Here is a 57,671-nt window from a genome sequence, read left to right on the forward strand (position 1 = left end):
CCAGAAGGGCGTCCAGGTTTGTCTTCACACACTGACCAACGGGCGCCCTTCGCCATGGTCGCGACCAGCACACACATCGGACTCACTCATCTAGGTCCTGCCGTGGGGCGGACCCCACGGACCCCGCGGTGGTGAGATCGGCCGTACGAAGCGTCCCCGCACGGCGCTTCGTACGGCCTCCGCGTCATTCCCGGCCGGCACGCGCGCGTACCTGATCGGTCATCTCGCGCCGGTAGCCGGCGTACGCGGCCCGCAGCGACGCGCCCGGCCAGTCGGCGGGCAGCAGCGCGGGCGGGAGAACCGGATCGGCCAGCAGATGGCGCACGGCGGCGGCGAACACGGTGAACCGGTCCGCCGGGCCGTCCGCCTCGCCGATCCGGGCCAACAGGGTCCGCGCCGTCCGGGCCCAGTCGTCCAACGGCCACAGGGTGCCCGCCAGTTCACGTGCGGGGGTGGCCGGACGCGCGGTCCAGTGCTGGGCCACCGGGCCGAGGTCCGCCGGGAGCGGGCGGGCGAGGTTGGCCGGGCGCAGCCAGACGCCCTCACGGACTTCGGCCAGCCGCAGGGCGGCCAGCCGGGCGCGCAGTTCGGCCCGCTCCGCGGGGCCTCGGCCCGTCGCGGTGATCACGGCCATCTCCCAGTCGCCGTCCCACGCGCGCGTGCGGGGACGCACCGCCTCGTCCTGGCGGCGCCGGCGTTCCAGCAGCCGGTCGCTGAGCCGGTAGACGGTGTCCGCCCGATGCAGATCACCGGCGGCGACCATGCGGCTGAGCGCGGCCCGCACGGTGGACCCGCCCACCCCGAAGGGCTCCACACCCCGCACGAGGTCCCTGACCGGCAGTTCCGGCGGATCGCTGCCCAGCAGCAGGCTCAGCACGACCGAGCGCGCGGACAGCGGGCGCAGAACGGGCTCCCCCGCCTCCGCCGTCTGATTCGTCCGCATGGGCACGTACTGTACGGCGCCGATCTTGATGTTGCACCATTGCTGCGGTCGCAGCGGAAGTGCAACACTCGCCGTATGGTCCAGACACCCGGGTACGCGCCCTACGCCACGCACGACGTCACCAACCAGCCGCCCTTCCTCGCCCCCTACGACGCCTCCGAGGACACCGCCCTGCTCGAAGGGCTGCGCCGGGAGGGCGCCGGATGGGCCGAGGACGACATCCGGTGGCTGGGCCGTACCGCGGGGGGCGCGGCCGCCCAGGAGTGGAGCGAGCAGGCGAACCGGCACGAGCCGGAGCTGCGGACGCACGACCGGTACGGGCGGCGGATCGACGAGGTCGAGTTCCACCCGAGCTGGCACGACCTGATGCGGGTCGCGGTCTCCGAGGGCCTGGCGGCGGCGCCCTGGGCGGAGGACCGGGCGGGCGCCCATGTGGCCCGTTCGGCGCGCGGGCTGGTGTGGGGGCACACCGACGCGGGACACGGCTGCCCGACGTCGATGACGTACGCGGCCGTGCCCGCCCTGCGCGCCCAGCCCGAGCTGGCCAAGATCTACGAACCCCTGCTGACCAGCAGGGAGTACGACCCCGGGCTGCGCGTGCCGACCGAGAAGCGGGGGCTGCTCGCGGGCATGGGGATGACCGAGAAGCAGGGCGGCTCCGACGTCCGGACCAACACCACCGTGGCCACGCCCAGCGCCGAGCCCGGTGTGTACACCCTGCGCGGCCACAAGTGGTTCACCTCGGCGCCCATGTGCGACGTCTTCCTCGTGCTGGCACAGGCGCCGGGCGGGCTCTCCTGCTTCCTGGTGCCGAGGATCCTCCCCGACGGCACCCGCAACGCCTTCCGCGTCCAGCGCCTGAAGGAGAAGCTCGGCAACCGCTCCAACGCCTCCTGCGAGCCGGAGTTCGACGGGACCGTGGCCTGGCTGGTCGGGCCCGAGGGCCGGGGTGTGAAGACCATCATCGAGATGGTCAACTGCACCCGGCTGGACTGCGTGATGATGTCGGCGGCGCTGATGCGCAAGACCCTCGTCGAGGCCGGCCATCACGCCCGCCACCGCAGCGCGTTCGGGGCGCGGCTGGTCGACCAGCCGCTGATGCGCAACGTTCTGGCCGACCTGGCGCTGGAGTCGGAGGCCGCCACCACGCTCACCCTGCGGCTGGCGGGCGCGGCCGACCGGGCGGTGCGCGGGGACGCCGGGGAGGCGGCGTTCCGCCGGATCGCCACCGCGGTCGGCAAGTACTGGGTGACCAAGCGCGGCCCGGCGTTCACGGCGGAGGCGCTGGAGTGCCTCGGCGGCAACGGCTACGTGGAGGAGTCGGGCATGCCCCGCCACTACCGCGAGGCCCCTCTGCTGTCGATCTGGGAGGGCTCGGGGAACGTCAACGCGCTCGACGTGCTGCGGGCCCTCGGGAAGGAACCGGCCGCCGCTCAGGCGCTGTTCGACGAACTCGCCCTGGCCCGGGGCGCGGACGCCCGGCTGGACGCGGCCGTGTCCCGGCTGAAGTCCATGTTCACCACGGCCTCCGAGGCCGGCGCACGACGGCTGGTGGAGCTGATGGCCATGGCGCTCCAGGCGTCCCTGCTGGTCCGGCACGCCCCGCCGGCGGTGGCCGACGCCTTCTGCGCGAGCCGTCTCGGCGGCGACTGGGGGCACGCCTTCGGCACCCTGCCCGACGGCGCGGACCTCGGCGCCGTCCTGAACCGTGCGCTACCGGACTCCCCGTGACCGGATCGCACACAGTTACCCGCTGATTCCTCCCCGTTGTCGGTGCCGTGGTGCAGACTCCGAAGCAGGTGGCGCTCTCTGGGGAGGATCAGGTGTTCACGGGGATCGACGAGGTCGACTGGGCCTCGATGCGACATGCGTACGGCAGTGCCGAGGACGTGCCCGGCCTGCTGAGAGGTCTGGCCTCGGCGGATCCCGCCGAACGCGAGTCCTCGCTCGACGGACTGTACGGCGCCGTGCACCACCAGGGCGACGTGTACGACTCGACGCTCGCCTGCGTGCCGTTCCTGTTCACGCTGGCGGCGGCCGAGGAACTGCCGGACCGCGGCGCCGTGGTGGAACTCCTCGTCAGCATCGGCGGTGAGGCGGGCGCGGGTGACGCCCCGGCCGCGGTGCGGGCGGGCGCCGAGCTGTTCGGCCGGCTCACCGGGGACCGGGACGTGGGGGTGCGCCGGACCGCTCCCGGCGCGCTCGTGCGGTTCCTGGACGAACCGGCCCGCGTGCTGGACCTGTTACGGGAGCGGATCACGGTGGAGCGGGACGACCGGGTCCTTCTCGCGCTCACCGAGAGCCTCGGCCTGTACACCCGGAGGCACCCCGCGCACGCCGACGCCGCGGTGGACCTCCTGATGGCGCAGAGCACCCCGCCCTACGGGCCGGAGCTGCGGCTGGCGGCCCTCGGCCAACTGGCCGCCTGCGCGCCCGACCGGATACCGGCCGACCTCGTGCCCACCGCCGTGCGGCTGCTCCAGGAGCGGTCCGAGCGGCGGGACCGGCCGCCGGTGGCGTGCGCGGGCGGGCACACCGACACGCTCGTCGGACGGCTGCGCAGACTACGGCCCTCGGACGAGGCCGGCTCGCAGCTGCTGCGCACCCTGCACCAGGCGCTGGACTCCCGGGTGACCGACCGGATCGCCCTGCTGGTGGGGCAGTTGAGCAGCCCGGACCGGGCGGACCGGTGCAACGCGGTGTGGATGTCCAGCGGGTTGTTCCGTACCTGGCGCGCCGACTACCGCCGGCCGGTGGCGCTGATCGGGGCTCAACTGGGCGAGGACGACGACCGGTTGCGGGAGGCGGCGGTGTCCGCGCTCAAGCCGCTGTTCGCGCTGGCGGCCCCGGCGGCCGACGGACTGCACGCCCTGGTGACCGCCCGCCCCGAGCTGTGGGTGCGGCAGTGGGAGCACGGCGCGCCGAGCCTCGGCGATCCGCTCACCGCACTGGTCCGCTGCGGGGACGCGCGGGCCCTGCCGGTCCTGGGCGAGGTGCTCGCCGGGGCCGTGGTACCGCACGACCTCGGCCATGAGGTCGCCGGACTGGGCGCGGCCGCCCTCCCCCTGGCCCCGGCGCTGCGCCGCCGCCTCGGATCCCTCGCGCTCGACGCCCCCGGCACCCCGGCGCGGGCGATCCCCCTGCTGCGGGCGCTCGTGGCGGCCGGGGACTCCGATGCGGCGGCGGAGACACTGCGGCTGCTGAGGGGCGCCGGTGCCCCCGGCCGGGACCTGCTCGTGGAGCAGGCGGCCCGGGCCCTCGGCTCATGGCGGTCCGCAGAGGCCGTCCCGGTCCTGCGGGGCCTGCTGGACTCGCCGCACGCGGTCGCGGCGGCGGCGGCCCTGTGGTCGGTCGAGCGGGACGCCTCCGCCGTACTGCCCGTCCTGCTCGGCGCGTTGACGGCCCCCGAGGCCCGCCAGTGGGAGACGGCCGTGGGGGCGCTGGGCCGGCTGGGGCCGCGGGCCCACGACGCGCTCCCGGCACTGCGCCGCGTGGCGGAGGCCGCGGGACCCCCGGGGCGCCGGGCCACGGCGGCGTACGCGAGGTGGCGGATCGACGGCGACACGGACGCCTGCCACGCCGTACTGCGCCCGGTCTGGGAGGGCGGCCCCCGGCTGCGCCGGCCCCTGGCCGGGTGGCTGCGCGCGATGGGGCCGGCCGCCGCGCCCCTGCGGGACCTGGTGGCGGCCGAACTCGCGGCGCCGAAGCGCCACACGGCCACCTCCGACGGCTACGCCAGCCATGACATCGCCCACGACGAGGAGTTGCTGGACCTGTGCCGGGAGGTGCTTGGCGAGTCCTAGGGCCGCGGCGGGTCGCTTCCCCCCGGAAGGAGCGGTGTCACGGGAGGGCGGGGTCGTCCGTGTGGGGCGGCTCAGCCCGTCCGTGTGGGGCGGCTCAGCCCGTCGTGCTGCCCCACAGGGGGCCGACGCGGGCCCACTCGGTGTCCCACCGGTCGATGCGGCGCTGTTCCATGCGGTCGCGCAGCGTCCGGCCGGTCACGAAGGGCACCGTCGCCGCGCCCATCCCCACCAGGCCGCCGGTGAGGCCCGCGCGCAGGCGTGCCTGGGTGGCGGTGGCGGGCCGGGTGACCAGGCGGCCGGCCGGATCCGTCCAGACGGTGACCGTCGCCCCGGCCACGCGGTCCGGGTCCACCCGGGCCTGCCCGGTGCGGGAGGAGCCGTCGGGGGCCGTCCACCGCACCCGCGCCCACTGGTTCCCGTCCCCCGCCGGGGGCTCCTGATCCGTGAGCCTGGCCTGTACGGGACGCCACTCGGCGCGCTCACGGGCCAGGGCCCGCTCCACGGATCGCGCGGTCGCCAGTCCGACGGCCACGCCCACAAGGACGGTCAGCGCCCAGGCCGCCACGAGCACCCAGGTCTCCATCGCGTCGGCACGGCGCTTGAGGGGATTGCGTCGCCAGCGCCACAGCCACACCCTCGGACCTCGCACCGCCATCGCCGGGTTCCTCCTCATGAGCACGCCGAACAGCCGGACCGCCCTCCCATACGACGGACGGGCGGCCGTTGCTCACGGCCGCCGCGGGTTCCCGGCGGGCGGACGGCCCGCGACCGGTGGACATCGGGCCGCCCCGGCCGTCCTGACCTGCGGCGGAGCGGCTTCCAGAGGTGACTGTCAGTGGCGGGGTGCAGACTGGCCGGTGTCTGGGACAGAGACGTCGCGGAGGTGATCGGCATGACCGAGGTACTGCTCGCAGTGGGCACCCGCAAGGGCCTTTTCATCGGGCGGAGGCGAGGTGGTGACTGGGAGTTCGACGAGAGCCCGTACTTCAACGCGCAGGCCGTGTACTCGGTCGCCGTAGACACCCGGGGCGGGCGTCCGCGGCTGCTGGCCGGCGGCGACAGCGCGCACTGGGGCCCGTCCGTCTTCCACTCCGACGACCTGGGCCGCAGCTGGACCGAGCCGGCCCGGCCGGCCGTCAAGTTCCCCAAGGACACGGGGGCTTCGCTGGAGCGGGTGTGGCAGCTGCACCCGGCGGCGGCCGAGCCTGACGTGATCTACGCGGGCACCGAACCGGCCGCGCTGTACCGCTCGGAGGACCGCGGGGAGACCTTCGAACTGGTCCGCCCGCTGTGGGAGCACCCGACCCGCTCCCAGTGGGTGCCCGGCGGCGGCGGGGAGGGCCTGCACACGGTGCTCACCGACGCGCGCGACCCCCGGTCGGTCACCGTCGCCGTGTCGACGGCCGGCGTCTTCCGCACCACGGACGGCGGCGCGAGCTGGGCCCCGTCCAACTCCGGTGTCTCCGCGGTGTTCCTGCCCGACCCCGACCCCGAGTTCGGCCAGTGCGTGCACAAGGTGGCCCGTGATGCGGCGGACCCAGACCGGATGTACCTGCAGAACCACTGGGGCGTGTACCGCAGCGACGACGCGGGGGCCACCTGGACGGACATCGGCGAGGGCCTGCCGTCCACGTTCGGCTTCGCGGCGGCCGCCCACCCGCACCGCGGTGACACGGCGTACGTCTTCCCCATCAACGCCGACGCCGACCGGGTGCCCGCCGACCGGCGTTGCCGTGTGTTCCGCACGGGGGACGCCGGAAGGACCTGGGAGCCGCTCTCCTCGGGGCTCCCGCAGGGCGACCACTACGGCACGGTGCTGCGCGACGCCCTGTGCACCGACGACGCCGACCCCGCCGGGGTGTACTTCGGCAACCGCAACGGCGAGGTGTACGCCTCCGCCGACGACGGCGACACCTGGCGGCAGTTGGCCTCGCATCTGCCGGACGTGCTGTGCGTGCGCGCCGCGGTGGTCGGATGAACCGCACCGGGTCGCCCGGGTCGCGCCGCGGCCTCGGCCACCGGTTGATCTCCGTGCCGTGTACGGCAGTAGTGTGACGCCCGTGGCACCACGACCCTTGCATGAGATCGTCGAACCGGGCTGGGCCGAGGCCCTCGCACCGGTCGCCGGACGGATCGCCGAGATGGGCGACTTCCTGCGCGCGGAGATAGCCGCGGGACGCACCTACCTCCCCGCCGGCGCGCACGTACTGCGCGCCTTCCAGCAGCCGTTCGACGAAGTACGCGTCCTGATCGTCGGACAGGACCCCTATCCGACCCCCGGACACGCGGTGGGCCTGTCGTTCTCGGTCGCGCCCGAGGTGCGTCCGCTGCCCGGCAGCCTGATCAACATCTACCGCGAGCTGCACACCGACCTCGGGCTGCCGCAGCCGTCCAACGGCGATCTCACGCCCTGGACGCGGCAGGGCGTCCTGCTGCTCAACCGGGCGCTCACCACCGCCCCGCGCAAGCCGGCCGCCCACCGCGGCAAGGGCTGGGAGGAGGTCACCGAACAGGCCATCCGGGCGCTCGCCGCGCGCGGCAAGCCGCTGGTGTCCATCCTGTGGGGCCGCGACGCCCGCAATCTGCGCCCGCTGCTGGGCTCGCTGCCCTCGGTGGAGTCGGCACACCCCTCCCCGATGTCGGCCGACCGCGGCTTCTTCGGCTCGCGCCCCTTCAGCAGGGCCAACGACCTGCTCATCGGCCAAGGCGGCCAGCCGGTGGACTGGCGCCTGCCGTGACCGGCGAGCGCGGGCTCCTCGCCGTCGACTCGGGCGGTTCCGGACTGCGCGTGGTGGTCGGCACCGCCGAGCGGGGGGTGCTGGGGCAGCGGGAGTCCCGCGAGCCGGTGCGCACCGGGGCGGGCGGTATCGACCCCGGACATCTGATGCGTCAACTGGTGCCGATGGTCCGCGAGTTGACGGCTGAGACCGGCATTGGCGCGTTGACCGCGGGTGCCGTCGGCGCCGCCGGGCTCGCCACGCTGGGTGACGCCCTGCGGGCGGAGCTGCCGGCCGCGCTGGAGCGGGAGTTCGGCCTCGGCAGGGTCGCGCTGGCCGCCGACGCGGTCACCGCCTACGTCGGCGCCCTCGGCACCGGTCCCGGCGCCGTCGTGGCGGCCGGCACGGGCCTCGTCGCCATCGGCACCGATCTGACGAGCTGGCGCCGCGCGGACGGCTGGGGCCATCTGCTCGGCGACTGCGGCGGCGGGGCCTGGATCGGCCGGGCCGGTCTGGAGGCGGCGCTGCGCGCGCACGACGGACGGCCCGGCGGATCGGCCGCCCTGCTCGCCCGCGCCGAGAAGGCGTTCGGCCCGGTGTCCGGGCTGCCCGGGCAGCTGTACCCGCGGCCGGACCGGCCCGCCGTCCTCGCCTCCTTCGCCCCGGACGTCGCCGCCCTCGCCGGGCAGGACCCGGTCGCCGGGGCCATCTGCCGTGCGGCGGCACGGCACATGGCGGAATCCGCGGCGGCGGTCTGCCCGCCCGACGGCGCACCCCGGGTGGCACTCACCGGAGGACTGCTCAAGACGGGGGACGCGCTCCTCGTCCCCCTGGAGGAGGAGTTGGCCGAGCGGCTGCCGCACGCGCGCCGGGTGCGCGCCGACGGAGACCCCCTGCTGGGAGCGGTGCGGATCGCCACCGAACTGGCGTCGGGGGACATCGCCCTGCCGAGTGACAGTGCGCTGCTCACCGTGGTGACCAGCATGGGAGTCTGATCGGCCGGGCCGCCCGGGTCCGCAACGCGCGTAACTCATCAGACAAAACCGGACGGATACCGCTCACCTGCACCCTCCCCGAACAGGGGAACCCCGGAAGCCAGTAACATGCGGCGCCATGAGCTCCCCCACTGGGCCCGCCGGCCTGCCCGTACGAATGCCGCGACCCCGTCAGCCCGGTCGGCACCGCCGTCCCGAGCCCCTGGCCGCCCCCGAGGGCGCGCCCGCGCTGGTTCTCGCGGTTCCGGGCACACCGGGCGCCGCCACCCGCAGCCTCGCCGAGGAGGTCGTGAGCATCGCCCGCTCCGAGCTGCCCGGCCTCGACGCCCGGATCGGGTACCTCGACGGGGACGACTCCGAGTTCCCCACGCTGCAGTCCGTGCTCGCGCACACCGCCCAGGAGCGCACCGCACGCTACGAGCAGGCCGTCGCCGCCGGCGTGGAGGCCAAGGAGCCCGACGGCCCGGTGGCCGTCGTCGTGCCGCTGCTGGCCGGCCCGGACAGCGCCCTGCTGCGCCAGATCCGCCAGGCGGTCATGGAGAGCCGTGTCGCCGCCGATCTGACCGACGCGCTCGGCCCGCACCCGCTGCTCGCCGAGGCCCTGCACGTGCGCCTGTCGGAGGCCGGTCTCGCCCGCGCCGACCGCGCCCGCCTGTTCACGGTGGCGACCGCGGCGGACGGCATCATCCTGGCCTCCGTGGGGGGCGAGGAGGCCGTCCAGGCGGCCGGTATCACCGGCATGCTCCTCGCCGCCCGGCTCGCCGTGCCGGTGATGGCCGCGGCGCTCGACCAGGAGGGCTCGATCGCCTCCGTCGCCGAGCAGCTGCGCGGCTCCGGTTCGCAGCAGCTGGCGCTCGCCCCGTACCTGATAGGGCCGGAGATCGAGCCGGCGCTGATCGAGGAGGCGGCCAAGGAGGCGGGCTGCTCCGCCGCCGAGGCGCTGGGCCCCTACCCGGCCATCGGCAAGCTGGCGCTGGCCAAGTACACCTCGGCGCTGGGCATCGCCCCCCAGCAGCCGCAGCAGGGCGCGCCGGTCCGCTGAGGCCCGGCACGCCCCCGGCACGACGAGAAGGGCCCGCTCCGCGCAGGAGCGGGCCCTTCGTCGTCCAGGGGCGGAAGGCGCGCCACCATCGGACGGGCCGCGCCCGTCCCGCTCAGCCGATGACCACGCAGGAGGCGGCCGCGACCTCCAGCGAGCCGCCGTGGCGCGGGAGGCCGGAGGCCGGGTCCACCGTGAACCAGGCCACGTCGCCGGACCGCTCGTTGGCGACGTACAGGCGGCCGCCGGACTCGGTGAGGTCGCGCGGCCAGTGACCCCGGCAGGGCACGGTGCCCAGCAGCCGCAGCGTCTCGCCCTCGACGGCGAACGTGGAGAGGACGTCCTCGCCGCGGGTGGCGGTCCACAGGAAGCGGCCGTCGGGCGAGACGGCGATGCCCGACGGATAGGCGTCGCCCGCCGGAGCGCCCGGCAGCACCGGGATCTCCGTCAGCGGCTTCAGGGAGCCGTCGGCGGCGTCCCAGCGACAGGCGGTGACCGTGGGGGTGAGTTCGTTCAGCACGTAGGCGCGGGCGCCGTCGGGGTGGAAGGCGAGGTGCCGGGGGCCGGAGCCGGGGCGCAGCGCGTACTCGCCGTGCAGGTCGAGGCGGCCCTCGGTCAGTGTGCACACCCGTACCGAATCGGTGCCGAGATCCACACTGACGGCCCAGCGTCCGCTCGGGTCGGCCTGCACCTGGTGGGCGTGCGGGCCCTGCTGGCGGGGCGTGTGCGGGCCCGAGCCGGTGTGCGCGAGGACGCTCGACGCGGCGGGCCCCAGCGAGCCGTCGGGGCGCAGCGGGACGGCGCTGACGCTTCCGGAGCCGTAGTTGGCGGTGAGGAGGTGCCCCGCGTAGAGACCGAGGTGGGTGGGCCCGCGGCCCGCCACGGGGGTGGGCGGGCCCAGGGGCTCCGGCCTGCCGCCGTTCACCCGGTACGCGGCCGCCGTGCCCTCGGTCGTCTCGCTGACGGCGTAGAGCGTGCCGCCGTCCGGCGCCAGGGCGAGGTAGGAGGGATCGGGCAGGTCGTCCACGCCGCCGAGGACGGCCAGCGCCCCGCTGTCGGCGTCCACCGCCGCCACCACGATGCCCGCGCCGCCGGCCGCCGTGAACGAGCCGATGAAGGCCCTCCTGCTGCCCCTGCCTGCCACCGCTGTCCCCTCTCCGTCGGGTGCGTCCGGAGGCGACGGTAGCAGTCGATCAGTTGCGGTCTAGACCACGTCGCCCCAAGCGGAGGGCGCCCGGTCGATGAGTTCCCGCCGTGTCCGGAGTCTCTTCCGGTGACCGTCGCAGGAGCACCCGGCACCTGCCCGGACCGACACACCCCCGGAGGACTTCATGACGACCGCGCCCGACGATCCGGCCGCCGCCCTTCCCGGCCGCCCGCCCGTCGTCGACCTGGCCACCTGGCAGACCGCGCGGGACGAACTCCTGGTGCGGGAGAAGGCGCACACCCGGGCCGGCGACGCCCTCGCCGCGGCCCGGCGCCGGCTGCCGATGGTGGAGGTGGACAGGTCCGTGGAGGTCGTCGGACCGGACGGCCCGGTGCCGTTCCTCGACCTGTTCCAGGGACGCGAGGAGCTGCTCGTCTACCAGCACATGTGGTACGACGGCGCGCCGCACCAGGGCCAGTGCGAGGGCTGCACCAACGCGGCCTGGAACCTCAGGGACTCGGTCTACCTCAACGCCCGCGGGGTGTCGTTCGCCGTGCTGACCACGGGGCGCTGGGCGGAGGTGGCCGCGTTCGTGGAGTTCATGGGCTACACGCAGCCCTGGTACTCGGTGCGGGGCGTGGCCGGTCCGGTCGGCGGCGACATGGGATACCTCGCCTGCTTCCTGCGCGACGGCGACCGGGTCTTCCTGACCTACTCCACCACCGGACGCGGCAACGAGGTCGCGAACGCGGTCTTCGGTCTGCTCGACCTGACCCCGAACGGCCGGGGCGAGGCGTGGGAGGACAACCCGGAGGGCCGGCCCGAGGGGCGCCACGCGTGCTGGTACTGGCGCACGGACGTGGACGGCGCCCCCACCTGGGCCCCCACCAGCCGCCCCGTTCCCCAGTGGACCCGTCCGGGCGCGACCCCCGAGGAGTCGCTCGGCCGGACCGGTCCGCACCACTGACGGAGGGAGGCTCAGGCCCCCACGAGCGGTGACCCGGAAGGGGTCCGCAGGGGCGTCGCGAGTTCGGCCAGGGCCCGCTCCAGGCCGTGCAGGTGGGCCAGGGCGGGCTCGGCCGCCGCCGGGGACTCGGCGGGCCGCGCGGGCTCGTCCGCGGTGTTCCCGGTGAGCGCCTCGACCGCCGCCTCCACCCGCCAGCAGGCCGCCGCGAGACGGGCGTCGTGCGAGGCGACCGGGTCGGCGGCCACCGCGACCAGGCCGCGGATCTCGCGGGCGCAGTCGTCCAGCAGCGCCAGCACCCGGCGGGCGCGGCGCTTGCGGGCCGGCATCGGGTTGAGCGGGTGGACCAGCGGGGCGATCGACAGCCGGACCCGGCCGAGCAGGGTCTCCAGTTCGGCCACGCGCGAGGCGGGGTCGGCGGTCGGGGAACCCGCCAGCCGGGCGGCGGCCTCGGCGGTCGCCGCGTGGACGCAGCGCAGGGCCCGCTGGATCCACGCGTCGGTGACGGCGTGGGTCGTCACGGGCAGCACGAACAGCACGGCGAGCACGGCACCCAGCGCCCCCACCCCGGTCTCGGCCAGCCGCAGCGCCAGCAGCGCGGGATCGAGGACGCCGAGCAGACCGTAGAGGAGACCGGCGAGGAGGGTGACGCAGAGCATCATCCAGGTGTACGAGACGGCCGCCGTGTAGAAGATGCCGAAGACGCAGACGGCGAGGATCACGGCGGTGGGGAGCAGTGCCCCGTCCAGCGGGATCGCGACGACGAGGCCCAGACCGATGCCGAGCACCGTGCCGAGGACCCGCCGGAAGCCGCGGACCAGGGTCTCGCCGCGCGAGGTGGTGTTGACGAACACCCACCAGGTCGCGCCGACGGCCCAGTACCAGCGCTCCCCCGAGACCAGCTGCCCCACCACGAGGGCGAAGCCGGCCCCCGCGGTCGCCTGGACGGCCTGGCGGGTGGTCACCCGCGCCAGTCCGGTGCCGCCCGGTGCGGCGGGCACGGGGGCGGCGGGGACGCGGCGCTCGTAGCACCACAGTCCGAAGCGGACGGCGAAGGCGGTGAGGAGGGAGAGCAGCAGGGAGGCGTACAGCTCGGGGAGATGGCTCGGGGTCGCCTGGAGGAACTGCGCCACGAAGTACGTCATGAACGCGAAGACACCGAGGCTGTGGCCGCGCGGGCCCCAGCGGCGGGCGTACACGCCCGCGCCGACGACCGCGAGGAAGGTGAGGTCGCGGGCGAGCGGCTGGTCGTGGAGTTCGGCGGCGGCGGCGAGCACCGGCAGGCCGACCAGCGGCAGCAGCGCGGTGGTGACGGCCTGGCCGCGGACGGTGGCGTCGGTGACGGTGAACAGGGCGAGCAGCGCGGCGAGGCCGCCGGTGACGGCTCCGAGGAGGGAGTGACCGGCCTGCCCGCACACCACGACCGCGAGGCCGATGCCGAGCACGGCCCGCGCGGCGAAACGCAGCCGCGTCCGGCCCGGGTCCGGCGCCACGAACACCCTCTTCAGCAACTGCTCCCCGCCCCTTCGAACCGGCATGAAAAAGGCGCCGCGGGGTCCGCAGCGCCATCGACGGCTCCATGAGAGCATCCCTTCGGCTCCTGGCTCAAGCGATGCCCGGACCACTGGTCCATTGGCCCAACCCGCGCGGCCCCGACCAGGCTGCTGACGAGCCAACGGACCACGGGCCGCGGCCCACGCCGGTGCCGTCGGGCTGGACCATTGGTACAGTTCTCGAAGATCACGACGGATGAGGAGGCGCCGGTCGCCGTGGCCGTGGACGAGCTGGACACCCGCATCCTGCGCCTGCTGCTGGAGCAGCCGCGCACCAGCGTGCGCGAGTACGCCCGGGTGCTCGGCATCGCCCGCGGCACCCTCCAGGCGCGGCTCGACCGGCTGGAGCGGGACGGCGTGATCACCGGCACCGGGCCCACGCTGTCGCCGGGCGCCCTCGGTCATCCGGTGCTCGCGTTCGTCCACATCGAGGTGACCCAGGGCCACCTCGACGACGTGGGCGACGCGCTGGCGGCCGTACCGGAGATCGTGGAGGCGTTCTCGATCACGGGCGGCGGGGATCTGCTGACCCGGGTGGTGGCGCGGGACAACGCGCACCTGGAGGACGTGATCCAGAAGCTGATCAGCCTGCCGGGGGTGGTGCGGACCCGGACCGAGGTGGCCCTGCGCGAGCGGGTGGCGCACCGGCTGCTGCCGCTGGTGGAGTCGGTGGGGCGCTCGGCGCGGCAGTGATGGTGTTCGCACTGCTCCGTTGAGACGGCGTCCACCTGTCCGCTGAGACGGCGCCGACCGGTCCGCGCGTACGAACCTCCCCTTTCGAACCGGCCTCTCCCGACCCGTTGACCCTCAGCCGCCCCTTCCCTAGGGTCTGGTCGACCATTCGTACGGCGTTCGACATATCGACCCGTCGATGCGCCTACGCCTACGACGTCGACTCGTGGAGGAGCACCCATGGCACCGCCCCTCTCCAGACGATCCCTTCTTCAGGCCGGCGCGCTCACCGCGGCCGCCACCGCCGCCCACCTCCCCACCGCGGCCGCCGCCCCTGGGGTGCCCGCCGCCCCGGCCGCGCTGCCCGCACCCGCCGCCTGGACCGTGCGGCCCTTCGGGCTCGACGAGGTGGCCCTCGGGCCGGGCGTCTTCGCCGACAAGCGCGAGCTGATGCTGGACCACGCCCGCGGCTACGACGTGAACCGGCTGCTCCAGGTCTTCCGAGCCAACGCGGGTCTGCCCACCGGGGACGCCGTCGCCCCCGGCGGCTGGGAGGGGCTGGACGGCGAGGCCAACGGCAATCTGCGCGGCCACTACACCGGTCACTTCATGACCATGCTCGCCCAGTCCTGGGCGAGCACCGGCGAGCAGGTCTTCACCGACCGGCTCCGCCACATGACCGACGCGCTGACCGAGGTGCGCGAGGCCCTGCGCCGGGACCCGGTGGTCCGCGCCACCGCCGGCCGCTTCGGCACCGCCGCCGAGCAGCCGCGCGGCTCCTACCAGTACGTCGACCTGCCCGCCGGCGTCCTCGGCGGAGCGACGGCGGTGACCGTCTCCGCCTGGGTGAGGCCCGCCCACGCCGGGAACTGGGCCCGGATCCTCGACTGCGGCGACAACACCACGCGCTATCTGTACCTGGCCGCCCGCAACGCCGACGGCGTCCCCCGGTTCGCGATCACCACCGGCGGCCCCGGCGCCGAGCAGGGGCTCAACGGCACCGCCGCGCTGCCGCTGGACCGCTGGAGCCACCTGGCCGTGACGATCGCGGACGGCACCGGCGTGCTCTACGTCGACGGCGTCGAGGTCGCCCGCAACACCGCGATGACCCTCACCCCGGCCGCGCTCGGCACTCCCGTGAACAACTGGCTGGGCCGCTCGAACTTTCCCGCCGACCCCGTCTTCGCGGGCGCCTTCGACGCGTTCGACCTGTGGTCCCGGGCCCTGTCCGCCACCGAGATCGCCGCGTTGCGGGACAACCGCGCCGCCGACAGCCCCGCCGGACGCGGCGACCTGGTGTCGTACTCCTTCGACGAGACGGGCGGCACCGCCTTCGCCGACGAGTCGGGGCGGGGGCTGACGGCCACCCTGCGGCGCACCTGGGGAGCCCCGAGCCATCCGGGGTTCCTCGCCGCGTATCCGGAGACCCAGTTCATCGAGCTGGAGTCGATGACCGGTTCGGACTACACCCGGGTGTGGGCGCCCTACTACACCGCGCACAAGATTCTGCGCGGGCTGCTGGACGCCCACCTCGCCACCGGCGACACGCGGGCGCTCGACCTCGCCTCCGGGATGGGCGACTGGATGCACTCACGGCTCTCGAAGCTGCCCGGAGCCACGCTGCAACGCATGTGGGGGATCTTCTCCAGCGGCGAGTTCGGCGGCATCGTGGAGGCGATCGTCGACCTGCACACCCTCACCGGGAAGGCCGAACATCTCGCGCTGGCCCGCCTGTTCGACCTGGACCGGCTCATCGACGCCTGCGCGGCGAACACCGACGTCCTCGACGGACTCCACGCCAACCAGCACATCCCGATCTTCACCGGGTACGTCCGGCTGTACGACGCGACGGGCGAGGAGCGCTATCTCACCGCGGCGCGGAACTTCTGGGACATGGTCGTCCCGCACCGCATGTACGGCATCGGCGGCACCAGCACCGGCGAGTTCTGGCGGGCGCGGGACGCCGTGGCGGGCACGATCGGCGCGACCACAGCCGAGACCTGCTGCGCGTACAACCTGCTGAAGCTGAGCCGGACGCTGTTCTTCCACGAGCAGGCGCCGAAGTACATGGACTACTACGAGCGGGCGCTGCACAACCAGGTGCTCGGCTCCAAGCAGGACCGGGCCGACGCGGAGAAGCCGCTCGTGACCTACTTCATCGGGCTCACCCCCGGCCATGTGCGGGACTACACCCCCAAGCAGGGCACCACCTGCTGCGAGGGCACCGGCATGGAGAGCGCCACGAAGTACCAGGACTCGGTGTACTTCCGGACGGCCGACGACCGCGCCCTCTACGTCAACCTGTTCAGCCCCTCCACCCTGACCTGGGCGGAGAAGGGCCTCACGGTCACCCAGACCACCCGGTACCCGGCGGAACAGGGCACCACGCTGACCTTCGCGGGTTCCGGCGCCGCCTTCGAGCTGCGGCTGCGGGTGCCGGCCTGGGCGACGGCGGGGTTCCGGGTGACGGTCAACGGCGCCGCCGTGGCGGGCACCGCCACGCCCGGCGGCTACTTCACGGTGGCCCGCACCTGGCGCGGCGGCGACGTGGTCCGGATCTCCGTGCCCTTCCGGCTTCGGGTGGAGCGGGCCCTCGACGACCCGACCCTCCAGACGCTCTTCCTCGGCCCGGTGAACCTGGTCGCCCGCGATCCCTCGACCGACCTCCTGCGCCTGGCGCTCTACGGCAACGCGGGGCTCTCCGGTGATCTGCTGCCGTCCCTCACCCCGATGGCGGGCAACCCGCTGCACTTCACCCTCGGCTCCACCGTGTTCGCGCCGTTCGCGGAGGGCACGGAGGATCCGACGCACGCCTACTTCCGGCGTGCGGAACCCCGGGTGGTCTTCGGTAACTCCGACTCCGGGATCGCCAATCCGGCGCGGTCCGACGGCACCACGCTGCTGGACGAGATCTGGGCCGGGGCGCCGTTCGCCGGCAAGAACGCGCTGGTCGCCCGGGTGCGGTCCACCGTCGACGCCTGGGTGGGGGCCGGCCTGCTCGGCGCGGCCGACGGGCGGACAGTGGTGAGCACGGCGCAGCGGGCCACGTACGCCCGCTGACCCCTCACCCGCACGGGCTCCGGCGCAGGGCCGGGGCCCTCAGGACTTCCGGCGCGGCTTGCCCCGGCGGCCCGGCGCCGCCTTCTTCGCCGGGGCGGGCTTGCGGCGCTGGGAGGCGGCCTCGGGACGCTTGCGCCGGGGCTGTTCCGGGGCCTGTGCCTGGGGGGCCGTGCGGCCCCGGGTGCTGTTGACGGTCCGGCCGCGCACGACGCCGATGAAGTCCTCGACCAGGTCCGTCGTCGCCTCCTCCGGCCAGGACAGGGCGATGCCCGACTGGGGCGCGTCCACCAGGGTGCGGTAGGTGAGGTCCTTGCGGTGGTGGAGCCGGGCCAGCGACTGGGGCACGACGAGCAGGCCGACGTTGGCGGCGACCAGTTCGACGGCGTCCGCGGTGGTGGCGGGGCGCTCGAAGCCGGGCTGCCCCGGCGGCCGGTCCCAGCCGATCACGTCGTCCAGCGGATGGAAGAGCACCTCGTCGGCGAGGTCCTCGGCGGTCACCTCCTCCACCGCGGCCACGGCGTGGTCCTTGGGTACCACGACCACGGTGGTCTCGGTGTAGAGGGGGATCGCGCTGAAGAACGTCCGGTCGACGGGCAGCCGGACGAACCCGGCGTCGGCGCCCCCTTCCCGCAGCAGCCCGGGGGCCTCGGCCGCGGTGACGGAGAGGAGTTCCAGTGGCGTGTCCGGGTAGCGCTCGTTCCAGATCCGCACCCATTTCGCGGGTGTCACTCCCGGAACGTAGGCGAGCCGGAAGGTCTGGGGTGCTTGCGAGCCTGTCACCGGGCCAGGTTACCGGCCGTGGTCGGCGGGGGTTCGGCCAGTGGATACCCTGGAGCCATGACGTCGCACCAAAACTCCCAGACGATGAAGCCGGCCACCGCCGCCAAGAAGCTGGGTGTGTACCTCGAAGCCACCCCCGCGGAGTTCCGGGAGGGTGTCGTCTCGCGTGCCGAGCTGAACGCGCTCCAGGCGGACCCGCCCCAGTGGCTGAGCGAGCTGCGGCGCACCGGCCCGCACCCCCGTCCGGTGGTCGCGGCGAAGCTTGGCGTGTCCATCGCGGGGCTCGCTCGGGGCGCCGTGACCGAGCCGCTCACCACCGAGCAGATCGAGGCGCTGAAGCAGGAGCAGCCCGAGTGGCTGACGAAGGAGCGCGCCACGCAGGCCGAGGTCCGCAAGGAGTCGGCCCGTATCAAGCAGAAGCACGCCGAGCAGGCGGCCAAGCAGGACTCCTGACCCGCCCCGGCGGACGCGGCGGGGACGCGGGAAGCGCCCCCGAAACCCGAATACGTACAGGCGTACGACCCTGGGATCATCCTGGGCATGTCGCGCAGCCTGGAATCGCTGGTCGTCCGCCACACCCGCCGTGTCCCCTCCCCCGTCGGCACCACCGGCGAAGGGGCCGTCGCCGCACGCCAGTTGGACGCGGCACTGATGGCGGTCGGCTTCAAGCTCTCCGCCGGACTGCTGGAGCGTCTCTCGGGGCTGTCGCGGGAGACGGTCGTGGACACGGCCGTGCGCACGCCGGCGACGGTCCGTGAATCGGTCGGCGACCACGTCCGGCACAACGCCTACTTCGTCGACTTCCCGGCCGACGTCCCCGACACGGAGTACTTCTGGCGGGACTGCGTCCTGCGGGCGCTCGCCGACGAGTCCGTATGCCCCGGCCTCCTCGCCCTTGACGAAGGCTCCGGCCGCCCCGCCTGAACGCGGGGCGGCCGGAGCCTTTTCCGTGGCCGCGATCAGCTGTCGTAGTCCACCGTCAGCGTCTCGGAGACCGGGTACGACTGGCAGGTGAGGACGTAGCCCGCCTCCACCTCGGACTTCTCCAGGGCGAAGTTGCGGCGCATCTCGGCCTTGCCGTCGGTCACCAGTGCGCGGCAGGTGCCGCAGACGCCGCCCTTGCAGGCGAACGGCAGGTCGGGGCGGGAGAGTTGGGCGCCGTCGAGGACGGTCCGTTCCCTCGGGAGGGCGGCGGTGGTGGTGCGGCCGTCGAGGACGACGGTGACCTGGCTGACGGGGCCGGTGGGCCCGGTCTCCGTGTGCCGGACCTCGCGCACCGGTTCGTCGTCGGCGTAGAACAGCTCCTGGTGGACGCGGTCGGCGGGGACGCCGAGCCCGTCGAGGACGCGCTGGGCGTCGCGGACCATGCCGTGCGGGCCGCACAGCCACCAGTGGTCGGCGGTCCGCACGTCGACCAGGCCGTCGACGAGCGCCGCGAGCCGTTCGGCGTCGAGGCGCCCGGAGAGCACCTCGGCCTCCCGGGGTTCGCGGGAGAGGACGTGGGCGAGCTGGAAGCGGCTCGGGTAGAGGTCCTTGAGGTCGGCGAGTTCGTCGGCGAACATCACCGTGCCGGTGCGGCGGTTGCCGTAGAAGAGGGTGACCGTGGAGCGGGAGTCGGCGGCCAGGACGGACTCGGCGATGGACAGCATGGGCGTGATGCCGGAGCCCGCGGCGATCAGCACGTGATGGGCGGGGGTGGTCAGGTCGGGCGTGAAGGTGCCGGTGGGGGCCATCACCTCGACGGTGTCCCCGGGGCGCACCTCGTTGACCAGCCAGGCGGAGAACAGGCCGCCGGGCACCACCCGCACACCGATGCGGGGGGCCGAACCGACGGGTGTGCAGATCGAGTACGAGCGGCGCTCGTCGCGGCCGTCGATCTCGCGCCGCAGGGTCAGGGACTGACCGGGCGCGAAGGCGAACTCCTCGGCCAGCTCGGGCGGGATCTCGAAGCCGACGGCCGCGGCGTCCTCGCAGAGCGGCCGCACCGCGGCGACCCGCAGCTCGTGGAAGACCGGACGGCGGCGCGGGCGCGGCTTCACGGCCTCGGCGGGGGCGGTCGGGGCCATCTAGATCTCCTTGACGTACTCGAAGGGCTCACGGCAGGCGCGGCAGCGCCAGAGCGCCTTGCAGGAGGTGGCGGCGAACCGGGAGGTCTCCTCGGTCTCGGCCGAGCCGCAGCGCGGGCAGGCCACCGTGCGGCGGGTGGGCGACAGGGTGAGCGGCACCGGGCCGCGGGGCGCGGCGGCGGGCGGGGCGATGCCGTGCTCGGTGAGCCTGCGCCGGCCCTCCGGGGTGATCCAGTCGCTGGTCCACGGCGGGTTCAGCACCGTGCGGATCTCCACGCGCTTGTATCCGGCGTCCCTCAGCCGGGCGGCGACGTCGGCGCGCATCTCCGCCATGGCGGGGCAGCCGGAGTAGGTCGGGGTGAGTTCGGCGACGACCGTGCCGTCCTCGGCGAGGGTCACCGCGCGCAGCACCCCCAGATCGGCGAGGGTCAGCATGGGCAGCTCGGGGTCCGGCACCTGCTCGGCGACGCGCCGGGCGTGCTCCGCGTCGAGCGCGAGGGTCACCATGTCGCCCCCGGAAGGGCGCGGGCCACGCTCTGCAACTCGGTGAGCAGCGGGGCGAGATGCTCGGTGTGCTCGCCGTCGCGGCCGGAGCCGGGGCACGGCCGGTACACCGGCATCGGCAGTCCGGCCTCCTCGGTGACCTGGCGCAGCACCTCCACGACCTCGGTCCGGACGTCGCAGGCGGTGAACAGCTCACCCAGGTAGGGCGCGGCCTGCTCGACGGCCCTGCGCATCCGGCGGTGCGACTCCTCGGTGCCGTCGCCCAGGCGCACCGCCCACTCGGCCGCGTACTGCCGGTGGTAGGTCAGTTCCTTCACGCCCTTGGCGGCGACGGCGGAGAGCACCGGGTCGGGGTGGGCGGCCAGCCGCTCGAACTGGGCGAGGCGCCAGCTGGACAGCACCAGCAGCCGGACCACGGTGAACGCGAAGTCCCCGTTGGGCAGTTCGGCCAGGCGTACGTTGCGGAAGTCGGCGGGGTCGCGGAGGTAGGCGTAGGCGTCCTCGTCACGGCCGGTGCCGTCCACCTGGCCGGCCCGGGAGTACAGCAGCCGGGCTTGGCCGAGCAGGTCGAGGCCGATGTTGGCGAGCGCGACCTCCTCCTCCAGCTCGGGTGCGCGGGTGATCCACTCGGCGAGGCGCTGGGCGCCGATCAGCGCGTCGTCGGCGAGCGCGACGCAGGTCGCGGCGAGTTCGGTGGCGTCCACGCCGTCGGGGACGGTGGTGTCGACGCCGTGCAGGGGGTCCTCGAAGCCGGTGCCGTAGGCCCAGCGGGTGTCGTCCTCGTGGCCCTCGGCGAGGGTCATGTAGACGTGGTCCTCACTCATCCCCGGCTCCTAAATGTGCGGGACATCGTCGGGGATGTCGTAGAACGTCGGGTGGCGGTAGACCTTGTCGGCGCTGGGGGCGAAGAAGGGGTCCTTCTCGTCGCGGGTCGAGGCGGCGATGTGCTCCGAGCGCACCACCCAGATCGACACGCCCTCGTTGCGCCGGGTGTAGAGGTCGCGGGCGTGGGTCAGGGCCATCGCGTCGTCGGCCGCGTGCAGCGATCCGACGTGGACGTGGTTCAGTCCGCGCTTGCCGCGCACGAACACCTCGTACAGCGGCCAGGTCCGGGGGTCGCTCATGCCGTCGGTTCCTTCCGGGCCCGCTTGGCCGCGTGGGCGGTGGCCGCCTCGCGCACCCAGGCGCCGTCCTCGTGGGCGCTTCTGCGCCGTTGTGTCCGCTGGGCGTTGCAGGGGCCGCCGCCCTTGATGACCCGCATCAGCTCGTCCCAGTCGGGGGTGCCGAAGTCGTGCGCGCCGCGCTCGGCGTTCCACCTCAGGTCCGGGTCGGGCAGGGTGACGCCGAGCTTCTCCGCCTGCGGGACGGTCATGTCGACGAAGCGCTGCCGCAGTTCGTCGTTGCTGTGCCGCTTGATCTTCCAGGCCATCGACTGCGCCGAATTGGGCGAGGCGTCGTCGGGCGGGCCGAACATCATCAGGGACGGCCACCACCAGCGGTTCACGGCGTCCTGCACCATCTCCCGCTGGGCGTCGGTGCCGCGCATCATCGTCATCAGCAGCTCGTAGCCCTGCCGCTGGTGGAACGACTCCTCCTTGCAGATCCGCACCATGGCGCGCGCGTACGGGCCGTAGGAGCTGCGGCAGAGCGGGACCTGGTTGCAGATCGCGGCGCCGTCGACGAACCAGCCGATCACGCCGACGTCGGCGAAGCTCAGCGTCGGGTAGTTGAAGATCGACGAGTACTTCTGGCGGCCCTCGATCAGCCGGTCGGTGAGGTCCGCGCGGTCCGCGCCGAGGGTCTCGGCGGCCGAGTACAGGTAGAGCCCGTGTCCGGCCTCGTCCTGGACCTTGGCGAAGAGGATGGCCTTACGGCGCAGGGACGGCGCACGGGTGATCCACTCGCCCTCGGGCTGCATGCCGATGATCTCCGAGTGGGCATGCTGCGCGATCTGCCGGACCAGCGTCTTCCGGTACGCCTCGGGCATCCAGTCGCGCGGCTCGATGCGGTGGTCGCGCGCGATCGTCGCGTCGAAGTGCTCCTGGAGCGCGTCCGGGGGCGAGTCCTCGGCGAGGTGTGTCGTGGTCATCAGCACCAGCTTCCCAACCGACCATTCGTTCGGTATCAGTGTGACGCGTTTTCCCGTCCCCGGCAAGACCCGTACGCCGTTCAACGGCGCTTCCCCGGTGAACCCCGGAACCACCCTTGACAGGCCGCGGGCCGGGCTGGTTGTTTGGCGGTGCGGAACGCAGACCGAATGGTCGGTTGGGCAGTGAGGCGGTGGAGACGGTGACACAGACCTCCGACACGGCATCGCCCGCACGGGCGATGTTCGCCGCGGACGAGGCGTCCCGGGGGCTCGGGATCGAACTGCTGGAGCACGGCGAGGGCACGGCCGTGCTCCGCATGACCGTGACCGGCGCGATGGTGAACGGCCACGGCATCGCCCACGGCGGCTACGTCTTCCTGCTCGCCGACACCGCCTTCGCCTGCGCGTGCAACAGCCACGGCCCGGTGACGGTCGCGGCGGGCGCCGACATCACCTTCGTCGCCGCGGCGCACGAGGGCGACGTACTCGTGGCCCGCGCGGACGAGCGGACCCGGTACGGCCGCAGTGGTATCTACGACGTGAGCGTCCGGCGCGGCGACGAGGTCGTCGCGGAGTTCCGCGGACGCAGCCGCAGCATCGACCGGACCCCCACCCGGGCGCCGAAGGAGTCGCGATGAGCAAGCCGGGCGAACCCCTCCCCCACGACCTGCGGGACGACGCCGAACGACTGAGCCGGGAGGAGCTCGCGGAGCTCCAGCTCGAACGGCTGCGGTCGACCCTGCGGCACGCCTACGACCATGTGGAGCTGTACCGCCGGAAGTTCGACGCGGCCGGGGTCGCCCCCGAGGACTGCCGCTCGCTCGCGGACCTCGCCCGGTTCCCCTTCACCACCAAGGCCGACCTCCGGGACACCTACCCCTTCGGCATGTTCGCCGTGCCCATGTCCGAGGTGCGGCGGGTGCACGCCTCCAGCGGCACCACGGGACGCCCCACGGTCGTCGGCTACACCGAGAACGACATCTCGACCTGGTCGGACGTGGTGGCCCGCTCGATCCGGGCGGCCGGCGGCCGCCCCGGCCACAAGGTCCACATCTCCTACGGCTACGGCCTGTTCACCGGCGGACTCGGCGCCCACTACGGCGCCGAGCGGGCGGGCTGCACGGTGATCCCCGCCTCGGGCGGTATGACGGCCCGGCAGGTGCAGATCATCCAGGACTTCCGGCCCGAGATCATCATGGTCACCCCGTCCTACATGCTCACCCTGCTCGACGAGTTCGAGAAGCAGGGCGTCGACCCGCGCGCGTCCTCCCTGCAGGTCGGCATCTTCGGCGCCGAGCCGTGGACCGAGGAGATGCGCCGGGAGATCGAGGAGCGCGCCGGGATCCACGCCGTGGACATATACGGGCTCTCCGAGGTGATCGGCCCCGGTGTGGCGCAGGAGTGCGTGGAGACCAAGGACGGGCTCCACATCTGGGAGGACCACTTCTACCCGGAGGTCGTCGACCCGGTCACCGACGAGGTCATGGCCGAGGGCGAGGAGGGCGAGATCGTGTTCACCTCGCTCACCAAGGAGGCCCTGCCGATCATCCGGTACCGCACCCGGGACCTGACCCGGCTGCTGCCGGGCACCGCCCGCCCCGCCTTCCGCCGGATGCGGAAGGTCACCGGTCGCTGCGACGACATGCTGATCCTGCGCGGGGTGAACGTCTTCCCCACGCAGATCGAGGAGATCGTGCTGCGCACCCCGGCCGTGGCCCCGCACTTCCAGATCCGGCTCACCCGGCGCGGCCGCATGGACCACATGACCGTACGGGTGGAGGCGCGCCCCGACGCGGATTCCGAGCAGCGGCGGGCGGCCGCGCGGCTCATCGCGCAGGGCGTGAAGGACGGCGTGGGCGTCAGCGTCGAGGTGGACGTCGTCGAACCGGAGACCCTGGAACGCTCGGTGGGCAAGATCAAGCGGGTCAAGGACCTGCGGGAGGCGTAGGCGTAGGCGCGGGAGGCGTAGGCGACGGGCCGGTTCCGCCGCGGGGTCGGCCCTGACCCCGGGTCGGCCCTCGACGCGGGTCAGCCTTTGATGCGGGTCAGCTCTCGATACGCCCGAGGTGGGCCACGTTCGCCCGGTCCTCGGCGTCCTGTCCGGCCTTCGCGGCGAACCAGGCGTCGAGGATCTCCGTCAGCAGCGGACCGGAGGTCAGCCGGAGGCTGAGGGCGAGCACGTTGGCGTCGTTCCAGCGACGGGCGCCGTCCGCCGTGTAGCCGTCCGCGCAGAGCGCCGCCCGGACTCCGCGCACCTTGTTGGCGGCGATGGAGGCTCCGGTGCCGGTCCAGCAGCAGACCACCGCCTGGTCGGCCGTTCCGTCGGCGACCTCGCGGGCGGCGGCCTCGGAGCAGACCGCCCACCGGGGGTCGTCGCCCTCGCGCAGCGCCCCGTGGGGGACGACCTCGTGACCTCGTCGCTCCAGCTCCGCGAGGAGCAGGCGGGCGACGGGTTCGTCCATGTCGGAGGAGACGGAGATCCGCATGGCCCGGAGCCTACTCGCCGCCTGTTCGCCGCACGTTCGACGCCGCCCCGAATCGGGACGTAGAGTACCCCTCGGGGTATTTCCGGAGGGGTGATCGTGGAACTGGACCTGGCGGGTGCCGAGCTCAAGTCCGTACTGAACCGGCTGCGCCGGGCGCAGGGGCAGATCTCGGGGGTGATCCGGATGATCGAGGAGGGCCGGGACTGCGAGGAGGTCGTGACGCAGCTCGCCGCCGCGTCGCGCGCCCTCGACCGGGCCGGGTTCGCGATCATCGCGACGGGTCTGCAGCGCTGCGTGGCCGACATGGAGTCGGGCCGCAGCACGGGCGAGGACGCCGAGCAGATGCGCGCCCGCCTGGAGAAGCTCTTCCTGTCGCTGGCCTGACGGCTCGGCCCGCCCGCCTGGCTCCGGTCACGCGTGGGCCCCTGGGCTCCGGTGAGGCGTGAGCGGTCGCGTCGGGCTCCGGTCGGGCGTGGGGGGCGCGTCGGGCACCGGGCTCCGGTCACTCGTCGGCGGTCGCGTCGGGCACCGGGCTCCGGTGACGCGTGGGCTACACCCCGGGCACCCGGCTCCAGTCACTCGTCGGCGGTCGCGTCGGCCCGTTCCGCGCACCAGCGCCGGGCCGCTTCGGCGACCTCGTCCAGCGCGCCGGGCTCCTCGAACAGGTGGGTGGCCCCCGGGACGACGTACAGCTCGCAGGGCACCCGCAGGCGCCGGGCCGCCTCCTCGTTCAGCCGCAGCACCTCCCGGTCCCGTCCGCCCACGATCAGCAGCACGGGCGCGCGTACGTCCTCCAGGGCGTCCTCGGCCAGGTCGGGCCGCCCGCCCCGGGAGACCACCGTCAGTACGCGCGCGGGCCGCTCGGCGGCGGCCACCAGGGCCGCGCCCGCCCGCCCCGGTGCTGGCGCCGAACAGGGCGACGGGCAGCTCCCGGGTGTCCTCCCGGCCGGTGAGCCAGTCGATCGCCGCGACCAGCCGCGTGCCGAGCAGCGGGATGTCGAACCGGTGCTCGCTGGTCAGCGCGTCCCGCCGCTCCTCCCGCTCGGTGAGCAGGTCCATCAGCAGGGTGCCGAGCGCGGCGGTGCGCAGCACGGCGGCCACCCGGCGGTTGCGGGGGCTGTGCCGGGAGCTGCCGCTGCCGTGCGCGAAGAGCACCACGGCCCGCGCGGCCTCCGGTACGGACAGGTCGCCCGCCAGTGCGGTGTCCGGGCCCGCGGGCACCACGACCGGTTCGGAGATCATCGTCATCGCCCGCCTCCACGATCGGCCGGTCCCCTTCCGGGTTTCTCCGATCCCGCGGCCCAATCGGCCTATCGTGGAGAGGTGGACGGCTCTGTCGTGACGCTGTTCCTGTGCGGCGACGTGATGCTCGGGCGTGGCGTCGACCAGATCCTCGCGCACCCCGGTGACCCGGTCCTGCGCGAGCCGTACGTGACGGACGCCCGGGACTACGTGCGCCTCGCGGAGTCGGTGCACGGCCCCGTTCCGGCCCCGGTGCGGCCGTCCTGGCCGTGGGGCGAGGCGCTGGGCGTGCTCCGGGCGACCGAGCCGGACGTGCGGATCGTGAACCTGGAGACGTCGGTCACCGTCGGCGGCACCTTCGCGCCCGGCAAGGACATCCACTACCGGATGCATCCGGCCAACCTTCCCGCCCTGGAGGTGGCCCGGCCCGACGTGTGCGTCCTGGCCAACAACCACGTCCTGGACTTCGGCCGCTCCGGTCTGACGCAGACCTTGGGCTCGCTCACGCGCGCGGGGCTGCGGACGGCGGGCGCGGGACGGGACGCGGACGAGGCGTACGCGCCGGCCGTGGTCCCCCTGGACGGCGGCCGCCGGGTGCTGGTCTTCGCCCTGGGCATGCGGTCCAGCGGCGTCCCCCCGTCCTGGGCCGCGACCGGTGGCGACCCCGGCGTGGCCTACCTGCCCGCGCCGACTCCCGCCGCCGCCCGCGCCGTGCTGGAGCGGATCCGCCGTCACCGGCTGCCCGGCGACCTCGTGGTCGTGTCGGTGCACTGGGGCTCCAACTGGGGGTACGGCGTGCCCGGGAACCAAGTCGCCTTCGCGCACGCTCTGGTGGACGGTGGCGTCGCCCTGGTGCACGGTCACTCCTCGCACCATCCGCGCCCGGTGGAGGTGTACCGCGGACGCCTGGTCCTGTACGGCTGCGGCGACTTCGTCGACGACTACGAGGGCATCCCGGGGTTCCAGCGGTACCGGGACGACCTGCGGCTGATGTTCCTCGCCTCGCTGACGGCGGACGACGGCCGGCTGGCGGGGCTGCGCATGGTGCCGCTCGCAGCCCGGCGGATGCGTCTGGAGGGGGCCCGGGAGGCGGACCGGGAGTGGCTGCGGGCGACCGTCGAGCGGATCAGCGACGGGGTGCGCGCGGTCCCGGCCGACGACGGTTCACTGACCCTGCGCTGAGGAGTTCACCGAGCGGTGGGTGAGCGGTTACCGCCCAGTTCAGCGGCCTGGCGGGGGCGTTGTCAGTGGGCTGGCCTAGAGTTCCCGTCACTTGATCACGGACGTGGGGGAGGCACCTGTGGGGTGGGTGACGGCGGGCGACTACGAGGTCGCGCTGGACGCGGGGAAGGTCGTGTGCCGCAACGCTGCCGGACGACGGCTGAAGTCGGTACCGGCCAAACTCGCGGACGCTCCCGCGGTGGTGGGACTGCGGCAGCTCGTCGAGTGGCTGGAGCGGCACGAACGGCAGTGCCTGGCCGATGTCGAGAAGTGGATGGTGCGTTCGCTTCCGGTGCCCTTCGCGGTCGTCGCCGGGGTGTGGGCGGACCCGGCCTGGCAGGCGGCACTGCGCGACCTGGTCGTCACCGGGCCGGACGGCCAGGTCGCCGGGTTCCTGCGGGACGCCGACCCCGAGCGCGGACTCGGTCTGGTCGACCTCGACGGTGACACCGTGCGCATCCGGCCCGAACTCGTGCGCATCCCGCACCCGGTGCTGCTGGCGGACCTGGAGGAGCTGCGGGAGTTCGCCGTCGAACTCGGCGTGGAGCAGAAGGCCCAGCAGCTCTTCCGCGAGGTGTGGCACCGTCCGGCCGACCTGGACCCCGAGTCCACGGCCGTGGAGGACTACGCGGGCGGCGTCTTCAAGGAACTGCGGTTCCTGCACGGCAGGACCACCCAGCTCGGCTACCGCGCCCGGGGCGGCGACGCCGTGTGCTCGCTGCGCGAGGACGGCCGCGCGATCGAGGCCCGGGTCTGGATCGGCGACTACGACGGCTACATGGAGACCGAGACCGGCCCGCTCACCTGGACGGACGGCGCCGGAAAGCCCCTGAGGCCCATTCAGGTCGGGCCGGTGGCCTGGTCGGAGGGCATGCGCATGGCGGCCGCGCTGTACGCGGGACGCGACATCGAGGACGAGGAGAAGGCCGCATGAGCACGTACGACGAGACCACCGCGGCCGCGCTGCTGGAGGCGGGCGCCGTCCTGCCGCCGGGCACCACCGCCCGCGAGGACGCGGACACCCTCACCGTCCGCGCCTACACCCACCCCGCCCTCGACGACCGGCGGATCGTCCGGCTGGTGCCGGGAACCCTCGGCGAGGCCGAGGATCTGGCCCTGGAGTTCCTCGGACTGACCCGCGAGACGGACGTCCCCGAGGTCGGCCAGGTACGCCGGGAGACCCTCGGCTTCCCCGCCTGGGCGCTCGTCAACGACCCGGCCAACGGCCACCACGCCCTGGCCCTGGTCAAGGACGTCGAGCGGCTCGCCCGTCAGGCCAAGTCCCGTCCGGGCGCCGCCAAGGAGGGCTTCGAGGAACTGGGCGAGCGGCTCGGGCGGGCAGTGCCGCACTTCCTGCCGACCTTCTACGAGCAGGCCGCGCGGATCTTCCTCCAGCACGAGAACACCACGTACGCGGCGGCCTTCTTCGGCAAGGCGCGGGAGGCCGAGCGGGTGCACGCCCTCGCCGTGGACGAGGACCGGCAGCGGGCGGTGTTCCTGGAGTTCGCGTTCGCCGGGGCCCTGACGGTGAAGGCGCTGAAGGAGCACGTCAAGGACCTCGCCCGGCGGCTGGACCCGGGGCAGGCGTGGGCGCAGTACCGGCAGCTGACCGTGGAGCGCTGCGCGGCGGGCATGCCGCCGTACGCCTCGCTGCCGCAGGACGCCCGGAGTCTGATCAAGGCGGCCGGCCTGTCCCGGGTCACCGAGGAGTGCGAGCTGGTCGCCGACCTGATCGCCTCCCCGGCGGCGGTGCGCGCGCCGGCCTCCTTCTGGAACGCCTACCGGGCGACGCTGGCCGTCCTCGCCGAGCAGCGGCCGGCAGTCCGGGTCCGGCTGCTGGAGATCATGCCGGGCGGGCTCGGCCGCTCCGTGGAGGACGACGAGTTCTGGCTGGGGCTGCTCGCGGAGTGCGGCGCCGACCGGACGCTGACCGGCGAGGACACCGACACGGCCGGCGAGGCCGACGCGGCGGACTGGCTGGGCCGCTGGGCGACCCACCGCAAGCACGGCTCGGCGATCTCCCGGCGCTCCCCCGGCACCCTGGCGCTCGTCGCCCGCATGGCGCCGCGGCTGCGCGCCGACGGCCGGGCGGTGGACCTGTTCACCGGCCGCTGGCACGCCGGCGCCGATCTGGATCTGCTCGACCTGTGCGCCGCCGAGCGGGTCCCGCTGACGCTGCCCGACGCGGAGACCCGCGTCCACCTGGCGCTCGACCGCTGGCTGCGCGACGAGCGCCCCGGCCGCCGCGACCTGGCCGCCACCGCTGCGGACCCCCGGCTGCGCCGTCTGCTCCACGAGGCGGTCGGCCGGCTCGGCGGCGAGCAGCGTGCCCTGTCCCAGCTGCTGGAACCGCTGGCCGACCATCCGGTGCTGGGCGAGGTGCTGCGGGGGTGGCTGACGGAGTCGGCCGCTCGGTACACCGCCGCCACCGCCCTGCCGGGGGCCCGTGCCGCGCTGGAGCGGATCCGCCCCTTCCGGCCGGTGGCCTTCCGTGTCGTGGCCGGGGCGGCGGCCGAGGTCGCCGCACATGACGTCACTCCGCTCCTGGGCCGTACGCTGCGCGCCGGCATCCTCGACGAGCTGGGCTGGCCGGCCCTGGACGAGACGCTGCGCATGCTCGACTCCGCCGTCTCCGCCAAGGACCCGAACCACGAACTGAAGGTCAGCGACGCCTGGCCCGCGCTGATCGTCTCCCGGGGCGGCAAGGCGATCGTCGTCGGCCCGGAGAAGGTACTGCTCGAACACGATCTGCGGCTGCCCGTCGACCTCGACCGCTGGAACCGCCCGCAGTTCCGCTACGCCGACGGTGAACTGCTGGTGATGTGGCGGCAGGACGGCAAGCAGGTGGGCTACTGGTCCAACCGCCCCACCGAGGTCTTCCCCCTCGGCGGCGAGCAACTGCCCTACTGGCGCAGCTCCGACCTCGGCAACCCCTCCGTCCCGCTGTCCGGCGGAGGCGTCGCCACCGGCGGCCGCACCCTGCACGCCGGGGACACGGTGCTGCCGCCGAGCCGGCCCGTGCTCGGCGACGGCACCACCCTGTGGCGCCAGGGCAGGCAGGGCACGCAGCAGGTGTGGCTGGAGTACGACCCGGCGACCGGTACGCACGGGCGTGCCTCTCTGCCCGCCTTCCTGCGCTCCGGCATCCGCGAGGGCGCCTCGCTGCTCCAGTCCGCGTGCGAGGTCCTGCCTCTGCAACCCGGCCTGGAGGACAGCCCGTTCGGCACCGACGGCACGGTCGTCGGGCGCTGGGTGCGCGCGGCGACGGAGGGCGGGGAGACGCTGACGACCGCCGGCACCCCGGACGGCCGTACCGTCACCGTCGGCCGGACGGCGGGTGTGCCGATCGGTGCGCTGCGGCTGCCCGGCGGCGCCGAGCCCGTCGCGACCTTCCTCGACGGGCGGGTGGCCCTGTTCGCCTCCGACGACACCTCGGAGGGCGGTCTGCTCGGCCGGGTGTCGCCGGGCGAGCGGGGCAGCGAGTTCGCCTCGGGGACGCGGTTCGTCCCGCCGGTCGCCTTCTGGCACGCGCTGCGCCCCCGGGACGAGCGGGGATCGGCGGTGCTGCGCGCCCTCTCCGACGAGCGGGCGGCGGAGTTGCTGCGCGCCGGGGCCGAGGCTCTGGCGGAGCGTCAGGCGCGGCTGACCGCGGCCGGTGACGACGCGGCGGCCCGCACGGCGGTGCCGGGTGGTGACGTGTTCCTGGAGCGGGCCGTCGCCGACGTCCTGCCCGAGATCGGTGACAAGCCGCTGCGTGTCGGCGTGGCCGCGCTCATCCGCGCGGCGCTGTGGCTGACCGACTCGGCCACCACTTTCGCCACCCCGCCGGTGGAGCGCGAACAGCCGGACCGGCGGCGCACCGAGGGCATGTTCGCCGACTACAGCCCCGCGCACGGCAACGACCGCGCGGTCCGCGACGCCACCTCCGGCATCGCCTCGTTGTGGGGCGGCTGGAGCGGCGAGCAGGAGTGGACCGTGCTCCGTCAGATCCGCGCGGTGAACCACGTGCTGTCCGGGCGGCCCGCCGACGGCACTCCGCTGCCCGCCAAGCCCGTCGACCCCTCGGTGCTCACGGACGGCTGGACCAGCGACCGGCACACGATCCCGCGGATGGGCGCGGTGTGGCCGTCGCTGCTGGGCACGCTCCGGCCGCTCGCGCACCGGGCCGCGCTGCCGACCACGCCGGAGCCCGCGCGGGAGGCGCTGCTCCTGCTGCTGGAGGCGGTGGCCGAGGGACCGCTCGCCGATCCCGGGGCCACCCTGCGGGAGGTCGTCCTGAGCGAACCGCACAAGAACCAGCCCCGTATGGGACAGGTCCTGCGCCGGGACGGCCGTACCGTCGTGCTGCTGAACTGGACGAACGCCCACGGGGTGAACGGCCGGGTGCACTGGATCGGCCTGGACCACGATCCGTCCGGCGCGTTCGGCGCGGTCGCCCACTTCGCCCTGGAGTCGGAGACCCGGATCGAGCAGGCGTTCCCCGCCGACGGACTCGCCGCCCTCACCCGGCTGGTCCGGGACAAGGGCGCCGCCCCTTGGCGGCCGGATGCCTCCGAGGCGCTCGCCGCCGCGACCGGGGGCGGACTCGGCGCGCTCCAGGCGACCCTGCTGCTCGCCGGTCAGCCCCAGGACCGCGACGCGGAGGCCCTCGCGGTGATGGGCCTGAAGCCCCGCCAGATGGACCAGGCGACACGCATGGTGAACACGTTGTCGGCGCAGGACCGCAACGCCCTGCTCGGGGCCCTGCTGCCCGCCGACCCGGCCGACCTGTGGACCACCGGCCCGGACACTCGGGCCGCGGGCCGGGTGTGGGCGGAGCGTCTCGGCTCGCGCGTCCGGCTGCCCGAGGACGTCGCCGCGGACCTCGCCGGACTGCCGGCGGGCTCCGCCGAAGTGGTGCTGAACCCCGCGCTCACGCCGTGGATCAGCCGGACCACCGTCCTGGGCCTGGACAAGGACGGCAACCTGACCGCGCAGGACCCCTCAGCGGTGTTCAACGCGTACGACCTGACCAGCGCCGTCGCCGCCCTGGCCGCGCTCGCCTACGCCCTGCCCTACGGACACCCGCTGCGCGCCGCGCTCCCGGAGGGCCTCGCCGCGCTGCGGCGCCGGGTCGCCGACCCGGGGCTGCTGCTCCAGCTCGACGTGGAGTGGACCGAGAAGGGCAGTTGCTCGGCGGTGGAGGTGCGCAAGGCGTACGGGCTCCCGGAGTCGGGGGGCGCCGACGAACTCGGCCTCACCCGGGCCGGGGAGGCACTGGTCCTGCGACCGTGGCACGGCGACAGGGAGCTGACCCTGGTCCGCCCGGCGGGCCTCACCGGCCCGGACGACGCCGTGTTCGGGCTGCTCGAAGGGGTGACGGGCCCCCATCGGGGCGCCGGGATGCGGTCGTTGCGGGAGCTGCTCGGCGACGACCTCGCCCGGACCGTCGCGGCCGGAACCGACCCCGCCGGCCCCACCGGGTACGCCCAGGACCCCACGGTGAGCGTGCCGGACCTGGTCACCGAGGTCGCCGCGGCCCACGGACTCGGCGAGGACGCGGCGGCCCTCTACCTCCAGCTGCTGGCCCTGCCCGACCCGACCGACCGCAACTGCGCCCGCTGGACGGGCTGGAAGCCGGCCCGGCTGAAGCAGGCCCGCGTCGAGCTGGCGGCGTCCGGCCCGGTCGTCGAGGCCAAGCGGCCGCGCGCCGGACGCACCCTGTTCCTGCCCGGCGGCTGGCGCGACCTCAAGGGCTCGGGCCTGCCGGTGGAGTCCTGGAAGGAAGGGCTCTACCCGATCAGCGACCATGTGCGCGCGGTCCCGCGTCTGCCGCTGGCGGAGCTGTTCGCCCGCGCCTGGGCCCGGGTGCTCGACGGCGACCCCCCGGCCTACGAGGAACTCACCACCCGGGCGACGCGCAAGGGGCGCCGCCGATGAGACCCGCCCCGCACCGGCCGTCCCGCACGCCCGCCGAGCCGATCCGCACGCCCGCCGCGCCGACCGACAGGCCCGCCGAGCCGACCGGCGCACTCGCCGCGCCGACCCGCACGCCCGCCGAGCCGACCCGCACACCCGCCGCGCCGACCGACAGGCCCGCCGAGCCGTCCCGCACGCCCGCCGACCGGAAGAACGACCGCCGATGACCAGCACCCTGCCCTCAGCCCCGCCCCGCCAGATCGTCCCGCCCGAGGAGCTGTACGCGGAGGAACTCGCCTTCCTCGCCGCCTACGACGACGGGCCTCGGCCGCCGGCCTGGCGGCTGACCCCGCGTGCCGTCGTCACCTTCGTGATGGGCAGCGGAGGCCGGGCCCTGAAGCTGCCCGACACCGCCGAGGCGCCGGACGGCGTGCCGCGGCGACTGGAGGTCAGCACCAAGTTCGTCGGCGACCGGGCGCTGGTCGAGCGCTGTGTGGTCACCCTCGCCGGTGAGCGCGGGCTGCTGCTGGTCGGTGAGCCCGGCACCGCCAAGTCCATGCTCTCGGAACTGCTGTCGGCCGCCGTGTGCGGCACCAGCGGTCTGGTCGTGCAGGGCACCGCGGGCACCACCGAGGACCAGCTCAAGTACGGCTGGAACTACGCCCTGCTGCTCGCCCAGGGCCCCAGCCGGCAGGCCCTGGTGCCCTCGCCGGTGCTCACCGCGATGACCCGGGGTGCCGTCGCCCGGGTCGAGGAGGTCACCCGCTGTCTGCCGGAGGTGCAGGACTCGCTGGTCTCCCTGCTCTCGGAGCGGCGGATCGCCGTGCCCGAACTGGCGGGCGGCGAGGACTCGCTGGCGCACGCCGCGCCCGGTTTCACGCTCATCGCCACGGCCAACCTGCGCGACAAGGGCGTGTCGGAGATGTCCGCGGCCCTCAAGCGGCGCTTCAACTTCGAGACGGTCGGCCCCATCGCCGACCTCGACACCGAGACCGCTCTGGTGCGCGCCCAGGCGCGGGCCTCGGTGGAGCGGGCGGGTGCCGCGTTCGCCGTCGACGACGCGGTCCTCGAAGCGCTGGTGACCGCCTTCCGTGATCTGCGGGAGGGCCGGTCTGCCGAGGGCTGGGAGGTGGAGCGGCCGTCCACGGTGATGAGCACCGCCGAGGCGGTGGCCGTGGCGGGCGCGCTGGGCCTGGCCGCCGCCTACTTCCCCGGCGACCACGATGTGCTCGGGCTGCTGCCGGGGCATCTGCTCGGCGTGGTCCGCAAGGACGACCCCGCCGACGCGGCCCGGCTGCGCGGCTACTGGGACGGTCCGGTGCGGCGGCGCGCCGAACAGGGCTCCGCCACCTGGCGGACCCTGTGGGACCTGCGCACCGTCCTGGAGGGCTGAGGCCGTGCCCCTGTCCCCCGACGAGGCCGTCGCGGCCCTCACCGACCCGGCGGCGCCGTACCTGATCGGCGTGCGGCACCACGCGCCGTCCCTCGCGGCGGCCGTCCCGGCACTGCTGGAGGCGGCTCAGCCGGACGTGCTGCTCGTCGAACTCCCCGAGGAGCTCCAGGAGTGGCTGCCGTGGCTGGGGCACCCCGAGACCGTGGCACCGGTGGCTCTGGCGGCCGCTCCGGCGGACGGGGCCGGCGGCCCGGCGTTCTACCCGTTCGCCGACTTCTCGCCGGAGCTGGCGGCGGTGCGCTGGGCGGCCGGGCGGGGCGTGCCGGTCCTCACCTGCGATCTGCCGCTCGCCGACCGGGCGTGGGGCGAGGGACGCGGTGCGGCCGGCCCGACGGGCGTGGGGCCCGGTCTCGCCGACGCCCTGCGGGCCCGGCTGACCGGCCGTCCGGGGGACGACCTGTGGGACCGGCTCGTGGAGGCCACCGCGCCGGGCTCCTCACCGGAGGCGCTCCGGCGGGCGGCCCTGCTCACCGGCTGGGCGCTGCGCGAGGACGCGGCGGGATCGGGGGGCGTGCCCGAGCTGGATCTGCGGCGCGAGCGGTGGATGCGGGCGCGGATCGCGGCGGCCACGGCGGACGGGCGGCGGGCGGCCGTGCTGGTCGGCGCGTTCCACGCGCCGGCGCTGCTGTCGGACGAGCCGTCGCCGGAGGCCGAGGCACCCGCCGAGAAGGGGAGTTGGACGACCTCGCTCATCCCGTACACGTACGCCCTGCTCGACGAGCGGTCCGGCTACCCGGCCGGCATCCGGGACCCGGAGTGGCAGCACTTGGTCCTGGCGGCGGCCGGGGACCCGGTCGCGCTGGCGGACGCGCTGACCCGGGCCGCCGTGCGGGTCTGCGCCGAGCTGCGCTCGCTGGGCCATCCCTCGGGGCCCGCCGACGCGCGGGAGATCAGCCGGCTCGCCGGTGACCTGGCCCGGCTGCGGGGACTGCCCGCCGCGGGACGCGGTGAGCTGGTCGAGGCGGTGCAGACCGTGCTGACGCAGGGCGAACCGTACGGCCGGGGGCGGGCGGTGGCACGGGCGATGGAGCGCGTGCTCGTCGGGACCCGCGTCGGACGGGCCGCGCCCGGCGCGCCCCGCAGCGGTCTCGCGCCGGCGGTGGAGGCGGAGGTCGCCGAACTGGGCCTGCCTGGACCGGATTCGGGCGGCGCGGCACGTGACCTGCGCCTCGATCCGCTGCGTTCGGACCTGGACCGGCGGCGCGAGCTGCTGCTGCGCCGGCTGACGGTGTGCCGGGTGCCGTACGCCGAGGCCCAGGAGGTGACCGGGGCGGGCGGCGTCGAGGCGCTGACCTCGCGATGGACGGTGCACTGGACTCCGGCCACGGCGGCGATGCTGACCGCGGCCGGGGTGCGGGGGGTCACGGCGGCGCAGGCCGCCGAGGGCATGCTGCGCGAACGCGGGCGCCTTGAGGAGGAGTCCGGCGGGTGTACGGCGGAGCAGGCGCTGCGCGGGCTGCTGGAGGCCGCGGAGTGCGGACTCGACGCGCTCGCGGAGGAGCGGCTCGACGACGTGGCCGACGTGCTGCCGAACTCCGGGACACTGCCGGAACTCCTCGCCGGTCTGGCCCTGTTGGACCGGGTGGGCGCCGGGCACGTCCCGGGGCTCGGAGCCGACGAGGGCCGTACGGCCCGGGCCGCCGCGGTGACCGGGCTGCTGACGGCGGCGGCGGTCCGCCAGGTGGACGGGCTCACCGGCTCCGAGGAGCCCGCGGACGCCCACGCCCTGCTCGAACTGGCCCACCGGGCCGACCTGCTGGGCGGGGTCAGGCTCACCGACGCGCTGGCCCGGCTGGCCGCTGACGGGTCGCCGCTGATGCGGGGCGCGGCCGGAGCGGTACGGGTCCTGCTCGGGCACGAGTCGCCCGCCGCGCTCGGCGGCCGGATCGCCTCCTGGGTCGACTCGGCCACCGATCCCGGGTCCCGGGCGGCGCTGACCGCGCGCCTCACGGGTGTGCTGACGGCGGCCGGACCCCTGCTGGAGTCGGCGCCCGCCGCCCTGGAACCCCTGCTCGGCCGGGTGACGGACCTGCCCGACGAAGCGTTCCTGAGCCGGTTGCCCGCGCTGCGCGGCGGCTTCGACACGCTCAGCCCGGCGGCCCGCGAGCGCCTGCTCACGGCCGTCGAGGACCGGTCCGGCGGCACGGACCGGGTGACCGACACCGGTGGCGTGGATCCCGTCTCCCTCGCCGCGTGGACCCGGGCGGATCTCGTGGCGCGCGCCGGTCTGGAGCGATGGGGGCTGCTGCCCTCGCCCGTGGCCGCGGACGCCGTGGTCGCGGACGCCGTGGTCGCGGACGCCGTGGTCGCGGACGCCGTGGTCGCGGACGCCGTGGTCGCGGTCGCGGACGCCGGCGCGCCGCGGCCGGCGCCCGCGCGGGCGGACCGGCGGCTCTCGCCGACCGACCGCTGGCGGCTCGTACTGGGCCGACGGGCCGATCAACTCCCTTCCTCCGCGGCCGGACTGGCGACGGCACTGGACGAGTTGTACGGCGCGGGGCGCGGCGAGGGCAGTCGCGGCGCGCTGCCGGGGTCCGGTGGCGGCCGGCAGGCGCCGTACCCGGGAGTGCGGGAGTGGTCCGAGGAGCTGGCGGCCCTGTTCGGGCCCGGCGTCCGGGAGGAGGTGCTGGCGGCTGCCGCCGCCTCGGGGCGCTCGGACGTGCTGTCCGAACTGGATCCGGACCGCGTGCGCCCCTCCGTGGACCTGCTGCGGACGGTACTGCGGCATGCGGGCGGGCTGCCGGAGGCCCGGCTGGCCGCGCTGCGCCCGCTGGTGAAGCGTCTGGTGGAGGCGCTGACCCGGGAACTCGCCACCCGCCTGCGGCCGGCCCTGCACGGCACGGCGCTGCCCCGGCCCAGTCGGCGTCCGGGCGGCGGCCTGGACCTGCCGCGCACCCTGCGCGCCAACCTGGCCACCGCGCGGCGCGGCCCGGACGGCCGGGTCGTGGTGATCCCCGAGCGGCCGGTGTTCCGCACCCGCGCCAAACGGGCCGCGGACTGGCGGCTCGTCCTGGTCACCGATGTGTCGGGGTCGATGGAGGCGTCCACGGTCTGGGCGGCGCTCACCGCGTCGGTACTGGCCGGGGTGCCGACCCTGTCCACGCACTTCCTCGCCTTCTCCACCGAGGTCATCGACCTCACCGGGCATGTGGAGGACCCGCTGTCGCTGCTGCTGGAGGTCAGCGTCGGTGGCGGCACGCACATCGCGGCGGGGCTGCGGCACGCCCGTGAGCTGGTCACGGTGCCGTCCCGGACGCTCGTGGTCGTCGTCAGCGACTTCGAGGAGGGCTACCCGCTCGGCGGGCTCCTCGCCGAGGTGCGCGCGCTGGTCGGGGCGGGCTGCCATGTGCTGGGGTGCGCCAGCCTCGACGACGCGGGCCGGCCCCGCTACTCCACCGGCGTGGCGGCGCAGCTCGTCGCCGCGGGCATGCCGGTGGCCGCCCTCAGTCCACTCGAACTCGCCCGCTGGGTAGGGGAGAAGATCGCATGAGCCCGGGCCTTCCCCCGGTCACGCCGGACGTGACCGCGGACCTCGTCGGAGCGCTCTCGCCACGGCTGCGCAAGCGGCTGGACTCCGGCGTCGCGAAACTGTCGGGGCGTCCGGTCGTCGTGGACGGGGACACGGTGCGCGTCGCCGTGGACGACGACACCGACCTGGAACTGCACGCGCCGGGCGGGATCGTGACGTCGTCCGAGGCGATCCGCTGCGGGTGCCTGCTGGCACCGGACTGCCTGCACCGCGCGGCGGTGGCGTCGGCGGCGCCCGTGGCGTCCATGGAGCAGCTGGAACCGGCGGAGCCCGTCCCGTCCACGGACCCTTCGGAGAGCTCCACGGGGCTGCGTCCCGCGGACCTCGACGGAGGTCCTGGACCGGCCGGCCCGAGCCCGGACGGGGGTCCTGGAGCGGCCGGCCCGAGCCCGGACGGGGGTACGGGAGCGGGTGCCGTGGAGGCCGGCGCGCGGCCGGGAGAGGGGGACGCGGAAGCCGCCGGGGGCTCCGGAGAACCGGTCGGGAAGGCCGGTGGGCTCGCGGCGGCCGAGAACACCGCCGCGGACCCGGACCAGGCATCCGTGACGGCCGGCTCCGGTACCGACCACGAGGGGCGGGCAGGGGTGTCCGGCGCGCGGTCCCGGCGGACGACCGGGGCGGCGCCGGACGGGCGCACGCACGACTCCGAGCCGTCGGCGACACCCGCGCAACGGGCCGCCGCCGACGCGCTGCGGACCGCGGCCGCGGCCGTGCTCGACGCGGGTACGGACGGCGCCGGAGCCGTGCCGCAGGCGGAGTTGCTGCGCGCGGCGCACACCGCGCGGCTCGCCGGACTCCCTCGCGCCGCGGCCTCGGCGGTCGCCGTCGTCACCGCGCTGCGCGCGGCCCGCGCCGCGGATCCGTCGTACCGGCTCGCCGATCTCGTCGAGGCCCTGCGCTCCGTGCTGGGCGCGGCCCACCGGCTCCCGCAGGCGGCCGGCGCGGAGCTGGCGGAGCTGCGCGGCAGCGCGCGGCAGCCGTACACACCGGACGGCTCACTGCGGCTGTACGGCCTCTTCTCGGAACCCGTGCTGACCGCGACCGGCTACGCGGGTGCCGTCACCTGGACCGCCGATACCGAGGGCCGTCTGTACACGGTGTCCGACGTGGCGCCGGGCGGGCCCGGCCGGGCGGCGGGGGCGGCCGACCGGGCCGTGCGGATCGGTGACACGGCGCTGTCCCACCGTGAGTTGTCGCGTGCGGGCCTCGCGGTGTCCGGGGCGACCGTGTCGCCGACCGGACGGCTCGGGGCGGGGAAGGCGGTACGGGCGGTGCGGGCGGCCGGTGCCGCCTGGGACGGCGAACCGCTGGGCCGGCTGTGGGCGGTGCCCGCCGCCGAGCAGGCGGTGCGGGCGCTGGCGGGCGAGGGCCACGGTCTGCTGTTCCTGGGCGTCACACTGGTGGGCACGGTCCGTGAGGCGGCGGGCGACTGTCTGCTGGCCGACTGCGACGGTCTGACGGTCCGCCTGGCCGCCGCGCACGACCATCCGGCGCTTCCGGACCGCGACAACCTGAAGCTCCTCGCGGCGGCCCGGGGAACCCGGCTGCGTGTGGTGGCCCGCCTCTCCCCCGCCCCGCAGGCCCGCGCCCTGCTGCTGGCCGCCTCCCACCCGACGGACCCGTCCGCCCGGCTGGACCTGGGTGTCGACCGCCTCCAGCAGGCGGACCTGCCCACCGGCCCACCGGGCTCGGCCGCGGTGCCCCGGGCGGCCGCCGACGAGGCGCCCCTGCACCTGCTGCGGCGCCGCGTCCACCAGGCCGTGTCGGGGGGCCGCCGTGTGCTGGCCTTCCCCGGCGACAGCGCCGCGGACGGTCGGAGGCTACGCCGGGTGGGCCTCGGCACGGCGGGAGACCTCCTCGACGAACTGCACGCGGCGGCGGCCGAGCGGGACCGGGACGTGTTCGGCAGGCTCGCCCCCGCCGACCTCGACCGCTTCGCCCGCGTCTGGCTCGCCTCGACCCACTACGTCACCGAGGTCGACCGGTCGCTGTGCGCGGCGGCCTGGGGAGCGGATCAGGGGGCGACCGGGTAGCTCCCTGTACCGGGGGCGTCGGTCCTCCGGACGCGCGCGCCTCAGACCTGGCCCGGCATCCCGTCGCCCTTCAGCCGCTCCAGGTCGGACGGCCGGACCTGGATGGCGAGGATCGCGATGAGCGCGGCGACGACGGTGAAGATCGCCGCCATGATGAACGCCGAGGAGACGCCCGCCGTGAGCACCTCGTCCGAGAAGGGCGGTGGCAGCTCGCCGGTGCGTTCGAAGCGCAGCCGCTCCATCGGGGTCGCCTGCTGGAGGAAGAGCGGGATCTGCTTCTCCGCCTCGTTGGTACTGGCCGTGCCGTACATCGTGACCAGGATGGACAGGCCGAGCGAACCGCCGACCTGCTGGGTGGCGTTGAGGAGTCCGGAGGCGGCGCCGGTCTCCCGGACGGGCACATTCGACAGGGCCATCAGCGTCAGGGAGACGAACTCCATGCCCATGCCGAGGCTGAAGACGAGCATCGGCCCGAGGACGCTGCCGGCGTAGGTGGAGTCGATGTCGGTCAGGGTCAGCCAACTCAGCCCGATGGCCGCGAGGATCGCGCCGACCACCATGAAGGGTTTGGGTCCGTAGAGGGGCAGGAAGCGGGAGGCCAGCCCGGCGCCGATCGCGATGACCGCGCTGACCGGCAGGAAGGCGAGCCCGGCCTGCAAGGGGCTGAAGTCCAGCACGTTCTGCACGAAGAGGGTGAGGAAGAAGAACATGCCGAAGATCGCGGCGGCCAGGCAGAGCATGATGCCGTAGGTGCCGGCCCGGTTGCGGTCGGCGAACATGTGCAGCGGGGTGATGGGCTGCGCGGACCGGCGTTCCACGAAGACGAAGAGCACGAGGAAGAGCACGGCGGCCCCGAACGAGGCCAGCGTGAGCGGATCCCGCCAACCGTCCTGGGCGGCCCGGATGAAGCCGTACACCAGGAGCACCATGCCCACGGTGGAGGCGAGTGCGCCGGTGATGTCGAAGTGCCCGGGGTGGCGTTCGGACTCCCTGATGAAGCGCGGGGTGGCGAGGGCGATGAGCAGTCCGATGGGAACGTTGACGAAGAAGACCCAGCGCCAGTTGAGCCACTCCACGAGCATGCCGCCGGCGAGGAGCCCGATGGCGCCGCCGCCCGCCGAGACCGCGGCGAACACGCCGAAGGCCCGGTTGCGTTCCGGGCCTTCGCGGAAGGTGGTGCTGATCAGGGCGAGGGAGGTCGGTGAGGCGATGGCGCCGCCGACGCCCTGGAGGGCGCGCGCGGACAGGAGTTGGGCCTCGTTCTGGGCCAGTCCGCCGAGCAGGGACGCGAGGACGAAGAGCAGGACACCGAAGATGAACACCCGCCTTCGGCCCAGGATGTCGCCCGCTCGTCCGCCGAGCAGGAGGAGTCCGCCGAAGGTGAGCGTGTAGGCGTTGACCACCCAGGACAGGCTGGTGGTGGAGAAGTCCAGGGAGCGCTGGATGTCGGGCAGCGCGATGTTCACGATGGTGATGTCGAGGACCACCATCAACTGGCAGGAGGCGATGACCAGCAGGGCCATCGCCTTGCGGCCACTACCGTTCTCCGGGGCGGCGGTCTGCGCGGAGATGGGCTGCGGGCTGCTGCTCATGGCGTCTCGCACTCTCGGGGCTCGGGCCCTCGCGAGGGGTCGGTGAACGGCTGCGTCCACTGTCGGTCCACCAGTCGACGGTACGCCCGCGCCTCTTCGGTCACCACTTGATCTACGGCACCCCTTGACGCCCTCTTGATCTACGGCACCCCTTGACGCCCTCGGCACCGGTTGACACACTCGCGCCGCACCGTAGAAATCGCTTGCTACGGCACCTTCGGCACCCGCCCCGCAACCGCGGAACCGCATCGCCCCGGCCACCCCGGGTCCGTGAATGAATCGATTCACCCGCGATGCCCCAAAGCCCGGCCCGCGCATCCGAGTGGCCCCCGCGCACGGCGGAACGGTACGGAACGGATGCCGACACCCCCAAAGCTCTCAAGGAGCAGTCGAGATGAAACGCAGAGCCGCAGTTCACCTCGCCCCACGCACCCGGTACGCCGTCATCGGCGCGCCGTCGTCTCCGCCGCCTGCGCCACCGCACTGCTCACCGGGGCCGCGTTGCTCACCCAGCCCGCCAACGCGGCGGCACCGCAGCTCGCGGCGGCCTGCGGCGAGGGCAGCTATCAGGCGGAGGCCGTACTCGGCGGGAGCACCTGGACCGCCCGCCGCGGCAGTTCGGTCCTGTACACCGGGACGGACATGCGCGCCGCCATGCAGGCGGCCGTCGACACCGGCCACAACGGCGTCGGTGGTGGCCACCTGCGTGATCACATGGGGTGCATCCGGCTCGCAGGTCTCGGTCAGATGCACCTTGTAGCCGGTCCAGCCGGAGCCACGCTTGGTTCCGTATCGGGCATCAGTGTCATAGGGCGAGCACAACCGGTGATGAACCGGCGGGAGATCCTTGCTCTCCCGCCAGCGCACCCCCTTCTCGTCACGGTGGTTCTGCTGGACCCAGGAGACTCGCAGGACCTGAACGCTTCGATCTCGCGCAGCCAGTCCGGAGCCGTAGAAGTATGGGCCGCCTCCAGCAGGACGAATCCGTCCCGTCCAACCTGCTCGGACCACTGTTCACGGACCTCCTCACCCCTTGGAAACGGTAGTCGTCCACGCGCGGCCCGTAGCGCTCGGCCCACTCGGCCGTGACCACATCAGACAGCCACCTCGGAGCCACGACCGCCAGCGCCTCCAGCGCTGCCCGCAGCGTCTCGCCAACGAACTCCATCCTGTTCAGCGTCCGCACGGCCGCCAGCACATGCGTGGAGCCGGTCCGCTGCCGGCCGCCGGCCTGCAACAAGCCCATCCCGCGCAGGCGTTCCAGCGTCGTCTGTTCCAGCCCGTGCACGACGAGACAGGCGCGGAACAGGCTCAGCACGGAGGCATCAAACCCTGGATCATCCAGTTCCAGGCCGAGCAGATACTTCCAGTCCATCCGGGCTCGCACCTGGTCGGCGGCCTGCCGGTCGGTCAGCCCCTCCGCGTACTGCAACACCGACACCAAAGCCAACGCCCCAGCGAGACAGCCGGGCGTCCCCGAGCAGCGAATGCCTCATCCTCAAACAGCGGGCCCAACGCCTCCCGGATCCGCACCGCGAGCGCCCCCTTTGGGAACGCTGCCCGCACCACCCGGGCTGTCAACTCCGGCACCCCCTGATCAACCCGCGACTCCAGCGACTCCCCTCCCGGCCCTCCCGCCCACAACCACAACGGGAATCAACGACCCAGCCCTGCTCGAATCACCCATTCCTCAGCAGAGTCCTTCAGGCCGGGGGTGAAGCGAATCTGCCGGTGTGACGCGGAGCGTCACCGCTGTTGGTCCGGCGGAGCCGGACGGAGGTATGCCGCCTGCGGCGCGGAGCGTCGTGAGGCTTGTTCCGGCGGAGCTGTGCGCGGCTCACCCCGGTCGGTTCTGCTGTTCGATGTACTGCCTGACCGCGGACAGCGGGGCGCCGCCGACGGTTCCGGCGAAGTAGGAGCCGGACCAGAGCTTGTTGGCCCGCCAGTAGTGGGGCACCAGGTCGGGGAACTCCTGATGGAGGCGGCGGGAGGAGACGCCCTTGAGGGAGTTGACCAGTTTGGTGACGGCGACCTTGGGCGGGAAGTTCACCAGCAGGTGGATGTGGTTGTCCTCGCCGTTGAACTCCACCAGTTCGCAGTCGAAGTCCGTACACACCGCCCGCATGATCTCCTCCATGCGCCGCAGGTGGGCATCGGTGAACACCTTGTGCCGGAACTTGGTCACGAAGACCAAGTGGACATGCATCGCGAACGTACAGTGCCGACCAGTTCTGATCGCCTGCATCTCATCCATAAACCAAGTTTGTAGCGTGGCCGGTATGCAGCTTCGGTACAGCTTCCGCCTGTACCCGAACGCCGTCCAGCAGGCCGCGTTGGCGAGGGCGTTCGGGTGCGCCCGCGTCGTGTTCAACGACGCGGTCCGCGCCCGCGAGGACGCCCGAGCGGCCGGGGAGCCTTTCCCGAAGATCGGGGAACTGTCCACACGGCTGATCACCCAGGCCAAGACCACCCCGGAACGCTCCTGGCTGGGCGAGGTCTCCGCCGTGGTGCTCCAGCAGTCCCTGCGGGACGCCGAGACCGCGTACCGCAACTTCTTCGCCTCCCTGGAAGGCACCCGTAAGGGCCCGAGACTGGGAGCACCCCGGTTCAAGTCCCGCAAGGATCACCGGCAGTCGATCCGGTTCACCGCGAACGCCCGCTGGAAGATTACCGACGCGGGCCGCCTGGACCTGCCGAAGATCGGTACGGTGAAGGTGAAGTGGTCCCGTACCCTGCCCGTCACACCTTCCTCGGTGACCGTGATCAAGGACGCGGCGGGACGGTTCTTCGCGTCCTTCGTCATCGACACCGACCCCGCCGCCGACCAGGCCCGGATGCCGCAGACCGAGAACACCATCGGCATCGACCTCGGCCTCACTCTCCCCCAGACTCCGTCCGGGGGGACCCCCATCGCGGTCCTGTCCACCGGCGAGAAGATCGACTCCCCGCGCTTTCTGCGGCGCGCGGAGAAGAAGCTGAAGAAGGCCCAGAAAGAGCTGTCCCGCAAACAGAAGGGATCGAAGAACCGCGCGAAGGCCCGCCTCAAGATCGCCCGCGCCCACGCGAAGGTCGCCGATGCGCGCCGTGAGTTCCACCACCAGCTCTCCACCCGGCTGATCTCCGAGAACCAAGGGATCGCCGTGGAGGACCTGTCGGTGGCGGGACTGGCCCGTACCAGGCTGGCCAAGTCCGTCCACGATGCGGGCTGGTCGTCGTTCGTGAACATGCTGAAGTACAAGGCCGAACAGTACGGCCGGCCCCTGGTCACCATCGGCCGGTTCGAACCCACCAGCCAGACCTGCTCCACCTGCGGCACCAAAGACGGCCCCAAACCCCTGGGCGTGAGGGAATGGACCTGTACCGCGTGCGGCACCGTCCACGACCGGGACACCAACGCCGCACTCAACGTGAAGACGGCCGCCGGACTGGCGGTGACAGCCTGCGGAGCGCCGGTAAGACCAGAACCCGTTCTGGCACAGCGCGAAGAAACAGGAAGCCACGGATTCGCGACCGGAAACCGTGCCGCGTAGCGGCACGGCAACCCGTCAGGGAAGGCCGGAATCCTCGCCCTTCAGGGCGAGGAGCATGTCAAAACGTGAACCTCGCCGCCCAGAGCGGCACGGTGACGGGCGGCGGCGAGATCCGCCTGGCGGCCCGGTCGGAGTTCCCCAACAACTCCGACATCGTCGTGCAGAACCTGACTGTCACCAACTCTGCGATCACCGAGAACCCGTGCGGGACCAACACCACGTTCCGCAACAACACCCTGGTGAACAGCCGTCAGATGATCTGCTGACGCGGGTGGGGGGCGGACAGCCACAAACCCCCCTTCAGGAGCGGGTCGGTTCAGTCGTCGGCCCGCTCCGCCGCCTGTCCTGTCCGTCCGTCGCCGCCGCGGTGGCGCTCCGGTGCCGAGTGCCGCGGCGCGCCGGGCTCCGCCGTGGTCGGCGAGGAGGTTCCGGCGGGCGGTGTCGACGCGGGGCCGCCGGCGTCGGAGGACCGCACCACCCCGACGGTCGTGGCCACCGCGAACGCGACGACCCCGCCGACGGCGAGCAGGGCCCTGCGGGGGCGGCCCCGGCGCGGGGCGGCGTGCGACCGGGTGACCGTGGGCAGTCCCGCCGTCGGGGAGAGGTCCTCCACCGGCGGCGGGGACACCGGCACGGAGTCGGTCGTGACGGGGCCGATCGAAACACCGTCGATCGGGACGACGTCGGTCAAGGCGCCGCCGGTCAAGGCGCCGCCGGTAGGGACGCCCGGCTCTCGCGCCGGTGGCGGCGTAGTCGCGGGCCGCGCCGACCGCTCCCGCCGCTCCGGGCTCGCGAGCCACTGGGCGACCTCGTGGGCGGTGGGGCGCAGGGCCGGGTCCTTGGCCAGCAACCTCAGCACGTAGTCGCTCAACTCCGCCGGTATGCCGGGCCGCAACTGGTCGGGGGGCACCGGGACGGCCTCGACGTGCAGGCCGACCACCGCGACGGCGGTGACGCCGGTGAACGGGACGGTACCGGTGAGGAGTTCGTAGAGGACGCAGCCGAGTGAGTAGACGTCGGAGGCGGGTTCGGCGGGGCGGCCGAGGGCCCGCTCGGGGGCGAGATAGGCGGCGGAGCCGACGACCTGGCCGGTCGCGGTGAGCGAGCAGGCCGTCTCGTTCGCGAACCGGGCGATGCCGAAGTCCGTTATCTTCACGCTGCGGTCGGCCGCCAGCATCACATTGGCGGGCTTGATGTCCCGGTGGATCACGCCCAGGCGGTGCGCGGCGGCCAGACCGGAGGCGGTCTGCGCCACTATCGCGGCTGCCTCCCACGGTTCCAGCGTGCCGCGCGCGGCGCGCTCCTGGGCCAGGCTGTGCCCGTCGACGAGTTCCATGACCAGGTGGATCCGGCCGTCGTCGGAGCCGAAGTCGTAAACGGTCACCACATGCGCGTCGTTGAGCCGCCCGGCGGTCCTGGCTTCCCGGCGCAGGCGCTCGACGTCGGTCGCCGCACTCGGATCCGGCCGGTCGGCGCGCAGGAACTTCACCGCGACCGGCCGGTCCAGGACCTGGTCGGTGGCGCGCCAGACGTCACCCGTCGAACCGCGTCCGAGCGGTTCGTCGAGTCGGTACCGCTCTGCGACCAGCACGAGTCTCCGCCCTTCCCCCCGCTCCCGTCCGGACCGGTGCGGCCCGCACGACGGCCGCCTCTCGGCGGTCCGCTTCCTCCAGCGCACCGGTTACCCCGGTTGTCACGCCCCACGCCCGTCACGCCCCACGCCCGTCACGGCCCGCGACGAGCTTCGCCAAAGGGGTAGCAGCACAGGAAAGTTGTAGTTAGCCTTACCTAAGTTTTGAGTAGGCTTGGCGAACGCTGTGATCCGGTCCGGAGGATACGTGAAAGAGGCGGACCTGCCGGGACGGGACGTCCTGCGGCGGGCGGTGCGCGGCCGGCGCCGTGATGTCACCATCGGCGCGGTGCTGGGCATGGGCCACCAGACGGGCGAGGCGCTCGTCCCGGTGGTCATCGGACTCGCCGTCGACAGTGGCGTGGTCGAAGGCGACCTCGGCGGACTGCTGCTGTGGCTCGGGGTGTTGGCCCTCGTCTACGTCGGACTCTCCTACAGCTTCCGCTTCTCCGCCCGTGCCGGTGAACGCGCCTCGGTGACGGCCGCGCACGAGCTGCGCACCGAACTGGTCGAGCGGGTCCTCGCCCCCGAAGGCGGCGCGGACGAGGGCAGGTTGCCGGGAGAACTCGCCAACACCGCCACCGAGGACGCCAAACGCGTCGGCGCCGTGATGATGGCGCTCGTGGTCGGCGTGGCGGCGGCGACCGGACTCGCGGTCGGCGCCGTGGTGCTGCTGCGCATCTCCGTACCGCTCGGTCTGCTCGTCCTGTTGGGCACCCCGCTGCTGCTGTTCCTCGTCCACCTGCTGAGCAAGCCCCTGGAGCGGCGCAGCGAGACCGAGCAGGAGCGCGCGGCGCGTGCTTCCGGGGTCGCGGCGGACCTGGTGGCCGGACTGCGGGTGCTCAAGGGGATCGGCGCAGAACCGGCGGCCGTCGCCCGTTACCGCGGGATCAGCCAGGACTCGCTCACCGCGACCCTGCGCGCGGCCCGCGCCGAGGCGTGGCAGAGCGGTGTGGTGACCATGCTCACCGGTGCGTTCCTCGCGGTCGTGGCGCTGGTCGGCGGACGGCTCGCGGCGCGCGGTGACATCGGCCTGGGCGAGCTGGTCTCGGCGCTCGCGCTCGCTCTCTTCCTCATCGGCCCGCTCTCCGAGTTCTCCTGGGTCAACGCGGAGCTGGCGCAGGGCCGGGCGTCCGCGGCCCGGATCGCCGCCGTGCTCGGCTCGGAGCACGCCGTACGGCCCCGGACGGAGGGCGAGGCGCACGCAACGCCCCTGGTCCGGGACGGCGGGCTGCGGCTGCGCGGCGTGGCCTACGGGCCCTTGCGCGACCTGGACCTGGACGTGGCGCCCGGCGAGACGGTCGGCGTCGTCGCCACCGACCCCGCCGACGCGACCGCCCTGTTGCGCTGCCTCGCCCGCCGCGCCGACCCCGAGGCGGGCACCGTGGAGCTGGACGGCACGGACTTCACCGCGCTGGGGCTCGCCGAGCTGCGGGCGGCGGTCCTGGTCGCCGAGCACGACGCGGACCTGTTCGAGGGGAGTCTGCTGGAGAACGTGCGGGCCGCCGCGGGACCGGAGGCGCCGGCCGCCGCCGCGATCGACGCGTCCGGCACCGACGAAATCGTCCGCACCCTGCCCGACGGCACGGACACCGCGGTCACCGCCCGGGGCCGCTCGCTCTCCGGCGGCCAGCGTCAACGTGTCGCCCTGGCGCGGGCGTTGGCGGCCGACTCCCCGGTCCTCGTCCTGCACGAGCCGACGACCGCGGTGGACGCGGTCACCGAGGTACGGATGGCGGCCGGACTGAAGGAGCTGCGCACCGGGCGCACGACCCTCCTGGTGACCAACAGCCCCGCCCTGCTGGCCGTGACCGACCGGGTCGTCCTCCTGGACCGGGGCTCGGTCGTCGCGGCGGACGCGCACGAGCGGCTGGTCCACGGGCACGACGTCTACCGGACGGCGGTACTGGCATGAGCGAGTCCGGGAGCGGGCGCCTGCTGCCCGTGGCGACACCCAGGCGCACGCGTGCCGCCGTCGCCGAACTGCTGCGTCCGCAGAAGGCGTTGGCGCTGACCGCGCTCGGCGTGATGGTCGGGGCCACCGCCGTCGCGCTGCTGACCCAGCCGCTGCTGGGCCGGATCGTGGACCTGGCCGCCGACCGCGGTTCCGTCGACGCCCTCACCACCACGGCGGCCCTGCTGGTGGCCGTGGCCGTGGTCCAGGGCGTCCTGTCGGGTCTCGGTCTGTCGCTGATCTCCCGGCTGGGTGAGACCACGCTCGCCAGGCTGCGCGAGAAGTTCGTCGAACGGGCCCTCGGACTTCCGCTGGACCGGGTGGAGCGGGCCGGGGCCGGCGATCTGACCTCCCGGGTCACCGCCGATGTGTCCCTCATCGCCGAAGCGGTCCGCAACGCCCTTCCGGAGCTGGCGCGTTCGCTGCTGACCATCTTCCTCACCCTGGGCGCGATGGCCCTGCTCGACTGGCGGTTCCTGCTCGCCGCGCTGGTGGCGGTGCCGGTGCAGGTCGCCACCGCGCGCTGGTACGTGGCCCGGGCGGTGCCCCTCTACGCCGAGCAGCGGGTGGCGGCGGGCGCCCAGCAGCAGCAGTTGCTGGACACCGTCGCCGGTGCCTCCACCGTGCGCGCGTTCCGGCTGGAACGGGAGCACGCGGAGAAGGTCACCGAGCGGTCCCGGTCGGTGGTGGCGCTGACCATGCGCGGGGTGCGGCTGGTGCTGGGCTTCTACAGCCGGCTGCACATCGCCGAGTATCTGGGCCTGGCCGCCGTGCTGTTCACCGGCTACTGGCTGGTCCGTCAGGGCTCGGCGTCCATCGGCACCGCGACCGCCGCCGCCCTGTACTTCCACAGTCTGTTCACCCCGGTCAACGCCGCCCTCGTCCTTCTCGACGACGCCCAGTCGGCGACCGCGGGCCTGGCGCGGCTCGTCGGTGTCACCGACCAGGAGGCGCCGCGGGAGCGGGAGCCGGCGGCGGGGACGGGCCGGTTCGAGGTCACCGTGCGCGGCCTCCGGCACGCCTACCGTCCGGGTCATCCCGTGCTGCACGACATCGATCTGACGATCCGTCATGGTGAGCGGGTGGCGCTGGTGGGTGCCAGCGGGGCCGGGAAAACGACCCTGGCCCGGCTCGTCGCGGGCATCCAGCCGCCCACCTCCGGGACCGTCCTGGTGGACGGCGTCCCGCCCACCGAGCTGAGCCGGACCGGGGACCGTCGCACGGTCGCCCTGATCACCCAGGAGACGCATGTCTTCGCGGGTCCGCTCGCCGACGACCTCCGGCTCGCCAAGCCCGACGCGACCGACGACGAACTGCGCGCCGCGCTCGACCGGGTCGACGCGCTGGCCTGGGCCGAGTCCCTGCCCGAGGGCCTCGCCACGGTCGTCGGCGACGGCGGGCACCGGCTCACCGGGGACCGCACCCAGGCGCTGGCCCTCGCCCGGCTGATCCTCTCCGACCCGCCGCTGGTGATCCTCGACGAGGCGACCGCCGAGGCGGGCAGCGCCGGGGCGCGGGCCCTGGAGAAGGCCGTCACCCAGGCCACGGACGGCCGGACCGCGCTGATCGTGGCGCACCGGCTGAGCCAGGCGGCGACCGCCGACCGGATCGTCGTCATGGACGCCGGGCGGATCGTCGAGACCGGCACGCACGACGCGCTGCGCGCCGCGGACGGCCCCTACGCCGCGCTCTGGGCCGCCTGGTCGGACACCCGCGACACCGGCTCCCGGCCGCCTCGACCCCCACGTGTTCCCCATCCCCCGCACCGCCCTGCTCCACAGGAAACCGAACCGAAGGACCACCGATGTTCCGCTCTCGCAGAGCCCGAAGGCTCACCGGCGCCCTCGCCTCCGCCCTCCTGCTCCTGACCGCGGCCACGGCCTGCGGCGACGACTCGGACACCGACGCCTCGGACACCGAGGCCAAGGCGAGCGCATCCGGGAAGTCCGCCTTCCCGGTGACCATCGCCCACAAGTACGGCAGCACGACGGTCGATGCCGAGCCGAAGCGGATCGTCACCGTCGGTCTCACCGACCAGGACTCGGTGCTGGCCCTCGGCGCGGTTCCGGTGGGCACCACCGAGTGGCTCGGCGGCTACAAGGGCGCGATCGGCCCCTGGGCCGAGGACAAGCTCGGCGGCGCCGAGGCGCCCACCGTGCTCAAGGACACCGGCACGGGCCCGCAGGTGGAGAAGATCGCGGCGCTGAAGCCGGACCTGATCCTCGCCGTGTACGGCGGGCTCACCAAGGAGCAGTACGAGTCGCTGTCCAAGTTCGCCCCGGTGGTCGCCCAGCCCAAGGAGTACAACGACTGGGGTGTGCCGTGGCAGGAGCAGACGGAGACGATCGGGAAGGCGCTCGGCAAGTCGGAGGAGGCGGCGAAGGTCGTCGCGGACACCGAGGCCAAGATCGAGGCCGCGGCCGGGGAGCACCCCGAGTTCAAGGGCGCGAGCGCGGTGATGGCCACGCCGTACGAGGGCATGTTCGTCTTCGGCAGCCAGGACGCGCGCTCCCGGCTGCTGACCGGGCTCGGCTTCTCGCTGCCGAAGGACCTGGACAAGGCGATCGGTGACCAGTTCGGCGCGAACATCAGCAAGGAGCGCACCGATCTGCTCGACCAGGACGCGGTGGTCTGGATCGTCGCCGATGTCGACAAGGAGTCCGGCAAGCTGCACAAGGACGCCTCGTACAAGGACCTGACGGTCGTGAAGGAGGGCCGGGAGGTCTTCGTCAACGAGTCGAGCGACTACGGCAACGCCACGTCCTTCGTCTCCCCGCTCAGCCTGCCGTACGTGGTGGAGCGGCTGGTCCCGCAGCTGGCGGCGGCGGTGGACGGGAAGCCGGACACCGCGGTGGAGCAGCCCGCCGACTGACGTCGGAGGGAACCGGGAAGGGGGCGGCCGGCGGCCGCCCCCTTCCGCGCGTTCAGCGGTCCATGGCCTCGGCGAGGCTGCGGGGCCGCATGTCGGTCCAGTGCGTCTCCACGTACTCCAGGCAGTCCTGGCGCGCGGCGGGGCCGTGGACCGTGCGCCAGCCGGCCGGCACGTCGGCGAAGTCGGGCCAGAGGCTGTGCTGGTTCTCGTCGTTGACGAGCACCAGGTAGACGCCCTCGGGGTCCTCGAACGGGTTGGTCATGGTCTTCCTCTCCTCGGGGTCCTACGATCCGCTGTTCGACTCGGCCCACCGGACGAGTCCCTCCAGGGCCCGGAACCAGGCCCCGGCGAGATCCTCGACCGTCTCGCGCGGCAGCAGTCCTTCCAGGTAGGACCAGTGCGCGGCCAGTACCGGCCCGTCCGCACGGTCCTCCGTCACGACGTTGATGCTCAGCGCGTGTCCCTCACGCATCGTGGACTCCGGGCCGATGTCGGCCGCGTCCTCCTCGGGCGCGTACGACCAGTCCGTCTCCTCCGGGATGCCGAACCGGCCGAGGTAGTTGAACTCGACCCGGGCGCCTTCGCGGGCCGCCAGGACCTCCCGGGTGCGGGGGTTGAGGTGACGGAGCATGCCGTAGCCGACGCCTCCCGCGGGCAGCGAGGCGAGGTGTGCGCGCACGCGCCGTACGGTGTCCGCGGCCGCCGGGCCGCCGGCGAACGCCTCGTCGACGTCGGCCGCGTCCGCTTCGAGCCGGACCGGGAAGACGCTGGTGAACCAGCCGACCGTGCGGGAGAGGTCGGCTCCGTCGCCGGCCAGTTCCTCCTCGCGGCCGTGGCCCTCCAGGTCGACGAGGACCGAGGTGCCGGACGTGCCGTCGCGGCGGCGCCGGTCGGCGAAGGCCAGGGCGAGCCCGGCGAGCAGCACGTCGTTGACGCTCGCGCCGAACGCCGCGGGCACCGTCGACAGCAGCGGCCCGGTGCGCTCGGCGGGCAGCCGGGTGACGACCTCGCGCTGGGTGGCGGTGGTGTCGGCGTCCGGGTCCGGCGTACGGGTCAGCGGGAGGGCGCCGGCGCCGTCCAGGATGTCCGTCCACACCGGCAGTTCCGCCTCGCGCTCGGGCGCCTGGGCCTGTGCGGAGAGCAGCCGCGACCAGCCGGCGAACGAGGTGTCCACCGGGTCGAGCCGGACCGGCCGTCCGGCCGAGACGTCCCGCCAGGCCGCCGCCAGGTCGGGCAGCAGCACGCGCCAGGACACCCCGTCGACGACCAGGTGGTGGGCCATCAGCAGCAGGCGTCCGGGCCGGTCGCCCGCGTCGAACCAGACGGCCCGCACCATGGCGCCCGCGTCCGGGTCCAGCAGGGCCCGGGCGGTGTGCGCGTGCTCGCGTACGGTCTCGGCCAGGGCGTCCGCGTCGAGCCCGGCCACGTCCACGACGTCGGTCCACGACCGCGCGGTGACGGCGCCGACGGGCGGCACGTGCAGCGACCAGTCCTCGGTGGACTCGCGCGAGGGCCTGACCAGGGTGGCCCGGAGCAGGTCGTGCCGGTCGGCGAGCGCCTGGAGCACGGTGGTGAGGGCGGGCAGGTCGAGCGCCGCGGGCGTCCGGACGAGCGCCGCCTGGTGGTACGTGGCGAAGGGGCCGCCCAGTTCGCGCAGCCAGTGCATGACCGGTGTGAGGGGCACGCCGCCGGTGCCGTCCTCCTCGGGCCGGTGCGCGGCCGCGTCGACGTGCTCGGCGACCGCGGCCAGCGCGGCGACCGTGCGGTGCCGGAAGACGAGGCGCGGGGTGACACGCAGGCCGGCCGTCCGCGCCCGGCTGACGAACTGCATCGCCATGATGCTGTCGCCGCCCAGGGTGAAGAAGTCGTCGTCCACACCGACCTGTTCGAGACCGAGCAGGTCGGCGAAGACCGCGCAGAGCGTCTCCTCGGCGGCCGTGGTGGGTGCGCGGCCGGTGGAGAGGGCGGAGAAGTCGGGTGCGGGCAGGGCGGAGCGGTCCAGCTTGCCGTTGGGGAGGCGCGGGAGGCGTTCGAGGAGGACGACGACGGCCGGGACCATGTGGTCGGGGAGCCGTGCGGCGAGGTGGCCGCGCAGGTCCGCCGCTTCCGGACGGGCGTCCGGGTGGGCGACCGCGTACGCCACCAGCAGCTTGCGGGAACCTTCCTGACGCACCGTCACCACGGCCTGGGTGACCGCGGGGTGAGCGGCGAGCACGGACTCGATCTCGGCCGGTTCGATGCGGAAGCCGCGGATCTTGACCTGGTCGTCGGCGCGTCCGAGGTAGTCGAGTCGCCCGTCGGCGGTCCAGCGGGCCAGGTCTCCGGTGCGGTACAGACGCGAGCCGGGCGCGCCGAACGGATCGGCCACAAAGCGCTCGGCGGCCAGCGCGGGGGCGTTGAGGTAGCCGCGCGCGAGGCCGCCGCCCGCGAGGTACAGCTCGCCGGTCACACCGGGCGGCACCGGCTGGAGCAGCTGGTCCAGGACGTGTGCCCTGGTTCCGGCCACCGGCCGCCCGACCAGCGGGCGGTCACTGTCGCGGACCCGCGCCACCAGGGCGTCCACGGTCGACTCGGTGGGCCCGTACAGGTTGAACGCCTCGGTGTCGCGCAGGGTGCCGAGCCTGTGCCACTGGGCCGGGGGCACGGCCTCGCCGCCGACGCCGACCACCGCGAGCGGGCAGTCGTCGCCGTCGAGCAGGCCGCTGTCGGCCATCTGCGCGAAGAAGGACGGGGTCACTTCCAGGAAGTCGAAGCGGTGCTCGCGCACGGCCGCGGCCAGGAGTTCGGGGTCGCGCCGGACCTCCTCCGAGACGATGTGGACGCAGTGTCCGTCGAGGAGCCAGAGCTGGGGCTGCCAGGACGCGTCGAAGAAGAACGACCAGGCGTGCCCGGCGCGCAGATGGCGCCGCCCGGTGATCTCGGCAGCCCGTGCGTGGAGCGTCTCGCGGTGGCTGTGGAAGAGGTTGCCGAGGGTTTCGTGGGTCACGACGACGCCCTTGGGGCGGCCGGTGGAGCCGGAGGTGTAGATGACGTAGGCCGGGTGTCCGGGCGTCAGGGGCGCGGTGCGCTCGGCGTCGGTGAGGTCGGCGGAGTCCTGGGCGGCGGTCCGCCCGGCCGTGTCGGGGTCGTCGAGGACCAGCGTCCCGGTGCCCGGAGGCAGGAGGGCCGCGAACTCGCGGGTGGTGAGGGTCAGCACGGGCCGGGCGTCGTCCAGGACGTCGGCCGTGCGGTCCAGCGGGGCGTCGGGGTCGAGGGGCAGGTACGCGGCGCCCGCCTTGTGCACGGCGAGCACGGCGGTCAGGAAGCCGGCGGTGCGGGGCAGGAGCAGGGCCACGAACCGTTCCGGGCCCGCGCCCGCCGCCACCAGCAGCCGGGCGAGCCGGTTGGCCTCGGTGTTCAGCTCGGCGAAGGTCAGCTCGACGCCGTCGGAGGCCACCGCGGGCAGCCCCGGGTACTCGCCGACGCGCGCCTCGAACAGCTCGGGCACCGTCGTCGGGGCCGCGGCGGGTGGCAGGGCGTGCCATCCCTCCCGCAGCCGGAGCCGTTCCTCCGCGTCGAGGAGGTCCACGCGTCCGATCGTGACGTCCGGGTCGGCCACCACGGCGCGCAGCAGGCGCCGCAGCCGGTCGGCGAAGGACTGCGCGGTGGCGGGGTCGAACAGGTCGGCGCTGTACTCCAGTACGCCGTCGACACCGCTGCCGTCGGCGCGCTCGACGAAGTCGAAGGACAGGTCGAACTTGGCCGTCGTCTGGGCCACGTCGTCGCGGCGGGCCCGCAGTCCGGGGAGCCAGGTGTCCTCCTCCCCCGACGCGAGGTACACCACCATCACCTGGAACAGCGGGTGGCGGGCGAGCGACCGGACCGGGTTGAGGACCTCCACCAGCCGCTCGAAGGGGACGTCCTGGTGGTCGAAGGCGGCGAGGTCGGTCTCCCGCACCCTGGCGAGCAGTTCCCGGAAGGTCGGGTCGCCGGAGGTGTCGGTGCGCAGCACCAGGGTGTTGAGGAAGAAGCCGACCAGGTCCTCCAGGGCCGCGTCGGTCCGCCCGGAGATCGGGCTGCCGATCGGGATGTCGTGCCCGGCGCCCAGCCTGCTGAGCAGGGTCGCCACCGCGGCCTGGAGCACCATGAACACGCTGACGCCCTGGGCGCGCGCCAACCGGTGCAGATCGGCGGCGAGTTCGGCGTCGAGGCCGAGATCGGCGGAGCCGCCCCGGTAGCTCGACTCCAGAGGCCGGGGCCGGTCGGCGGGCAGGGTCAGCTCCTCCGGCAGACCGGCCAGCGCCCGGCGCCAGTACGCGATCTGCGCCTCGCCGACCTCGGCGAGCAGGCTCTGCTGCCAGAGGGTGTAGTCGGCGTACTGCACGGGCAGGGGCGCCCACTGGGGGGCGTGTCCGGCGGTCCGGGCGGCGTAGGCGAGGGCCAGGTCCCGGTTGAGGGGTCCCTCCGACCACTCGTCGCCCGCGATGTGGTGCAGCAGGAGCAGCAGGGTCCACTCCCGCTCCCCCGTGCGGAACACATGGACGCGCAGCGGGGGTTCGCGGTCCAGTGCGAAGCCGTACGCGCCGGCCTCGACCAGCCGGACGGCGAGCCGCTCCTCGTCGGTCTCCTCGACCTCGAACGGGATGCCGGTGCCGTCCGCGTCCAGTACCCGCTGGAAGGCGCGGCCCTCCTCCTCGGGGAACACCGTGCGCAGTGTCTCGTGCCGGGCGGCGAGGTCGTGCACCGCGGCGCGCAGCGCGTCGACGTCGAGCGTGCCGGTGAGCCGCCAGGCCGAGGGGATGTTGTAGGTGGGGCTCGGGCCGTCCACCTGGTACAGCACCCACAGGCGCTGCTGGGCCGACGACAGCGGCAGCCGCTCGGGACGCGGTCGGAGCGTCAGCGCCGGGCGGGCAGGGCCCCGGAGCGCGCCGTCCCGGTCCAGGCGGGCGGCGAGCCGGGCGACCGTGCGGGCGTCGAACACCGTGCGCAGGGCCACCTCGGCGCCCAGGGCGGCACGGATCCGCGCGGTGAGGCGCATCGCGAGCAGGGAGTGCCCGCCGAGCGCGAAGAAGTCGTCGTCGACGCCGACCCGGGGCAGGCCGAGGGCGTCGGCGAACAGTGCGCAGAGGATCTCCTCGCGGGGAGAGCGGGGCCGCCCGCCGACGGTGCCCTCCGCCGTGAAGTCGGGGGCGGGCAGGGCCGCCCGGTCCAGTTTGCCGTTGGGTGTCAGCGGCAGGGCGTCCAGGGTGACGAAGGCCGCGGGCACCATGTGCTCGGGCAGGACGGCGGCGCAGTGGACGCGCAGTTCCGCAGGGTCGGCGGTCGCTTCGGGGGACGGGATCAGGTAGGCCACGAGGCGCTGGTCGCGTGCGACGACGACGGCGTGCCCGACGGACGGGTGCCGGGCGAGGACCATCGCCACCTCGCCGGGCTCGACGCGGATGCCGCGGATCTTGACCTGGTCGTCGGTGCGGCCGAGGAAGTCCAGACGCCCGTCGGCCGTCCAGCGGGCCAGATCACCCGTGCGGTACATGCGGGTGCCGGGCGCGCCGTGGGGATCGGGGACGAACCGTTCGGCGGTGAGGCCGGGGCGGCGAAGGTAGCCGCGGGCGAGTTGGACGCCGGCCAGGTACAGCTCACCGGCCACGCCGGGCGGGACAGGGCGCAGGGCGGCGTCCAGGACGTAGGCGCGGGTGTTCCACACCGGGCGGCCGATCGTCACCGGCCGCTCCTGCGCGGGCACTTCGGTCGCCGTGACGTCGACGGACGCCTCCGTGGGCCCGTACAGGTTGTGCAGCCGCGCCGGGAGCAGTTCGTGGAAGCGCTCGGCCACGGGCGCGGGGAGCGCCTCGCCGCTGCACATCACGTGGCGCAGTCCGGTGCAGCGCGCGGCGGCGGGCTCCTCCAGGAACTGCTGGAG

41 protein-coding genes and 4 pseudogenes (1 of these 45 running past the window's edge) are annotated in these 57,671 nt (G+C 74.1%); 27 read left to right on the forward strand and 18 right to left on the reverse strand.

Features of this window, described 5'->3' with window-relative positions:
- Positions 1-184: 184 nt before the first annotated feature.
- Positions 185-943 (reverse strand): PaaX family transcriptional regulator C-terminal domain-containing protein, encoded by a 759-nt coding sequence (locus tag AB0E07_RS25920; protein WP_362256752.1) that lies wholly within the window; start codon positions 941-943, stop codon positions 185-187.
- A 75-nt stretch (positions 944-1,018) separates the two neighbouring features.
- Here AB0E07_RS25920 and AB0E07_RS25925 point away from each other — a divergent pair, with 75 nt between their 5' ends.
- Both AB0E07_RS25925 and AB0E07_RS25930 read left to right on the forward strand, forming a co-directional pair.
- Complete coding sequence (locus AB0E07_RS25925; RefSeq protein WP_362256755.1) at positions 1,019-2,674, forward strand: DNA alkylation response protein; 1,656 nt, start codon at positions 1,019-1,021, stop codon at positions 2,672-2,674.
- Positions 2,675-2,766: 92 nt separating this feature from the next.
- A complete protein-coding gene (locus AB0E07_RS25930) occupies positions 2,767-4,746 on the forward strand; it encodes a HEAT repeat domain-containing protein (protein WP_362256758.1) in 1,980 nt (659 codons plus the stop codon).
- 94 nt (positions 4,747-4,840) lie between these two features.
- Here AB0E07_RS25930 and AB0E07_RS25935 read toward each other — a convergent pair whose 3' ends face one another.
- On the reverse strand, positions 4,841-5,401 hold the full coding sequence (locus tag AB0E07_RS25935; protein WP_362256761.1) for a hypothetical protein: 561 nt from the start codon (positions 5,399-5,401) through the stop codon (positions 4,841-4,843).
- Positions 5,402-5,638: 237 nt separating this feature from the next.
- Here AB0E07_RS25935 and AB0E07_RS25940 point away from each other — a divergent pair, with 237 nt between their 5' ends.
- From AB0E07_RS25940 to AB0E07_RS25955, 4 genes are all read left to right on the forward strand, one after another.
- The gene (locus AB0E07_RS25940; protein ID WP_362256764.1) at positions 5,639-6,724 is read left to right on the forward strand and encodes an exo-alpha-sialidase; all 1,086 of its coding nucleotides are present in this window, start codon (positions 5,639-5,641) and stop codon (positions 6,722-6,724) included.
- Between the two features lie 82 nt (positions 6,725-6,806).
- Positions 6,807-7,484, forward strand: coding sequence for a uracil-DNA glycosylase (locus AB0E07_RS25945; protein WP_362256767.1), 678 nt, complete (start codon positions 6,807-6,809; stop codon positions 7,482-7,484).
- Positions 7,481-8,458 carry a BadF/BadG/BcrA/BcrD ATPase family protein gene (locus AB0E07_RS25950; protein ID WP_362256770.1) on the forward strand — a complete coding sequence of 326 codons (978 nt, stop codon included), beginning with the start codon at positions 7,481-7,483 and terminating at the stop codon, positions 8,456-8,458. The genes AB0E07_RS25945 and AB0E07_RS25950 overlap by 4 nt, the downstream gene beginning before the upstream one ends.
- A 118-nt stretch (positions 8,459-8,576) precedes the next feature.
- Positions 8,577-9,500, forward strand: coding sequence for a hypothetical protein (locus AB0E07_RS25955; RefSeq protein WP_362256773.1), 924 nt, complete (start codon positions 8,577-8,579; stop codon positions 9,498-9,500).
- Between the two features lie 112 nt (positions 9,501-9,612).
- Here AB0E07_RS25955 and AB0E07_RS25960 read toward each other — a convergent pair whose 3' ends face one another.
- Complete coding sequence (locus AB0E07_RS25960; protein ID WP_362256776.1) at positions 9,613-10,641, reverse strand: lactonase family protein; 1,029 nt, start codon at positions 10,639-10,641, stop codon at positions 9,613-9,615.
- Between the two features lie 187 nt (positions 10,642-10,828).
- Here AB0E07_RS25960 and AB0E07_RS25965 point away from each other — a divergent pair, with 187 nt between their 5' ends.
- On the forward strand, positions 10,829-11,611 hold the full coding sequence (locus AB0E07_RS25965; protein WP_362256779.1) for a DUF899 family protein: 783 nt from the start codon (positions 10,829-10,831) through the stop codon (positions 11,609-11,611).
- 11 nt (positions 11,612-11,622) lie between these two features.
- Here AB0E07_RS25965 and AB0E07_RS25970 read toward each other — a convergent pair whose 3' ends face one another.
- Positions 11,623-13,119 (reverse strand): FUSC family protein, encoded by a 1,497-nt coding sequence (locus AB0E07_RS25970; protein ID WP_362256781.1) that lies wholly within the window; start codon positions 13,117-13,119, stop codon positions 11,623-11,625.
- 258 nt (positions 13,120-13,377) lie between these two features.
- Here AB0E07_RS25970 and AB0E07_RS25975 point away from each other — a divergent pair, with 258 nt between their 5' ends.
- Complete coding sequence (locus tag AB0E07_RS25975; protein WP_362256784.1) at positions 13,378-13,854, forward strand: Lrp/AsnC family transcriptional regulator; 477 nt, start codon at positions 13,378-13,380, stop codon at positions 13,852-13,854.
- Between the two features lie 219 nt (positions 13,855-14,073).
- A complete protein-coding gene (locus AB0E07_RS25980; RefSeq protein ID WP_362256787.1) occupies positions 14,074-16,893 on the forward strand; it encodes a beta-L-arabinofuranosidase domain-containing protein in 2,820 nt (939 codons plus the stop codon).
- Positions 16,894-16,932: 39 nt separating this feature from the next.
- Here the strand turns inward: AB0E07_RS25980 and AB0E07_RS25985 are convergent, their stop codons facing one another.
- Positions 16,933-17,673: a LysR family substrate-binding domain-containing protein gene (locus AB0E07_RS25985; RefSeq protein WP_362256790.1), complete on the reverse strand. Its 741-nt coding sequence runs from the start codon at positions 17,671-17,673 to the stop codon at positions 16,933-16,935.
- 57 nt (positions 17,674-17,730) lie between these two features.
- Between AB0E07_RS25985 and AB0E07_RS25990 the strand changes: the two genes are divergently transcribed.
- Both AB0E07_RS25990 and AB0E07_RS25995 read left to right on the forward strand, forming a co-directional pair.
- Complete coding sequence (locus tag AB0E07_RS25990) at positions 17,731-18,126, forward strand: DUF5997 family protein (RefSeq protein ID WP_362256793.1); 396 nt, start codon at positions 17,731-17,733, stop codon at positions 18,124-18,126.
- Positions 18,127-18,213: 87 nt separating this feature from the next.
- Positions 18,214-18,546, forward strand: a pseudogene (locus AB0E07_RS25995) (hypothetical protein); the annotation flags it as partial.
- Between the two features lie 86 nt (positions 18,547-18,632).
- Here AB0E07_RS25995 and paaE read toward each other — a convergent pair.
- From paaE to paaA, 5 genes are read right to left on the reverse strand one after another with little or no spacing between them, the layout of a single operon-like run.
- Complete coding sequence (paaE, locus tag AB0E07_RS26000) at positions 18,633-19,739, reverse strand: 1,2-phenylacetyl-CoA epoxidase subunit PaaE (protein ID WP_362256796.1); 1,107 nt, start codon at positions 19,737-19,739, stop codon at positions 18,633-18,635.
- Positions 19,740-20,246 carry a 1,2-phenylacetyl-CoA epoxidase subunit PaaD gene (paaD, locus tag AB0E07_RS26005; RefSeq protein ID WP_362256799.1) on the reverse strand — a complete coding sequence of 169 codons (507 nt, stop codon included), beginning with the start codon at positions 20,244-20,246 and terminating at the stop codon, positions 19,740-19,742.
- Positions 20,240-21,067: a 1,2-phenylacetyl-CoA epoxidase subunit PaaC gene (paaC, locus tag AB0E07_RS26010; protein WP_362256802.1), complete on the reverse strand. Its 828-nt coding sequence runs from the start codon at positions 21,065-21,067 to the stop codon at positions 20,240-20,242. The genes paaD and paaC overlap by 7 nt, the downstream gene beginning before the upstream one ends.
- Before the next feature lie 9 nt (positions 21,068-21,076).
- Positions 21,077-21,367, reverse strand: a complete 291-nt coding sequence (paaB, locus tag AB0E07_RS26015) for a 1,2-phenylacetyl-CoA epoxidase subunit PaaB (protein WP_362256805.1) — start codon at positions 21,365-21,367, stop codon at positions 21,077-21,079.
- The gene (paaA, locus tag AB0E07_RS26020) at positions 21,364-22,332 is read right to left on the reverse strand and encodes a 1,2-phenylacetyl-CoA epoxidase subunit PaaA (RefSeq protein ID WP_362256808.1); all 969 of its coding nucleotides are present in this window, start codon (positions 22,330-22,332) and stop codon (positions 21,364-21,366) included. The genes paaB and paaA overlap by 4 nt, the downstream gene beginning before the upstream one ends.
- A gap of 200 nt (positions 22,333-22,532) precedes the next feature.
- Between paaA and paaI the strand changes: the two genes are divergently transcribed.
- Together paaI and paaK are read left to right on the forward strand one after the other, a co-directional pair.
- Positions 22,533-22,970 carry a hydroxyphenylacetyl-CoA thioesterase PaaI gene (paaI, locus tag AB0E07_RS26025; protein WP_362256811.1) on the forward strand — a complete coding sequence of 146 codons (438 nt, stop codon included), beginning with the start codon at positions 22,533-22,535 and terminating at the stop codon, positions 22,968-22,970.
- Positions 22,967-24,280, forward strand: coding sequence for a phenylacetate--CoA ligase PaaK (gene paaK / locus AB0E07_RS26030; RefSeq protein WP_362256814.1), 1,314 nt, complete (start codon positions 22,967-22,969; stop codon positions 24,278-24,280). Before paaI ends, paaK begins: the two co-directional genes overlap by 4 nt.
- A 97-nt stretch (positions 24,281-24,377) precedes the next feature.
- On the opposite strand, the gene AB0E07_RS26035 is transcribed toward paaK, so the two are convergent.
- Entirely contained in the window at positions 24,378-24,818 is a 441-nt protein-coding gene (locus AB0E07_RS26035; protein ID WP_362256817.1) for an RpiB/LacA/LacB family sugar-phosphate isomerase, read from the reverse strand.
- 96 nt (positions 24,819-24,914) lie between these two features.
- Between AB0E07_RS26035 and AB0E07_RS26040 the strand changes: the two genes are divergently transcribed.
- Complete coding sequence (locus tag AB0E07_RS26040) at positions 24,915-25,202, forward strand: metal-sensitive transcriptional regulator (protein WP_362256820.1); 288 nt, start codon at positions 24,915-24,917, stop codon at positions 25,200-25,202.
- Positions 25,203-25,393: 191 nt separating this feature from the next.
- Here AB0E07_RS26040 and AB0E07_RS26045 read toward each other — a convergent pair.
- Positions 25,394-26,060, reverse strand: a pseudogene (locus tag AB0E07_RS26045) (alpha/beta family hydrolase).
- A gap of 81 nt (positions 26,061-26,141) precedes the next feature.
- On the opposite strand from AB0E07_RS26045, the gene AB0E07_RS26050 reads away from it, so the two are divergent.
- The 7 genes from AB0E07_RS26050 to AB0E07_RS26080 all read left to right on the forward strand — a co-directional run bounded on the left by AB0E07_RS26050 (position 26,142) and on the right by AB0E07_RS26080 (position 40,194).
- The gene (locus AB0E07_RS26050; RefSeq protein ID WP_362256824.1) at positions 26,142-27,242 is read left to right on the forward strand and encodes a CapA family protein; all 1,101 of its coding nucleotides are present in this window, start codon (positions 26,142-26,144) and stop codon (positions 27,240-27,242) included.
- Positions 27,243-27,360: 118 nt separating this feature from the next.
- Complete coding sequence (locus tag AB0E07_RS26055; RefSeq protein WP_362257019.1) at positions 27,361-28,215, forward strand: DUF4132 domain-containing protein; 855 nt, start codon at positions 27,361-27,363, stop codon at positions 28,213-28,215.
- On the forward strand, positions 28,212-33,200 hold the full coding sequence (locus tag AB0E07_RS26060; RefSeq protein WP_362256827.1) for a hypothetical protein: 4,989 nt from the start codon (positions 28,212-28,214) through the stop codon (positions 33,198-33,200). The genes AB0E07_RS26055 and AB0E07_RS26060 overlap by 4 nt, the downstream gene beginning before the upstream one ends.
- Positions 33,197-33,406 (forward strand): hypothetical protein, encoded by a 210-nt coding sequence (locus AB0E07_RS26065; protein ID WP_362256830.1) that lies wholly within the window; start codon positions 33,197-33,199, stop codon positions 33,404-33,406. Before AB0E07_RS26060 ends, AB0E07_RS26065 begins: the two co-directional genes overlap by 4 nt.
- Positions 33,403-34,572, forward strand: coding sequence for an AAA family ATPase (locus AB0E07_RS26070; RefSeq protein ID WP_362256834.1), 1,170 nt, complete (start codon positions 33,403-33,405; stop codon positions 34,570-34,572). The genes AB0E07_RS26065 and AB0E07_RS26070 overlap by 4 nt, the downstream gene beginning before the upstream one ends.
- A 4-nt stretch (positions 34,573-34,576) precedes the next feature.
- Entirely contained in the window at positions 34,577-38,122 is a 3,546-nt protein-coding gene (locus tag AB0E07_RS26075) for a DUF5682 family protein (protein WP_362256836.1), read from the forward strand.
- Positions 38,119-40,194: a hypothetical protein gene (locus tag AB0E07_RS26080; protein WP_362256839.1), complete on the forward strand. Its 2,076-nt coding sequence runs from the start codon at positions 38,119-38,121 to the stop codon at positions 40,192-40,194. The genes AB0E07_RS26075 and AB0E07_RS26080 overlap by 4 nt, the downstream gene beginning before the upstream one ends.
- 41 nt (positions 40,195-40,235) lie before the next feature.
- Here AB0E07_RS26080 and AB0E07_RS26085 read toward each other — a convergent pair whose 3' ends face one another.
- On the reverse strand, positions 40,236-41,717 hold the full coding sequence (locus tag AB0E07_RS26085) for an MFS transporter (RefSeq protein WP_362257022.1): 1,482 nt from the start codon (positions 41,715-41,717) through the stop codon (positions 40,236-40,238).
- Between the two features lie 426 nt (positions 41,718-42,143).
- Here AB0E07_RS26085 and AB0E07_RS26090 point away from each other — a divergent pair.
- Positions 42,144-42,455: pseudogene (locus tag AB0E07_RS26090) on the forward strand (hypothetical protein); the annotation flags it as partial.
- Positions 42,456-42,663: 208 nt separating this feature from the next.
- Here the strand turns inward: AB0E07_RS26090 and AB0E07_RS26095 are convergent.
- On the reverse strand, positions 42,664-43,218 hold the full coding sequence (locus AB0E07_RS26095; RefSeq protein ID WP_362256842.1) for a transposase: 555 nt from the start codon (positions 43,216-43,218) through the stop codon (positions 42,664-42,666).
- Between the two features lie 405 nt (positions 43,219-43,623).
- Positions 43,624-44,040 carry an IS200/IS605 family transposase gene (gene tnpA / locus AB0E07_RS26100; protein WP_362256845.1) on the reverse strand — a complete coding sequence of 139 codons (417 nt, stop codon included), beginning with the start codon at positions 44,038-44,040 and terminating at the stop codon, positions 43,624-43,626.
- 25 nt (positions 44,041-44,065) lie between these two features.
- Here tnpA and AB0E07_RS26105 point away from each other — a divergent pair, with 25 nt between their 5' ends.
- Together AB0E07_RS26105 and AB0E07_RS26110 are read left to right on the forward strand one after the other, a co-directional pair.
- Positions 44,066-45,316 (forward strand): RNA-guided endonuclease TnpB family protein, encoded by a 1,251-nt coding sequence (locus tag AB0E07_RS26105; RefSeq protein WP_362256848.1) that lies wholly within the window; start codon positions 44,066-44,068, stop codon positions 45,314-45,316.
- A 62-nt stretch (positions 45,317-45,378) separates the two neighbouring features.
- Positions 45,379-45,582: pseudogene (locus AB0E07_RS26110) on the forward strand (hypothetical protein); the annotation flags it as partial.
- Between the two features lie 50 nt (positions 45,583-45,632).
- Here AB0E07_RS26110 and AB0E07_RS26115 read toward each other — a convergent pair.
- Complete coding sequence (locus AB0E07_RS26115) at positions 45,633-46,907, reverse strand: protein kinase (protein WP_362256851.1); 1,275 nt, start codon at positions 46,905-46,907, stop codon at positions 45,633-45,635.
- Between the two features lie 247 nt (positions 46,908-47,154).
- On the opposite strand from AB0E07_RS26115, the gene AB0E07_RS26120 reads away from it, so the two are divergent.
- Genes AB0E07_RS26120 through AB0E07_RS26130 form a run of 3 tightly spaced genes read left to right on the forward strand, consistent with a single transcriptional unit; the run spans position 47,155 to position 51,772 of the window.
- Positions 47,155-48,861 carry an ABC transporter ATP-binding protein gene (locus AB0E07_RS26120; protein ID WP_362256853.1) on the forward strand — a complete coding sequence of 569 codons (1,707 nt, stop codon included), beginning with the start codon at positions 47,155-47,157 and terminating at the stop codon, positions 48,859-48,861.
- Positions 48,858-50,768: an ABC transporter ATP-binding protein gene (locus AB0E07_RS26125; RefSeq protein ID WP_362256856.1), complete on the forward strand. Its 1,911-nt coding sequence runs from the start codon at positions 48,858-48,860 to the stop codon at positions 50,766-50,768. The genes AB0E07_RS26120 and AB0E07_RS26125 overlap by 4 nt, the downstream gene beginning before the upstream one ends.
- Positions 50,705-51,772: an iron-siderophore ABC transporter substrate-binding protein gene (locus AB0E07_RS26130; RefSeq protein WP_362256860.1), complete on the forward strand. Its 1,068-nt coding sequence runs from the start codon at positions 50,705-50,707 to the stop codon at positions 51,770-51,772. Before AB0E07_RS26125 ends, AB0E07_RS26130 begins: the two co-directional genes overlap by 64 nt.
- A gap of 52 nt (positions 51,773-51,824) precedes the next feature.
- Here the strand turns inward: AB0E07_RS26130 and AB0E07_RS26135 are convergent, their stop codons facing one another.
- Positions 51,825-52,034, reverse strand: a complete 210-nt coding sequence (locus tag AB0E07_RS26135; protein ID WP_362256863.1) for an MbtH family protein — start codon at positions 52,032-52,034, stop codon at positions 51,825-51,827.
- Between the two features lie 21 nt (positions 52,035-52,055).
- On the reverse strand, positions 52,056-57,671 hold the 3' portion of the coding sequence (locus AB0E07_RS26140; RefSeq protein WP_362256866.1) for an amino acid adenylation domain-containing protein. It continues 13,188 nt past the right edge of the window; only the last 5,616 of its 18,804 coding nucleotides appear in the window; the start codon falls outside the window, past its right edge; the stop codon is at positions 52,056-52,058.

Origin of the sequence: Streptomyces sp. NPDC048002 (assembly GCF_040653275.1) — a bacterium.
GTDB lineage: Bacteria > Actinomycetota > Actinomycetes > Streptomycetales > Streptomycetaceae > Streptomyces.

Bases quoted from the DNA above. Each gene is read 5' to 3' on its own strand.
- AB0E07_RS25920 (WP_362256752.1), bottom strand. From the start codon at position 943: ATGCGGACGAATCAGACGGCGGAGGCGGGGGAGCCCGTTCTGCGCCCG.
- AB0E07_RS25925 (WP_362256755.1), top strand. From the start codon at position 1,019: ATGGTCCAGACACCCGGGTACGCGCCCTACGCCACGCACGACGTCACC.
- AB0E07_RS25935 (WP_362256761.1), bottom strand. From the start codon at position 5,401: ATGGCGGTGCGAGGTCCGAGGGTGTGGCTGTGGCGCTGGCGACGCAAT.
- AB0E07_RS25940 (WP_362256764.1), top strand. From the start codon at position 5,639: ATGACCGAGGTACTGCTCGCAGTGGGCACCCGCAAGGGCCTTTTCATC.
- AB0E07_RS25955 (WP_362256773.1), top strand. From the start codon at position 8,577: ATGAGCTCCCCCACTGGGCCCGCCGGCCTGCCCGTACGAATGCCGCGA.
- AB0E07_RS25965 (WP_362256779.1), top strand. From the start codon at position 10,829: ATGACGACCGCGCCCGACGATCCGGCCGCCGCCCTTCCCGGCCGCCCG.
- AB0E07_RS25980 (WP_362256787.1), top strand. From the start codon at position 14,074: ATGGCACCGCCCCTCTCCAGACGATCCCTTCTTCAGGCCGGCGCGCTC.
- AB0E07_RS25990 (WP_362256793.1), top strand. From the start codon at position 17,731: ATGACGTCGCACCAAAACTCCCAGACGATGAAGCCGGCCACCGCCGCC.
- paaE (WP_362256796.1), bottom strand. From the start codon at position 19,739: ATGGCCCCGACCGCCCCCGCCGAGGCCGTGAAGCCGCGCCCGCGCCGC.
- paaD (WP_362256799.1), bottom strand. From the start codon at position 20,246: ATGGTGACCCTCGCGCTCGACGCGGAGCACGCCCGGCGCGTCGCCGAG.
- paaC (WP_362256802.1), bottom strand. From the start codon at position 21,067: ATGAGTGAGGACCACGTCTACATGACCCTCGCCGAGGGCCACGAGGAC.
- paaB (WP_362256805.1), bottom strand. From the start codon at position 21,367: ATGAGCGACCCCCGGACCTGGCCGCTGTACGAGGTGTTCGTGCGCGGC.
- paaA (WP_362256808.1), bottom strand. From the start codon at position 22,332: ATGACCACGACACACCTCGCCGAGGACTCGCCCCCGGACGCGCTCCAG.
- paaK (WP_362256814.1), top strand. From the start codon at position 22,967: ATGAGCAAGCCGGGCGAACCCCTCCCCCACGACCTGCGGGACGACGCC.
- AB0E07_RS26035 (WP_362256817.1), bottom strand. From the start codon at position 24,818: ATGCGGATCTCCGTCTCCTCCGACATGGACGAACCCGTCGCCCGCCTG.
- AB0E07_RS26060 (WP_362256827.1), top strand. From the start codon at position 28,212: ATGAGCACGTACGACGAGACCACCGCGGCCGCGCTGCTGGAGGCGGGC.
- AB0E07_RS26065 (WP_362256830.1), top strand. From the start codon at position 33,197: ATGAGACCCGCCCCGCACCGGCCGTCCCGCACGCCCGCCGAGCCGATC.
- AB0E07_RS26070 (WP_362256834.1), top strand. From the start codon at position 33,403: ATGACCAGCACCCTGCCCTCAGCCCCGCCCCGCCAGATCGTCCCGCCC.
- AB0E07_RS26080 (WP_362256839.1), top strand. From the start codon at position 38,119: ATGAGCCCGGGCCTTCCCCCGGTCACGCCGGACGTGACCGCGGACCTC.
- AB0E07_RS26085 (WP_362257022.1), bottom strand. From the start codon at position 41,717: ATGGCCCTGCTGGTCATCGCCTCCTGCCAGTTGATGGTGGTCCTCGAC.
- tnpA (WP_362256845.1), bottom strand. From the start codon at position 44,040: ATGGATGAGATGCAGGCGATCAGAACTGGTCGGCACTGTACGTTCGCG.
- AB0E07_RS26105 (WP_362256848.1), top strand. From the start codon at position 44,066: ATGCAGCTTCGGTACAGCTTCCGCCTGTACCCGAACGCCGTCCAGCAG.
- AB0E07_RS26125 (WP_362256856.1), top strand. From the start codon at position 48,858: ATGAGCGAGTCCGGGAGCGGGCGCCTGCTGCCCGTGGCGACACCCAGG.
- AB0E07_RS26130 (WP_362256860.1), top strand. From the start codon at position 50,705: ATGTTCCGCTCTCGCAGAGCCCGAAGGCTCACCGGCGCCCTCGCCTCC.
- AB0E07_RS26135 (WP_362256863.1), bottom strand. From the start codon at position 52,034: ATGACCAACCCGTTCGAGGACCCCGAGGGCGTCTACCTGGTGCTCGTC.